This window comes from Sphingomonas sp. Leaf34 (genome assembly GCF_001421805.1).
GTDB lineage: Bacteria > Pseudomonadota > Alphaproteobacteria > Sphingomonadales > Sphingomonadaceae > Sphingomonas.
Window position 1 is genome coordinate 342539 of sequence record NZ_LMLC01000002.1, and the last position, 57671, is coordinate 400209.

The following is a 57671-nucleotide window of genomic DNA, read 5'->3' on the forward strand; positions in this document are numbered from 1 at the left end:
TCCGAGCACATCTTCACGCTGCTCGATCATATCGGCGTGCCGACGCACTTCATCCGCCGGCTCAACATGCGCGAGCAGCTGATCCGCCAGGTCGAGATCGTCCCGATCGAAGTCGTCGTGCGCAACGTCGCCGCCGGCTCGATCTCGACGCGGCTCGGGATCGAGGAGGGCACCAAGCTGCCCCGCACGATCATCGAATATTACTATAAGGACGATGCGCTCGGCGATCCGATGATCTCCGACGAACACATCGCCGCGTTCGGCTGGGCGAGCCAGGAGGAGATGCACGACATCGCCGACCTCGCGATCCGCGTGAACGATTTCCTGTGCGGGCTGTTCGCCGGCGTCGGCATCCGCCTCGTCGACTTCAAGCTCGAATTCGGTCGCATCTTCGACAACGACTTTGGCCGCATCATCCTCGCGGACGAGATCAGCCCCGACGGCTGCCGTCTGTGGGACATGGAAACCAACGAGAAGATGGACAAGGACCGCTTCCGTCGCGATCTCGGCGGCGAAGTCGAGGCCTATCAGGAGGTTGCACGCCGTCTTGGCCTGCTGCCCGAAGGTGGCGACAATTCGGTCCTCGACCTCGAAAAGCATCGCAAGAACCGGGGCAAGTAAATGAAACTGAAGGTTTTCGTGACACTCAAGCCCGGCGTGCTCGATCCGCAGGGCCGCGCCATCCATCATGCACTCGGCAGCCTCGGCTTCGACGGCGTGCAGGACGTCCGCCAGGGCAAGCTGATCGAACTCGAGGTCGCCGACGATACCGACGACGCGACGATCGACGGCATGTGCCGCAAGCTCCTCGCCAACACGGTGATCGAGAACTACCGGGTCGAAAAGGCATGAAGGTGGTATTGTCATGAAGACTGCGGTCATCGTGTTCCCCGGCTCCAACTGCGACCGCGACATCGCCGTCGCGCTGGAGGCGGTGACCGGCGTCAAGCCGCTCATGGTCTGGCATGGCGACGCGGATCTGCCCGCGGATGTCGGGCTGGTCGCGGTGCCCGGTGGCTTCTCCTACGGCGATTACCTGCGCTCGGGCGCGATCGCCGCGCGCTCGCCGATCATGCGCGCGGTCGTCGAGCAGGCCGGCAAGGGCCTGCCCGTGCTCGGCATCTGCAACGGCTTCCAGGTGTTGACCGAAGCGGGACTGCTCCCCGGCGCGCTGATGCGCAACGAGGGGCTCAACTTTGTCTGCCGCGACGTCGCGCTGACCGTCGAGACCGCACAGTCGACCTTCACCTCGGGTTACAAGGCCGGCGAGCGCGTGTCCTTCCCGGTCGCGCATCACGACGGCAATTATTTCGCCGACACCGAGACGCTCGACCGCCTCGAGGGCGAAGGCCGCGTCGCGTTCCGTTATGCGGACAGCGTCAACGGCTCAGCACGCAACATCGCCGGCCTGCTCAACGACAAGGGCAACGTACTCGGCATGATGCCGCACCCCGAACGCCGCATCGAAGCTGCGCACGGCGGCACCGATGGTCGGCGCCTGTTCGAAGGCCTGATGGAAGCGGTCAGCGCCTAAATCGTAACCGTTTTCCCGCGAAAGCGGGGGCCCAGGATACCACCCCCAGCGCCCGGAACCCTGGACTCCCGCGTTCGCGGGAGAACGGACTGCGCGAGGCTCAAACCCGCGTCCGGAACGGCGAAAAGTCCGTCCCCTCGTCATACACGTCGACGCCCTCGGCGCGCTTGAGCCACCCCACGACCAGATAGGTCAGCGGCGTGAGCAGCACCTCCCACGACACCTTCAGCAGGAACTGGCTGACCATCACCATCAGCATCGCCTCGACCGGCCAGTCTGGCGCGCCGTAAAAGGCGAGCGGATAGAAGATCAGGCTGTCGAACGCCTGCCCCACCACGGTGCTGCCGATCGTGCGCGTCCACAGCATGCGGCCCCTGGTCCAGATCTTCATCCGCGCCAGCACGAAGCTGTTGGCGAACTCCCCCACCCAGAACGCGCAGATCGACGCAAGAACGATCCGCGGCACCTGCCCGAACACGGACTCGTATGCCGCCTGGCCGGTCCAGCCCTGGTCGGGTGGCAACGCGACGACGACCGCGGACATGAAGACCATGAACAGCATCGCGCCGAACCCCGCCCAGATGCAGCGCCGCGCGCGCGCGTAGCCGTAAACCTCGGTCAGGATGTCGCCGATCACATAGCTGACCGGGAAGAACAGGATCCCCGCGCCGAACGGCCACGCGCCGATGAACGGCAGGTCGATCACCGCGCGCTTGCCCGCGCCGATCACGTTCGACAGCAGCAGGATCGTGACGAACGCCGCCATCACGAAGTCGAAATAGCGAAACTGCGCGCCGCGCACCGCACTCGCGGCGACCGGTTCGAGGCCCTGCCGCTGTTCCGTTCCGATTTTCATCCGCGCTTTATGATCGAGGTTCCAAGCCCGCACAATCCGCGCTAGTCCTCGCCGCAGCGCGCGCCCGTAGCTCAGCTGGATAGAGCAAGGAGCTTCTACCTCCTCGGTCGGGGGTTCGAACCCCTCCGGGCGCGCCAACCGCCTTTCGCAGGCGAGACACCGCCCGCGCGCACTGTCCAAAACACCCTATGTCCTAGTCCTTCCCGATCATGCGCATCGCGTCCGATGACGTATAGATGCGCGAAAATCGAGATGGGTGCGAACCGTGACGCAAGACGAAACCAACTACACGCAGGCTACTGGCGAGGCGGACAGGCCCTATTTCATCAGCCGCGCGCAGTGGCATGAACATCGTGCGCAGCACGCGACCGACGATAGCATGCGATCGCTCCATCTGCGTTTCGCCAAGCTGTATCACGCGCGCGCGCTGGCCTGAACTGGTACATTCCGCTCAGGAAATTCGTTAGAAATACCAGGAACCTAGTAGCTAAAGCGGGGTTTATCCGTCCACACCGGCCGTATCGCAACGCCGGTCCTGGCAAGGTTGACGAAGCTTTATCAGAAGTCCGTCATCGGCCCGCGGCGCATCGGTTGCGGCGGGACCGATGGTGTGTGTCGATACGAGCTCAAACAGAGGTAATGACCGTGAACAAGGACGAATTCCAAGGCGGCGCACGCTACGTTGGCGGCAAGGTCGAAAAGGGTGTGGGCGATGTCGTCGGCAGCCGCGATTGGCAGGTCGACGGCATCGTCGATCAGGTCGCGGGCGGCGCGCAGAATCTGTACGGTCGTGCCAAGTCGGCGGTCGGTGACATCGTCGACGGCGCCCCCGAGCTTGCAGACAAGCTGAGCCATGAGGCACGGGACGTGGCGGATCGCGCTTCCGAGGCCGCACGCCGCGGGGCCCGGACCGCGCAGGATTCGGCAAAGGACACGCCAGTCCTCTGGGCGCTTGGCGCAGCAGCGGTCGGTTACGGCCTTGCGTGGTTCGTCCACGGTTCGCGCGACTGAGGCGTTGGCGACCCGGACCGCCTTGAAGTCGCTGCGCGACTCTGCCGATCTGATGCATCTTCGTCAGATCATTGCAGGGCTCGATGAGGGCGTCATCCTGATCGATCCCGATCAGAGCATCCTGTGGGCGAACACCGCCGCCCTGGAGATGCACGGCGTCGAATCGATGGCCGATCTTGGGGAAACCGTCGATGCGTACCGCGCGCGGTTCCAGCTACGCTACCGCAACAACCATCACCTCGACACCGCCGATTATCCGATCGAGCGGGTTGTCTCGGGAGAGGCTTTTTCGGAAGTCGTCGTCGAGGTGGCGGTTGCGGGCGAGGCTGAACCGCGTTGGGTTCATCAGGTTCGCAGTCTGGTCCTGACCGACGACAATGACGAGCCGGAATGTCTGGTGATGATCATCCAGGATGTCTCGGCACGGTTCGAAGCCGAAGATCGTTTCGAGCAATCGTTCAATGCCAACCCCGCACCCGCCGTAATCTGCCGGCTATGCGATCTTCGGTTCGTGAAGGTGAACCAGGGGTTCGTCGACATGACCGGTCACGCGCGCGACGTGGTTCTGGCGCGGACGGTCTATGACATCGACGTGCTCGAACGCGCGGAGCGGCGTGATCTGGCGAAGGAGCGCCTCGCAGAAGGGCGCACGATCCCCCAGATGGAGGCGGAGCTGGCGCTGCCGGACGGGACATCGAAGCTGGTCATCGTCGCCGGTCAGCCCATCGATATGGGCAACCAGCCCTGCATGCTGTTCACCTTCGCCGATCTCGAGCCGCGCCGGAAAGCCGAGACCGCGTTACGGCAAAGCGAAGAACGCTTCATGCGGACCTTTTCGCTGGCTCCGGTCGCGCTGGCGATCGGCACGCTCGACGGCCATCGCCTGTGCGACGTCAATGCGGCGTTTGCCGAGCTGACCGGCTATGCCGCATCGGACATCACCGACAGGCCGCTCGGCGAGGTCGAGCTGTGGGAGACCGCGGCGCAGCGCCATGAACTCGAGGACGAGATCGCTACGGGTCGCCCGATCCGCGACCGCGAGGTGCGGATCAAGCTGAAGGACGGCACGGTCATCGACGGCATCGTCTCGACCGAGCCGATCATGCTTGAGAACGAGAAATGCGTGCTTTGGGCAATGCGCGATATCACCACGCGGAAAACGTCCGAACGCGAGCTCGTCAACGCCATCGAGGCGGTGATGCAGGATACCAGCTGGCTCAGCCGCTCGATCATGGAGAAGCTTGCACGTATTCGCGCGCCACAGGTCGAGACGACGGGGGTCGGCCTCGGTGAGCTGACGCAGCGGGAGCGCGAGGTTCTGGCGCTGATCTGTCGCGGGTTGGACGACAAGTCGATCGCACGGACCCTGGATGTCTCGGCCAACACGGTCCGAAATCATGTTGCGCGGATTTATTCCAAGATCGGCGTGAACCGCCGCAACGCCGCCGCCGCCTGGGCTCGCGCACGCGGGTTCGATGGGGATTCGGTCGTCATTTCCAGTATGAAGGAGGCTGCGGCGTGACCGGCGACACCGACAAAGGCCGCGTCCGTCAAGCCAGGGGCTCGGTGCAGGAGGCGATCGGCAAACTGATCGGCGACGCCCATGTCGAGCAGTGCGGCGCTGATGAAAGCGAGGCCGGTGCGCGCGAAGCCGACGCGGCGGATACAAAGGCGAAACCCCCGCGCAGCACATCATCCGCTCAGTCGAGACCCGGTTCCGGTCCGACGCCAGGCGGCGCGCGCGGCGGTCGAAAGAACCGTGAACGCTGACGCCGATTGAGAGATTTCCGTTCAACAGGAGTGTTTATGATCAACAATACCAATAGCGGCTACGTGCCGGCGGACGACGTTCGCTATCCGAAGACCGTCACGCGCGTATCGTGGGGCGCGATCTTCGCAGGCGTCGTCATCGCGATCGCCGTGCAACTCGTGCTCGGCATCCTCGGCACCGGCATCGGCCTGAGCATGGTCGATCCGGTCGAGGGCACGACGCCGGGGGCGGCCGGGTTCGGTATCGGCGCGGGCATCTACTGGCTGATTACCACGGTTATCGCGCTCGGCGCGGGCGGCTACGCCGCAGCGCGTGTCGCCGGTGTCCATGATCGGTTCGATGGCCTGGTCCATGGCTTGGTCGTCTGGGGCGTGACGCTGATCCTGACGCTGTACCTGCTCACCTCGGCAGTCGGCGGTATCGTCGGTGGCGCCTTCCGCACTGTCGGTTCGGTCGCATCGGCAGCCGGTACCGGCATCGGTGCAGCCGCTCCCAAGGTCGCGGACGTAGCCGGTGTCGACGTCAGCGACGTGCGCAACGAAGCCGCGCAGTATTTCTCGACGGCACCGTCTGATCCCGCGCAGATGACGTCGGAGCAGGCGCAGAAGGAAATCGCCCAGGAACTGCCAGCGCTCGCCGCCGGTGGACAGGACGGTGTACGTGCCGAGAACCGGATCGTCGACATCATCGCCGCCCAGCGCAAGATCAGCCGTCCTGAAGCCCAGGCCCAGGTGAGCCGCGCCAAGGCGCAGTTCATCCAGAGCAAGAACAAGGCGATCGAAACCGCCAAGTCGGCAACCGACACGGCCGCCGGTGCCGCTGCAGGGACGTCCTTCACGGTCGTGATTGCACTCCTGATCGGTGCAGCCGCTGCCGCATTCGGCGCAACCGCGGCAACCCGTCGCCGCGTGTGAGCTCGCTCGGACGCGGCTGAACATCAGCCGCGTCCGACATGAGAAAGGGCGCTGCCGGGTGGACCCGGCAGCGCCCTTTTTTTTGTGCGGTTCAGCAAACCGCCAGCATGGTCGATCGGTCGAACGCCGAGCCCCGCTGCCAATCGGCGGACGCTGTCCAGTCCTCCCCCGCGACGGGGGGGCGGACATTTGCCGGACGGAAGCCGCGGAATGGACACTTGCCTGGTCCGCGTGCTTCGCTTTCGTCAGCTTCGGCGACACCTCCCGATGCCGAGAGAGGATCGTCAGATCGCGACCGTCATCGCGATCACGGCTTTACAGCGCCAGGTCGGGGCTCCGGTCCACCTTCACGCGCGTCGCTGCCGGTTTCGGTTGGGTCGTGACGAAGACCGCGGGCGACGCCACCGTCAGTTGCAGCGTCTCGGCGGTTGACGCCCAAGTCTGCGCGATCGCCTCGGGGTTGTCGTTCAGCGTGGTACCATAGCTCGGCACGATCTCGCGAATCTTGCCCTGCCATGCCGCCGTCGCGAGATGGTTCGGAAACACCTTCTTCAACAGGTCGAGCATGATCGACGGCGCGGTCGACGCACCCGGCGACGCGCCCAGCAGTGCCGCGATCGAGCCGTCCTTAGATGCGACGATCTCGGTCCCCAGCTTCAGCACACCACCCTTCTCGGGATCGCGCTTGATGATCTGGACACGCTGGCCTGCCTGCCACAAGCGCCAGTCGCCGTCCTTCGCGCCGGGGAAATATTCGCGCAGCGCGGTCATCCGGTCGGCATCCGACATGATGAGCTGACCTGCGAGATACTCGACCAGATCGAAATCATCCCAGCCGACTGCGATCATCGGCCGGAAATTGTCGAGCGTCACTGACGCCGGCAGATCGAAGTACGACCCTTCCTTGAGGAATTTGGTCGAGAAGGTCGCGAACGGGCCGAACAGCAGCGCCTGCTTGCCGTCGAGGTAGCGCGTGTCGAGATGGGGCACCGACATTGGCGGCGAACCGACGGCAGCCTTGCCGTAGACCTTGGCGAGGTGCGCCTGCGCGACTGCGGGCTTCTCGGTGACCAGGAACGAGCCGCCGACCGGGAAACCGGCATAATCGTCGGCCTCGGGGATCCCCGACTTCTGCAGGATCGGCAACGCGCCGCCACCCGCGCCCGCAAACACGAAGCGCGCGTTGATGATCTGCTTCTCGTCGCTCTTCATGTCGCGGGCGGTCACCCGCCAGCGTTTGTCGGCACTGCGTTCGAGCGACCGCACCTCGTGCCCGGTCGTCAGCGTGAAGCCGGGCTGCGCGGTCATCGTCGTGATATACTGGCGCGTCACTTCGCCCCAGTTGCAATCGGTGCCGAGCGGCGAGCGCGTCGCGGCGAGCTTCATCGCCGGGTCGCGGCCCTGCATCATCAGCGGCACCCACTGTGCGATCTGCTTGGGATCGGTCGAGAATTCCATCCCCGAGAACAGCGGACTCGCCTGCAGCGCGGCATGACGCTTGCGCAGGAACTCGACGTTGGCGTCGCCCCACACCAAGTTCATGTGCGGCGTCGAGTTGATGAACGAGCGCGGATTGGCGAGCATACCGGCGTTGACCTGATGGCTCAGGAACTGGCGCGTCACCTGGAACTGCTCGTTAATCTCGATCGCCTTCTTGATCTCGACCAGACCGTCCGCCGCGTTGACCGGCGTGTAGTTCAACTCGCATAGCGCCGAATGGCCGGTGCCGGCGTTGTTCCAGCCGTTCGAGCTCTCCTCGGCGACCTTGTCGAGGCGTTCCACCAGTTCGATCGTCCAGGTCGGTTCGAGCTGGTGAAGCAGTACCGCGAGCGTCGCGCTCATGATGCCGCCGCCCACGAGCAGCACGTCGACGTTGCGCTCGGCGGGGGCGGCATCGGCTTGCGCCATCGGCAGCATCGAGGCGCCGCCGACGACGCCCGCGCCGATCGCGGAGCCGAGCACGCCACGCCGGGTCACGCCCGTGCGTGTTTCGGAAAGGATATTGTCGTTCGAATCGCGGGGCACCGTCATACCTTCTCGTTGCGGTCTGGCGTCGCGCGCGTCCGACCATCGCAGATGGTTGGAGGGCGACGATCCATCACCGGATTATCGTTGCGAGTGCGCGCTGCATTCGGACCGACGCGGCGCGCCCACGACCGAGCGCAACCGCTGCTCAAAGTCCTCGCCTAATCCGTTGGGATTTTTGGGACGTCGCCATGCCATTGATAAACTGCGACTGTCCAACCTCTACATGACAGTCTTGCCAAGCTAACGCAAGGTTACGCCGGGCTTGCGCGCCAGTCGAAGCGATGGTGCCGGATTTCGTTGCCACTAAAAACGCTGCCGGAAAAGCCGGAAGGCGCAATGTTTTTGTGGCCGATCCGCGAGGAGTATGATTTTATTAGTCGGACATGAAACGTCTCGCGGGAGTGCAGGACATGAACTGGGCTGCAATAGTCGCATCGACACTTGCCATGGCGGTTGCCGGGCGTAGCGCGCCGACGCAGACCGCGGCGATGAGCGATCCCTATGCCGCGGATCGCGTTGGAATCGTCGCCGATCCCTGCCCGATCCACCCCAAGCCGGCGACCGGATTGGCGTGGGAAACATGGCGGCTGCACATGCTCACGCGGGATTTCGGACAGCTTTGTCGGTACGCCGCGCAGAATGCCGAACTGGCCGCGACAGGCGCGCGTGTGCGCGTCGTGTTCATGGGCGATTCGATCACCGACAATTGGATCGATGCGGACGCCGCGCTGTTCACCAACGGGCTCGTCGATCGCGGGATCGGCGGACAGACCACGCCGCAGATGCTGGTCCGCTTCCGCGCCGACGTGCTCGCACTGCACCCGCAGGCGGTGCACATCATGGCCGGAACCAACGACATCGCCGGCAATACCGGCGCCGCGACGATGGCAACCGTGCAGGGCAACATCGCGACGATGACCGATCTCGCCCGCGCGCACGGTATCAAGGTGATCCTCGCCTCGATTCCGCCCGCCGCCGCGTTCCCGTGGAGCCCAAAGATGAAGCCGGCGCCGCAGATCATCGCGCTCAACGCGTGGCTGCGTGGCTATGCCGCGAGGAACGGCTTCACCTATGTCGACTATCACGCCACGCTCGCCGGCCCGGATGGCGGGATGAAGCCGGGCTATGCCAGTGACGGCGTCCACCCGACGCCGCAGGGCTATGCGGCGATGAAACCGCTCGCGCTGGCCGCGATCACGAACACTCTAGGCCGGTAAGGACAGATCATGGATTTCAACAGACGGTCGGTTTTGGCCGGCATGGCGGCGCTCGGCACGGCCCGCGGAGCGGTGGCGCAAAGCCCAATGGGGCTTAGCGCAGGCCCGGTGCAGCCGACCTGGCCATCGCTGGTCGCGAACTACCGCTATCCCGACTGGTTTCGCGACGCGAAGCTCGGGCTGTGGTCGCATTGGGGGCCGCAGGCGGTGCCCGAGCAGGGCGACTGGTACGGCCGGCTGATGTATATCCAGGGCCATTCGGTCTATGATCATCACGTCAAGACCTACGGCCACCCGACCAAGACCGGGATGATCGACATCCAGAACCGCTGGACCGCGGACCGCTGGGATCCCGACGCGCTGATCGCCCGCTACAAGAAGGCTGGCGCCAAATACTTCGTGTCGCTCGCCTGCCATCACGACAATCTGGACTGCTACGACAGCCGCTACCACGCATGGAACTCGCTGCGCGTCGGCCCGAAGCGCGACGTCGTCGGCACATGGGCGAAGGCGGCGCGGAAGGCCGGACTCAAGTTCGGCGTCTCGAACCATGCCGCGCATGCCTGGCACTGGTTTCAGACCGCCTATGGCTATGACGCCGAGGGTCCGCTGAAGGGAATCCGCTACGACGCGGCAACGCTGCGCAAGGCGGACGGCAAGGGCAAATGGTGGGATGGCCTCGATCCACAGGAGCTCTATACCGGCGCGCACATCGTCGCGCCGGAGGGTATCGAGACGATGGCCGCGCTGCACAAGTGGCACGACGTCCATGACGGCGAATGGGTCGAGAACGGCCCGCCCAACGATCCGGCCTATGTCACGAAATGGCTGTTGCGCCAGACCGACCTGATCGACAAGTACAAGCCCGACCTGCTGTATTTCGACGATACCGAGCTGCCGTTCGGTCCGGTCGGGCTGGAGGCCGCGGCGGATTACTATAATCGCTCGATCGCGTGGCACGGCAAGATCGACGTCGTCCTGAACGCGAAGAAGATCGAGCCGGGGCATCGCCTCGGGCTGGTCGAGGACGTCGAGCGCGGTTTCACCGACCATCTCTGGGCCGAACCATGGCAGACCGACACGTGCCTCGGCGACTGGTTCTACAACATCGCCCGCCTCCGCGACAAAAGCTACAAGAGCGCGCCCGAGGTGATCCAGCGGTTGGCAGACGTGGTGTCGAAGAACGGCAACCTGCTGCTGTCGGTACCGCAACCGGGCGACGGCTCGATCGACAGCGAGGTCGAGCATATCCTCGACGGGATGACCGACTGGGTCGCGATCAACGGCGAGGCAATCTTCGGTTCGCGCCCATGGCGACGCTATGGCGAGGGGCCGACGATCGTGCCGACGGGGATGATGAACGAAGCGATGAAGCCGTTCACCGCGCGGGATGTTCGGTTCACGACGAACCGGGGGGCACTGTATGCGCTGTTCCTGGGCTGGCCCGAGGCGGCGGCAACGATCGGATCGCTGGCGCGGACGGTCAATGGCGGCGTGGTCGAGCGCGTGACGCTGCTGGGTGGCGGGATGATCGATCACCGGCAGGATGCGAAGGGACTGCACGTGACGATGCCCGCGAACACGCACGGCAAGTTCGTGCCTGTACTGAAGCTCGAAGGGCGTGGGTTGGTATAAGTTTGTCTTGGGACACGAGCCGGCGCTAGCAGCAATCCACCGTACGCTTGCCCGGCACCGCTCCCACCATCAGCCAAAGCGCATTGCGAGCGCGTATCCCGTTCTGCGCCACGCGCCTCCCTTACCACCCCGGCAAAGGCCGGGGCCAAACGGGTGACGTTGCTGGGGAGCGCGGCCGTGCATCATTGCCGCCTCTCCATTTGGGCGCCGGTCCGCACCGGGGTAGAAACCGGATCGCGCTGGGGGAATATGCGATCTGATTCCCAACCGCCAAAACGCGTATTCATTGACAGCTAGGCACCGCATACCCACTAGTCCGGCATGACCACCGCAGTTCCGTCGCCAGTGTCGTCGGCCACCTCGTCGCGCACCATTTCCCTGCCATCCGACTTGGCCGGCTATATCGACGATCTCGCGACCGCCGGACACGGCGACGCCACCGCGATCCTGCGCACTGCGCTTGAACGGATGCGTGACGGCGCCGCGACGGCGACGAACGCCCCCACGAGCGGGGCCCTGATCGGGGGCGGCGAATGCGGCATGCTGGTCCGCCAGCGCGACTGGAGCACGACGTCGCTCGGGCCAATTGACTCATGGCCTGCCGAACTCCGCGTCACGCTTGCCAACATCCTCAACTCGCCGGTGGCGAAGGTCGTGATGTGGGGGCCCGAGCACATCATGCTCTACAACGACAGCTATCGCGCCGTCGCCGGCGACCGCCACCCCGCCGCGCTCGGCAGCCCGGTCGCGACCGCATTCCCCGAAGTGTGGGACTGGAACCGCACCGTCCTTGAGGCGGGCTTCCGCGGCGAGACCATCGCCTATCGCGACCAGCCAATCCTGTTCGAGCGCCCGACCGGTCCAGAGACGCTGACGCTCGACCTATTCTACACGCCCGTCTACCGGTCGCACGCCGGCGTCGGCGGCGTCCTTTGCACGATGGTCGACAATAGCGGTCGGGTCGAAGCCGAGCACCGCCTCGCCGCCAGCGAAGCCGAACTGCGCCGCGTTACCGACGCCGTGCCGATGCTGATTGCGTATGTCGACCGCGATCACGTCTATCGCCTCGCCAACGCGCAATATGAGGAATGGCTCGGCGCCGACCCAGCGGCGATGACTGGCAAACCCGTCCGCGAGGTGCTCGGCGACTCGGCCTATGCGGATCGCCGCCCGTCGTTCGATCGCGCCTTTGCCGGCGAGAGCTTCACGTCGCAGGCGATCTTTCCCCATCACGACGGTCGCTACCGCCGGTCCGAGTTCCGCTACGTTCCACATGTCGCGGCCGACGGATCGATCCCCGGCATCTATATCCTCGGCATCGATGTCGAGGAGCGCGCCGAGCGCGAGGCGGCGCTCGGCATCAGCAATGGCCGCTTCCGCACGGCGATGGACGCCGTCCACGGCGTGCTCTGGACCAACAGTCCGGATGGCCGGATGATCGGCGAGCAACCTGGCTGGGCGGCACTGACCGGCCAGTCGATCGACGAATATCAGAATTTCGGCTGGGCCGACGCGATCCACCCCGACGACGTCGCGTCAACGATCAAGGCTTGGACCGCCGCTGTCCTCAGCAAGTCTATGTTCGTCTTCGAACACCGCGTCCGCCGTCATTGCGGCACGTGGCGCACGTTCGCGGTGCGCGGCCTGCCGATGTTCGACGACGCCGGCGAGGTGATCGAATGGGTCGGCGTCCACACCGACATCACGCATCAGCGCGCCGCCGAAGCCGCCTTGCGCGACCAGGCCGAGGCACTCGCGCGGCAGGTCCGTCACCGCGAGCGCGCCGAGGACCAGCTTCGCCAGCTCAACGAGACGCTCGAAGCGCGCGTCATCCGCGAGATCGACGAACGTCGTCAGGCCGAAGCCAAGCTCGCCCAGTCGCAGAAGATGGAGACCGTCGGCAAGCTCACCGGCGGCGTCGCGCATGACTTCAACAACCTGCTGCAGGTCGTGTCGGGCAATCTCCAGTTGCTCGGCAAGAACCTCGCCGGCAACGCACGCGCCGAACGCTGGGTCGAGAATGCGATGGCGGGCGTCTCGCGCGGATCGAAGCTCGCCGCACAGCTGCTCGCGTTCGGGCGTCGCCAGGCGCTCGAGCCAAAGGTCGTCAACGTCACGCGGTTCGTGCGCGGGATGGACGACATGCTGCGCCGCGCGATCGGCGAAGGCATCGAGATCGAGACCGTGGTCGGCGGTGGCCTCTGGAACACCTTCATCGACCCCGCGCAGATCGAGAACGCGCTCCTGAATCTCGCGATCAACGCGCGCGATGCGATGGAGGGCCAGGGCAAGCTGACGATCGAACTCGGCAACGCGCATCTCGACGACGCCTATGCACAGGGCCATGACGAGGTCGAGGCCGGGCAATATGTGATGCTCGCCGTGTCCGACACCGGCACCGGCATGACCCCGGAGATCATCGAAAAGGTCTTCGAACCGTTCTTCTCGACCAAGAGCGAGGGCAAGGGGTCGGGGCTGGGGCTGTCGATGGTCTACGGCTTCGTCAAACAGTCTGGCGGCCATGTGAAGATCTATTCCGAGGTCGGCGAAGGCACCACGATCAAGCTCTATCTGCCACGCGCGATGGAGAGCGAGGACGTCGAGGTCGTCGCCGATGCCAGCCCGATCTGCGGCGGCACCGAGACCGTGCTGGTCGTCGAGGACGACGACGAGGTGCGCGGCACGGTCGTCGAGCTGCTCACCGATCTTGGCTATAGCGTGCTGAAAGCTGTCGACGCGGCGAGCGCACTGAACGTCGTCGAGAGCGGCGTGCCGATCGATATCCTGTTCACCGACGTCGTGATGCCCGGCACGCTGAAAAGCCCCGAACTTGCGCGAAAAGCCAAGGAGCGCCTCCCCGATCTCGCGGTGCTGTTCACCTCTGGCTATACCGAGAATTCTATCGTCCATGGCGGCAAGCTCGATGCGGGGCTCGATCTGCTGTCGAAGCCGTACACGCGAGAAGCCCTCGCGCGGAAATTCCGCCAGGTCCTCGCCAATCGCCAGCGTTCGGGCGGCCCCGCCGCCAAGGCCGCGCGAGATGCGCGGATCGAGGCCGATCGCCGGCTCGACACGCCTGCCCGCCGCACCGTGCTTCTGGTCGAGGACGACGCGCTGATCCGCGCCAATACCGCCGAGATGCTGCAGGGCAGCGGCTTCGTCGTGGTCGACGCGGCGAGCGCGGAGGATGCGATGACCGCGCTCCAGACCGTCCCGATCGACGCGCTGGTGACCGATGTGAACCTGCCGGGCATATCCGGCCCCGACTTCGCGCGGACGGCGCGCACGTTGCGGCCTGGCGTCGGCATCGTCTTCGCGACCGGGGATGCCGCATCGGTGGCGGATCAGACCGACGCGATCATGGTGGAGAAGCCGTACGGGCTCGACGCGCTGGCCGCCGCGGTACTGGCGTCGCTCGGCGAAACCGCGCTTGCCGATCCGCTTCAGGCGACGATCCCCGCGAACCGCCTGACGGACGTCGAGTAGCGCATCCACGCGATATCCCCGACTGGGATAAGGTCAAGAACACAGCCTGGAGAAGGCATGGGCCGATAAAACCGCCTTCGCGTGTCGGCGCTGTCTTGCCTGGCGGAGCGAGATCGAGACTGCACGTCGGCGGGCCGATTGATCGCCAGCGCGTCCGCCCCATATCCGAGCCGAAGGTTGCGCTCCCGCGACCAGAGGATCTGATTTGACCGATGATCGCGGCCCCAAGGCCAGCGCAGGACGCGCGATCCCCAGCGGCAGGCTTGCCCGACTTGGCGTCTTCGGACGTCTCGCCGGCGGTGTAGCGGGTGGCGTCGTTGCCGAAGGTGCGCGGCGTCTTGCCAGCGGTGAACGCCCCAGCATGGGCGACCTGCTCTTGACGCCCGCCAATGCCACGCGGGTCGCGGATCAGCTCTCTCACTTGCGTGGCGCGGCGATGAAGCTCGGCCAGATGATCTCGATGGACGCAGGCGACATGCTCCCGCCCGAGCTCGCGACGATACTCGCCAAGCTGCGTAACAACGCCCACCACATGCCACCGCAGCAGCTCGACCGGCTGCTTGTCACCGAATGGGGCAAGGACTGGCGGCGACGGTTCGCACATTTCCAGGCACACCCCGTCGCCGCCGCGTCGATCGGCCAGGTCCACCGCGCACGCCTCCCCGATGGGTCGGAGCTGGCGATCAAGGTCCAATATCCTGGCGTGAAGGACAGTATCGACGCTGATGTCGACAACGTCGCAACGCTGTTGCGCGTTTCGGGTTTGTTGCCCAAGTCGCTCGACGTCACACCGCTGCTCAACGAGGCAAAGCGCCAACTGCACGAGGAAGCCGACTATCTGCGTGAGGCGACGATGCTCGTCCGCTACGGCGCACTGCTGGCCGGTGAGAGCGCGTTCGTCGTGCCGTCGCTGGTCGCCGATCTGACGACGCCGCGCGTGCTGGCGATGAGCTTCGTTACCGGCGTTCCCGTCGAGACGCTTGAAACCGCGCCGCAAGAGATTCGCGACCATGTGATGCACGACCTGATATCGTTGGTCCTGCGCGAGCTGTTCGACTGGCGGTTGATGCAGACCGATCCGAATTTCGCCAATTACCGCTGGCAGCCCGACACAAAGAAACTCGTCCTGCTCGATTTTGGCGCGGCCCGCCCCCTCCCCGCCGCAACCGGCGAAGGCTATCGTCGCCTGCTCACCGCGGCGCTCGCGGGCGACCGAGATGAAGTTCGCGAGGCGGCCATCGCCGCGGGCTTCCTTGGCGAGGCCGCGGTTGTCCGACACCGCGCGCTGATCGACCGGATGATCGACGTCATCCTAGGCGAGCTCGCCAAACCCGGCCCGTTCGACTTCGGCGACCGTGCGTTCGTCGGCGTTCTTCGCGAACAGGGGACCGAAATCGCACGGGATCGCGAGACATGGCATCTCCCACCGATCGACACGCTGTTCGTCCAGCGCAAGATCAGCGGGACCGCCCTGCTCGCCGCCCGGCTGAAGGCACGCGTCGATATCCGAACGATGATCGCCACCTATTGCGCCGCGCCGGCAGCACGCTGACTCCGTCGGCCTGTGATGCCGAACCCGTGATGGCCGCGAGCATATGTGGCCATCAGCCCGGATAAAGAGCTGGCAAATTCGGGGCGAATGCCTGTCAGCGGCGTTGGGGGGCTTCTGCATCGCGGCGATTGATCGCCCCGTAGCCAAATGCTTGCTGTTGCGGTCACCCACCTCAGGCCCTTATCGCCCGGGGGGCTTGGTCGGTCGCCGACGACGATATGACCGTAACCATCGACCAGTATCTGCGGGCTGATCGCACGGCCGTTATAGGTCGAGGCCATCGCAGCGCCATATGCGCCGGTCGTATGGATACCGCGAGGTCGCCGCGGACGACTGCGTCGATGTCGCGGCCAAGACCGGACGTGTCGCCGGTTTCGCACACCGGTCCGGCGATGTTTGCACGGATGCGCTCTCCCCGCGGCACGACCGGCTCGCAGCGGTGATAGGCACCGTACATCGCCGGTCGAGCGAGATCGTTCATCGCCGCGTCGACGATCGCGAACGGATGCGTTGTGCCCGTCTTGACCCAAATTACGCGGGTTAGCAGCACGACTGCGGCGCTAACGATCACCCGCCCCCGGTTCGAACGTCAGGCCGACGTCCCAATCGACAGTTACGCGCGCGACCATGGTCGCATACGCGGCAACCGATGGCGCGATCTCACCAGGTGCATAGCCGATACCCAGTCCGCCGCCGGGGTCGACCCGCGAGACCGTGTGACCACGTGCACGCAGCGTAGCGATCAGAGCGCCGATCCGGCAATACCCCTGTTCCAGCGGGGCAAGATCGCGCAGCTGGCTGCCAATGTGGACCGCAAGCCCGTACAATTCCAGACCGTCAAGCACCGACAGACGATCGTAGATGTCAGGCACGTCGGCGATCGCGACGCCGAATTTGTTTTCCTGCTTGCCAATCGAGATTTTGGCATGCGTGCCGACATCGATATCGGGTTCACCCGCAATACGGCCGGTGCGGCCATCTCGGCATCGGTCTTGCCGACACCCGAAAACACGATGTCCTCGGACCGCATCCCGGCGAGCAGTGCGCGGCGTAACTCGCCGCCCGACACGATATCGGCGCCTAACCGCGATTAACGAGCAGAGTCAGGACGGCGGTGTTGGCATTGGCTTTCACCGCGAAGGCGATTCTCGCCCCATGGAAACCAGATACGGCTGTGCGAAGGTGTCTGCAGCATGCCGCAAAGCCTCTGCCGAATAGACATGGACCGGGGTGCCGACGTCGTCGGCGATATCGACAAGCGATTAACTGATTCGGCGGCGGTGACGACGGAGGCGCTCGGCATGGATCACCTCTGCCGTATGCCAGTGACCGCGACGTTCGGCCTGGAAGGCGATCGCGACGCGTTTGCCGTTGATCATCAGCGTCAGCCCGATGAGAACAAGGGGCAGCAGCAAGACGACCAATGAAGAATCCTCGACCGTTATCGCGGTGACGCCCGCGGCTAGCCCGAGCATGACCCCGGCGCTGCGCCATACAAAAACGCGCTTCGTCATGAGAGGCCCGTTTCGCCGCGCTTCGATCGCGGGGGCGCGGTACACGGGCTTGGGATGACGCGATCGCCCGCGCGCGACAACGCCGCAGCGACGTCTCCGTGCCACCGGCCGTTCCAGATGATCAGATCCGCGGGCAGATCATGTTCGTCGCGCAGCGCGTCCGTAACGTCCGCGCTGTCGAAAATCACCCCGATCGCCGGATCACGCAGCGCTTTGGCAGCTGCTCTGGCCCGGACAATTAATGCCGGTGAACGATCGATCCCGCGCCCTTCGATCGCCGTGAAGCCCAATCTCCGCGCATGCTGCACCGCATGGAGTAACAACGATCCCGCGCCGCAATCGGCCTCGACGATGCGGACGGCGAAGCGCCCCCGTTCACGCAGATCCGCCAAAGCCGCTGCTATGGCGGGCCATCGTGCATCGTGACGCGCTGCGCGGCTCCCGGGCTGCGTGGTTGGCAAGGCTCGGATCATCGATCGCGAGCCTGGCGATCGAAGCGTTGCAACTGTACCGGAAGCGCGCGCGCGCCGGATATCGTGTCTCATCGCGACCCCCTCAAGCAGCACGCGACATTGCCGTTTCGGACCCTGCAGCCGGGACGAACGACACGAGCGCGATCAAGGGTGCAATGGCGACCTCAACGGCGGCGTGGTAGAGATCCCGCTGGGCCCGCGCATAGCTCATCGCCGCGGCAAACGAGACAAACCGCCCTTCGAGACGGCTGGCATTATCCTGAACGAGCCAATGCCCGGCCTTGTCCTGGCCGACAGAGATGATGATGGCCGGTTGATCGCATTCCGGATCGGGTGCCGACGGCATGTCTGGTGTATCCTCGCAATCGATACGAGCGGTGTTGCCCGTAGCGACGATCTATGCCGCACCGAATAGCGTTTCGAGATCCATCCCGGCATTCCGCATAGTGATACCATAGCTCGCGCAGCGCCCCGATCGGACCACTCTCGCCCGCGCGGCTGCCGTCATCCGGTTCGCAACCATTGACGGAGGACCGCCGTGACCTCGCCGGGACGTTCCATCGGTGCAAGGTGGCCACAGCCGCGGACCAAGTGGAAGCGCGCGCCTGGGATACGCAGGCTCAATGACAGCGCATCGTCGGGCGTGCAGATCCGGTCGCGATCGCCGACTGCAACCAGTGTGGGCACGTGGATCGCGGCGATCGCCTCGCTGATGTCGGGACGGGCGAGCAGCGCGCGCTGCTGGCGTTCGAACACGACCGGCCCGACGCGGTCCGCCATCGCCTGCGCGGGGCCGCTGACGTTCGCGGACAGATGCGGGTCGGCGTGCGGCGCGGTGGCGAGCATCCCCTGCCCCGCGACGGTGCGCGGGCGGACGTCCATCGATCCGCGCGTACCGAACAACGCGATGCGCTCGATCCGTTCGGGCGCCTGGCGGACCATCTCCATCGCGACGTAGCCGCCCAGGCTGACGCCTGCGACCGCGAACCGCGGCGGTGCGTCGGCGAGCACACGCGCCGCCATGGCCGACAGCGTATCGTCCTGCGACAGGTCGCCGAACTCGACCTGCGCGAGACCGCCGAGATCGACGATCTGCCGCGCCCAGAGCTGCCCGTCGCAGCCCATCGCGGGGAGAAGCATCAGCGGCGTACGCGATCGAACCATGCGAAATCTCCGGGAACGGCGGGTTGCGGGGATGCTCACCTCAGGCGACGAACGGGAAGGCGAGTGCGATCATGCCGACCAGCGTCATGACGACGCAGACGGCAATCGCGGGGACGAGCGTGAAGCGCTGGTGATCGGCCAGATCTATCCCGACCAGGCTGACCAGCAGGTAGGTGGACGGCACCAGCGGGCTGAGCAGATGGACCGGCTGGCCCATCAGCGACGCGCGCGCGATCGCCTCGGGTGCGACGCCGTAATGCGCGCCGGCCTCGGCGAGGATCGGCAGCATCCCGAAATAGAACGCGTCGTTCGAGATGAAGAAGGTGAACGGCATGCTGAGCAGCGCGGTGATCGGCGCCATATAGGGCCCCAGCACAGGCGGGATCACGCCGACGACGGCCTTGCTCATCGCCTCGACCATGCCGGTGCCCCCCAAAATGCCGGTGAAGATGCCCGCCGCGAAGATCAGCGAGACGACCGCCAGCACGTTGCCGGCATGCGCGGAGATGCGCTCCTTCTGGTCGGCGACGCCGGGATAGTTGACGATCATCGCGATCGCGAACGCCAGCATCATCAGCACCGACAAGGGGAGGATGCCCCACACCAGCAACGTCAGCAGCGTGACGACGAGCGCCGCATTGAACCAGATCAGCTTGGGGCGGCGAGCCTCGGGATATTGCGAGACCGCCATGCCGGTGAACTCGGTGTCCGCGGTGATCCCCGCGTCACCCATCCGCACGCGCTCCTTGCGACCAAAATACACGGCGAGCCCGATCAGGAACGCAAGGCCGGCGATCATGCCAGGGATAAGCGGCAGGAACAACGTCGCCGGATCGATCTTCAGCGCACTCGCGGCGCGCGCGGTCGGCCCGCCCCACGGCGTCAGGTTCATGATCCCGCTCGTCGTCATCAACAGGCAGACGAGGTACAGCCGGTTCATGTTGAAGCGCTTGTAGAGCGGCAATAGCGCGGCGATCGTGATGATGTAGGTGGTCGACCCGTCGCCATCGAGGCTGACGAGCGCGCACAGCACGACCGTCCCGATCAGGATCCGCATCGGATCGCCGTGGACCATCCGGATCAGTCGACCGACCAGCGGATCAAACAGCCCTGTGTCGGTCATCGTCGAGAAGAACAGGATCGCGAACAGCAGCATGACGCCGGTCGGCGCGAGATTTTTGATGCCATCGATCATCATCGGGCCGAGACCGGCGGCCTCGCCCGCGAACACGCCGAAGATCGACGGAATCACGATGAGCGCGACTAGCGGCGTCATCTTCTTGGTCATGATCAAGGTCATGAACGTGGCCACCATCAGGAAGCCGAGCAGGGCAAGGTTCATCGCATCGTCCTAGGAAAGGGCGTGAAAGAGAAGGTTGGAGTGTCCGCAACGGAACGGTGGAATGAGCCACCTCGCACTCCAGCCAGCATCAGAACGTAACACCGACGCGCGCGCTGAGCGTCTGGCCGCTGTCGTTGCCGACATAGTCGCCGGCGCGGTTGTCGGTATTCCACTGGATCGCGTTCACCTGGAAGCGGGTGAAGGAATTGAGGTACCAGTTGACGCCGACGGTTGCCGCCCAGCCGTCGCCGCCGGTCAGCAGATTGTCGAAGTCGAGGCTTTCGTAGCGCGCGGTGAGCTCGATCGCGCCGACGCCGCCGTCGAACGTCGGCTTCAACACCTTGGGCTGGCCGAAGCTGCCGAGCCGCGGGTTGTACGGCGGCAGATCGCCGGTCAGGAACAGCCCGCCCGAGACGCTCCATGCCTTGCTGACGAAATCGGGACGCCCGCCGTCGAGCCTTGCGTTGCGGCGGCCCGCTTCGCCCATCACCCACAAGGGCCCACGATAGCCGCCGAGCTCGACGCCGTAGCCGGTCGTACCCGTGCCGCCGATCAGCGGTCCGGTCGACACGCGCAGCGCGCCGTTGAAGCGGCCGCCGATCACCGTGTTGCGCGTCAGCGTGCCCGCGACCGACGACAGCGACTCGTCGAAGCCCCAGGCGCCGAGATGGAGCACGCCGGTATCCGACTTGATTGGGTTCCAGTGCGCGCGGCCGAGCACGGTGCGGCTGTCGCCGACGGTCTGCGTCCCGTCGATCCGGTCGCCGGTGACGGTGAGCGACGCGTGGCCGGTCTTCCAGAACACGCGCGGCATCACGCCGATCCCGTAGAACCCGCGCTGCGGGATGATCGCGGTCGAAACCGTGCTTCTCTCCAGGAACGGCGTCGAATCCGAGCCCGTCGAGCCCTCGAAGCTGCGGTCGTTGAACAGATGGCCGGCGCGGACATCGTAATCGAGGCCCGGTTTGATCTTGTTGCGCCAGCCGACGAACGCGGTGACGACGTCGACCTCGTTCTCCGAGAAGTCGCTCTCGAACTGGTAGAAGAAATGCGGGCCGACGCCGCCTTCGAGGCCAAGGCGGAGCGCGCGCATGCCCGTCGTCGTGATATTGCGACCATCATATTTAGAGCCGAAGCTGGAACTCACATCGGTCAGGATGCGCCCGCGCGGCTTGAACGTGTACACGCCGTCCGCCGAGTGGAAGACGGGCAGCCCGGCGCCCCATTCGGTCGTGACGCCCGAGGGATTGTCGCGAGCGGCCAACGCCTGGGCGACGCTGCGATCGGCCGGCCCCGGGGGCGCAAGCTGCGGCGCGAATGGAACGGTTCGACGTGGCTCGTTATTTTGCGCGACGGCCTGCGGCGCCACCTGCACGGGCGCGACCGGCGCGGTCGCCTGCGCGACGGCAGTGACATTCTCAAGCCGATCGAGCCGCGATTTCAACGCCGCGATCTCGGCCGCCTGCGCGCGGACCAGCGCGGCAAGGTCGGCGTCGCTCGGAGTCTGCGCTAGCGCGGGCGTCGCCGCGATCAGCGCGAGTGCGGCGCACCCGGTACGGAAGAGGGTCATTGGGCTTGGGCTCCGGTGGCGAGAATCGCGGTCCAGTCGCGCAGGAAACGCTGGCGCTTGACGCGGTCGAGGTTGACGAGAAGTTGCGGTCCGACGCGGATCGGTCGGGCCTGCGCGGTGGGAAGACGACGTGCCGCGACATCGGTACGGACCGGCCACAGGCTGCGCCTGGCGAGCAGCGACTGCCCCTCGCGCGAGAGCAGGAAATCGAGGAAGAGTTTCGCCGCCGCCGGGTGCGCGGCCTCGCGCGCGATAAACGCGATCCGCGACGTGACCAGCGTATAGTCCTGTGGAAACACCACGCCGATGCGGCGGTCGGTGCGCGCGCGTTCAAGCGCGTAGGAGCCGATGACGTTGTACGCGATCGCCTGCCGCCCCTCGGCGACACCGCGCAGCATCGGCTCGGTGGTCAGCGACAGGACGGGCTTCGTGGCGGCGATCGCCTCCAGCAGCGACCGCGTGTCGCGCGTCGTCGCCATGTCCTGCGTCAGATACAGATAGCCGGTGTTCGACCGCGCGGGGTCGAACGTGGTCACCTTGCCCGCGAACGCGCGCGCGTTCTGCCGCAGCAACGCCTCGAGCGCGGCATGCGTGCGCGGCACGCGCGCGGCGGGGATCAGCCGCGTGTTGTAGACGATCCCGATCGGCTCGGCGGTGACGCCGAAACCCATGTTCTTCCACACCGACTGCGGCGGCAGCGCCGGCTTTTCCGGGCTGGCATAGCCTTGCGCGAAGCCGTCGTTGATCAGCTTGATCTGCAAGTCCATCGCCGACGACCAGACGAGATCCGCCGACAGCCGGCCGGCGCGGGTCTCGGTGACGAAGCGGCGATACATCTCGGTCGAGCCGAGATCGGCGTACAGCACGGTGATCCCCGGATACCGCTTCCGGAACGCGGCGACCACCGGCAGCAGCTCGGCGCGATCGGCATTGCCGTAGATCCGCACCTGCCGCTCGGCGCGCGCGTCGGCGATGATCTGGTCGTAGGAGCGCGGATAGCCGGCCGGACGCTGCGCCACGACAGCCGTCGCGGTGACACTCGTAGCCAGCATTGCGATCGTCAGAAAAATTCGGGCCATCATCACTCTCCTCGCCTTCCGTCTCTGTGTTCGGATAGACTGCATCGATGGCGTACGAAGTGAACCTGTCACCAACCTTTCACGCCGATCAGGCGAAGGACGAGCCGTTGTGCGCATCCTGCTGATCGAGGACGACGCGGCGCTCGCACGCAGTATCGCCGCGCTATTGCGTGCCGGCGGCAACGCGGTCGATCACGTCGCGACCGGCGAGGAGGCGCTGTCGGTGGTCGCCGGCGAGCCCTATGCGCTCGTCATTCTCGACGTCGGGCTGCCGGGTATCGACGGGTTCTCGGTGCTCGAAACGCTGCGGCGGCGCGGCGAGCGCGTGCCCGTGCTGATGCTCACCGCGCGCGATGCGCTCGACGACCGCGTGCGCGGGCTCGATCTCGGCGCCGACGATTATCTGCGCAAGCCGTTCGAGCCCGAAGAGCTGGAGGCGCGCGTGCGGGCGCTCGGCCGGCGGCGTGGCGGCGATCCGCTGCCAGTGCTCGTGGTCGGGACGCTGACGATCAACCGGTCGTCCGGCGACGCTGATATCGCCGGCCGCGCGCTCGACCTGCGTCGCCGCGAACGCGCGGTGCTGGAGGCGCTGGCGACGCGTGCCGGCCGCGTGATGCCGCGCGAGCTGCTGATCGGCGAGGTGTTCGGGTTCGACGAGCCGGTCGGCGACAACGCGATCGAGGTCCATGTCACGCGGCTGCGGACGAAGCTCGCGCCCGACGGCCCCGGTATCCGCACGGTGCGCGGCGTCGGCTATATGCTCGATGCCGGCTGAGCGCGCGCCGGCGCTGCGGACGCGGCTGCTGGTGGCGGTGCTCGGGCCGTTGCTCGCCGCCGCGATCCTGATCGGCGTCGTCGGCGCGACGCTGATCGCCGACGTCGTCCGCCGTACCAACGACCGCGTGCTCGGCGGCGCACTCGGCGCTATCGCGGAGACGGTGCAGGTGGAGCGCAACGAGGTGACGCTAGACCTTCCCGCCGCGGCGTTCGGAATGCTGGAGAACACTGAGCGCGACAACGTCTACTACCGCGTCGCCGTAGGGAACGATCTGCTGACAGGCTATGCCGACCTGCCCGCACCAGACCCCGCGACGCTCGCGGTCGACGTGCCGCGCTATCGGTTCGCGCGCTACCGCGACCAGCAGATCCGCATCGCCGAGGTCCGCCGCTCGCTCCCCCGGATCGACCAGCCGGTCATCGTCCAGATTGCCGAAACGCTCGACAATCGGGGCGCGCTCACCCGGCGTCTAATGCTCGCGCTGCTGATCGGCGAATGCGTCCTGGTCGGCGCCGCCGCGCTGTTGTTGCGTCCCGCGCTCGGCTGGTCGCTGCGCCCGCTCGCGCGCCTGCGCGGCGCGGTCGAGGCGCGCGACGAGCGTGCGCGCCCCGATTTCTCACCGCTCGATACGGGGCCGCTCCCGAGCGAATTGCGGCCGCTCTCCGGCGCGTTCGATCGGCTCCTGGCTCAGCTCGACACCGCCACCGTCGGCGTCCGTCGCTTCACCGCCGATGCTTCGCATCAGATGCGCACGCCGCTGTCGGTACTGAAAGTGCAGGTCGCGCTCGCCCGCCGCGGATCGGATGCCCAGCGCATCGAGGCCCTCGACGAGATCGCCGACGCGATTGTCCGCCTCGAACGGCTGGTGACCCAGCTCCTCGCGCTCGCGCGTGCCGAAGAAGCCGGCGTGTCCGCTCCGCTGGAGGCGGTGAACCTGCGCGAGGTGGCCGCGGCGGTCATCACCCGACACGTCACTCAGGCGATCGAGGCCGGTATCGACCTGACGCTCGAGGGCGACGCGCAGGTTGTCCCGATGGTACCCGGCCACCGCACGCTGATTTTCGAAATACTCGCCAACCTGATCGACAATGCGATCCGCTACAACCGACCGGGCGGCACGGTGACGGTCACGATCGCGGTCGAGCCTTCCGGGACGTCGGTCACCATCGCCGACGATGGTCCCGGCATCGCCGCTGCGCACCGCGACACGGCGTTCGACCGTTTCGTCCGGTTCGGCGACATCAACGGCCCGGAAGGCAGTGGCCTGGGTCTCGCAATCGTCCGCTCGGCCGCGGCACGGCTGGACGCCACCGTCGGGTTTGGCGACGCGGGCGTTGGCACGACCGTCATCCTGCGCTTCCCGCAGCCGCTGACCAGCCCCGACGACACCGCATAAAACCGCGTCATGCGGATCGCGATCATCGACGGGCGCGCGAAGCGGGCACGACACGGGCACGACGCGGGCGGCGATCATCCCGGACGGTCTGCACGAAGCGCAGCGCGCCGATATCGTCGTGATCGACGGTACGTTCAGGATGGAGTTCCTGGTCGCGACTATCGGCCACTACGATCCTTCGTTGTCGCCGATCGACGAGAACGCCCCGCTGCGTGAACGCGACACACATGCGGGGCGGGCGTCGGCGCATATCGCAAACGCCCGACCGGCCTAGGCTTTCTTCATCTGCTTGACCGCATGGTCGGCCGCGCGGGCAGTGAGCGCCATGAAGGTCAGCGACGGGTTCACACAGGAGATCGATGCCATCTGCGCGCCGTCGGTGACGTACAGGTTGGACGCCGCATGCGCCTGGCTCCACTCGTTGAGCACCGACGTGCGCGGGTCGCGACCCATCCGGGCGCCGCCCATCTCGTGGATCGCATCGCCGGGGACATGCTCGCGTTCCGTGCTCTTGACGTTGGTCAGGCCCGCGGCCTTGAGCATCGCCTCGCCCTGCGTCCGCGCGTCGGACATCATCTTCAGCTCATTGTCGCGGAAGGTCACGTCGAAGCGGACCAGCGGCACGCCGAACCGGTCGACCTTATTCTGATGGAGCGACACGCGGTTGTCGGCATAGGGAAGGCACTCGCCGAACGCGCCCATGCTGAACCGCCACGGCGCATATTTGCGCATGCCCTGCTTCATCGATGCGCCGAATCCGACCGGGGCGGCGGGGCTACGGAAAGCGCTGCCCTGATAGCCATAGCCGCGCTTGAAGCCGACACCCTCGTCGCCACCGACGTTGCGAAAGCGCGGGATATAGACACCGCCGGGACGGCGACCGAACTCGATGAATTCATCCATGCCGGGAATGTCGCCTTCGACCCCGACGCGGAAGATGTGATCCATCACGTAGCGCCCAAGCGTGCCGCTGGCGTCGAAATAGCTGCGATCGCTGCCCGGTGCGCGCGAGTTGAGCAGGATCTGCGTCGAGGCGATCGCGGAAGCGCAGAGGAAGACGAGATCGGCCTGCACCGTTTCCACCTGCCCTGTCTTCGCATCGATATAGCGGACGCCGGTAACCTTCTTGCGCGCCGCGTCATAGGCGAGATTGGTGACGACCGCGTCGGACTTCAGCGTCAGGCGACCGGTCGCGCGCGCCGCGGGCAGCGTCACCGCCTGGGTCGAGAAATAGGCACCGAACGAACAGCCGTTGCTGCATTGATTGCGGAACTGGCACTTGGTGCGGTTCTGATCGGGCTTGTCCTCGGTCATATTCGACAGCCGCGTATTGATCAGCTTCCGGCCGGGGAACTTCGTTTCGAGCCCCTGCTTCAACCACTTCTCGGCGATGTTCATCGGCATCGGCGGTTGAAACTCGCTATCCGGAAGATGGGCGAGGTTCTCGCGCGAGCCGGATACGCCGATGTATTTCTCGACATAGCTGTACCACGGCGCGACGTCGTCATAGCGGATCGGCCAGTCGCCATCGATGCCGTCCCGCTTGTTCGCCTCGAAATCCTCCGGGCTCCAACGGAAGCACCAGCGCCCCCAGATGATCGACTTGCCGCCCACCGCAGCGGGGCGGATCCAATAGAATTTTTCGCCCTCGTCATAGGCATAGGGGTTCAACCGGTCGTCATTGTAGAATTCCCGGTTGCTCGGTGAGACATAGCCATGCTTGGCAATGAAATAATCGCTGTCCATCAATGCCTTGGGCATGATGTTGCGCGCGGGCACCTCGTAAGCCGGCTTGCCGTCGTAGGTGTAGCCCTCGCCGTGCTCAACCATCTTACCGCGGTCCAGCATCAGGACGCGTAATCCCTTTTCGGTCAGTTCCTTTGCGGCGAAACCGCCGCTTACGCCCGAACCAATGACGATCGCGTCGAACCTGTTGGTCTCAGCCATGATCTTCCTCTCCTAATTCTCAGTCAGAAACACACGCTTCAAGATCACCCCCGTTTAAAAGCGGAGGGCGCGCAGTGTCCGGAAGCTCGTTGTGATGTCGGGAAGATACGGCGCGGGGGCCTGATCATTCTCGACGTAGAAATGCCGGACGCCGGCGCTGGCCTTCAGTTTGAAGAGCGCGGCGAAATCGACCGTGCCTGCACCGACCGCGGCCATGCTGCGATCGGGCCGCATGTCCTTGACGTGATAGGCGTAGAGCCGCTGCGACAGGCGTTCGATCAGCGTCGTCAGGTTTTCACCCGCATGCAACGCCCAGTACAGGTCGAGTTCGAGCTTCACGAGCGTCGGATCGGTCTCCTTCAGCAGCCGCTCGTACAGGCTGACGCCGCCCGGTTTGATCGTGAATTCAAAATCGTGGTTGTGATACGCGAAGCCGAGCCCGGCCCTTTTCAGGTCTTTGGCGAACCGGTTGAAGTTCGGCAGTGCTGCGCTCCAACCCTGCTCGTTGCGATGCTCGTCGGTCATGTACGGCAGCACGACGGTGGTCGCGCCGAGCGTCTTGGCCATCGCGACCGACTGGTCGAACCGCTGGAGCAGCGCGTCATAACCGATATGCACCGACGGCGCTGTCAAACCGAGCGTGTCCATCGTCCGGCGCAGCTTCGCATGGTCCATGCCCTCATAGCCGCCACCGCCGAACTCGACTTCGCGATAGCCGATCTGCGCGACCTGCTTGAGCGTCCCGAACGGGTCCTTCGAGAAGATGTCGCGGATCGTGTAGAGCTGCAGGCCGATCGCCTTCAGCTGCGCGGCGGAGGCGGTGGGCACGAACGCGAGCGCCGCGGCGGCGCCCGAGCCGGCGAGCAGGTTGCGACGGCTGAGGATCATGCGGAATATACCTTGTTGACCTGAGAATAGGGGAATGCGCCGTTATACTCGCCCGGCACCGGCAGATATTCGCGCTCCTGCGTCATGCCGATTTCCGACGTGTAATAGCCGGTGATCACGAGCTGCCGGAACGCTTCGAAGAACACGCCGCCCGACGGCATCTTGTCGGTCATCGCCAGCGTCAGCAGCGCGTCGTGCTGCGCCGCGGTCGCGCCTGCGCCGGGCACCTTATAGTCCTTCAGGCAGCGCGCCTCGATCGCGTCGAGCCCGGCGAGGATCGGCACCCGATCGGCGGGTGCAGCCCAGTCGGCGAGCAGCTTTTCGATGTAAGCCGGAACACCGGCGGCAATCGCTCCCGGCGTATCAGTGGTCGGAACGACGCGTTCGCTGAGCGCAGTCATGAGCGCACGCTGGGAGGCCGTGAATACCGCGACACTCGGCGGACCTTCGCTGATCGCCGGGATGCCGGCGGCCGAGCCTGGCGCTTGCCCGACGCCGGCGGCGCGCGCGATCGGGGCGAAAAGGGCACTGCCGAACATGCCGACGACGCCGGCGAGCGCAGTTCTGCGATCGATCATTTACCGTCCTTCTTCAGATCTTGCGCGATCGCCGCCTCGGTCAGCGGACGGACCCAGATATTGCGAAACGACACTGGTGAATCGTGATCCTGCAACTGGATCGGCGCGGCGTCCGCGTGTGCAGCGTAGCTCGCGACCTTGCGCCAGATCGTCGTGCCGAGCATCGCCTGGTGATTCTGCACGAGCACGCCGTTCAGCAGCGCGGTGACATACGCGGGGCGAACCAGACTGCCGTTCGCGGCAAAGCGCGGCCGTTCGAACACGATGTCATAGGTCTGCCACTCGCCCGGCTTGCGCGCGGCGTTCACGAGCGGTGGCTTCCAGCCATAGACCGCGCCGACTGTGCCATCGGCATAGGTCGGGTTCTGCGACCCATCGAGGATCTGCAATTCGTAGCGTTGCATGAACCAGATGCCGCTGTTGCCGCGATCCTGCGAGTTTTTGGTCGGCGGATACGGCGAGCGGAATTCGAGATGCATCTGAACGTCGCCGAAGCTCTGTTTCGAAACGAGGTTGTTCTCGCCGCCGCTTGCCGCGCGCGACGGGATCGTCAGCGCGCCGTTTGCGATCGGCCATGCGATGCGATCGGCCTTCCAGGCATCGAGCGAACGGCCGTCGAACAGCACGATCGCATCCGCAGGCGCGCCGCCGGGCATGGTGGCCGGTGCGACGACGATCGGCGCGGGCCGGTCGGCATCATGGACGCGCCATTGTCCGCCGGGCAGCATCGGCGTGTCCTTGAACCCCGGCTTCTCCTGCGCCGCGACCGGCCCTGCCGTCGTCAGCCCCATCGCCGCGATGACTCCCGCCATCACACCCGTCTTCATCCTCATCCCCCTCATGCCGCGTCGATCTCGCGATAGGCGGCGATCAGGCGATCCTCACCCGCGCGGCCAGCGATCGAATTGCCGTGTTCCATCCCGATCACGCCGGTATAGCGTTTCGCCTTCAGCCACTTCACGATCGAGGCGAAGTTGATCTCGCCGGTCGACGGTTCGTTGCGGCCTGGATTGTCGCCGAACTGGATATAGCCGATCTCGTTCCAGCAGGTGTCGAGCGTCGGGATCAGGTTCCCCGACTGGATCTGCTCGTGATACAGGTCGGCGAGGACCTTGACCGCGGGGCTGTTGGCGCCGCGCGCGACCGCGTAGCCCTGCGACACCGTCTGCATATAGACGCCGGGATGGTTGGTCCGCGTGTTGAGCGGCTCCATCACCATCGCCGCGCCTGACGGCGCAACGATATCGCCCGCGCGCCGCATCACGTCGATCACGCGCGCGGTCTGGATATCGACCGGCACCTTTGGATCCATGAAGCCGGTGACGACGGTCATCCGCCTAGCGTTCAACCGCTTGGCAACGTCAAGCGAAGCGCGGATGTCGGCAAGAAATGCCTCGCGCTCGGCGCCGTCGGTCGCGCCGAGCAACGGTCGCGACTTCGACCATTTGGGCATGCTGGCGACGAACACGCCCATCGTCATGCCGCGCTGCGCGAGCGCCTTTGCCATCTCCTCCTGCTCGGCCACCGATCGCGTCGCCGCCTCGTTGTCCTCCCAGGCGGTGAAGCCCTGATCGGCGGCATAGGCGATCTGCTCGATCCGTCTCCCGCGACTGGCGAAACTGCCCTCGTGCGGCGCATAGGCGAGCGAGAAGCGTGCCGCATTGCTGCTGCGGCGTTGCCCCGCGGCCATCCCAGGCACCAGCGACGCCGCGGCGGCCGCGCCAAGTAGCGTTCTGCGCGAGAGCGTCATGCGGTGCGCCCCATCATTTCGACCCCTCGGACTTGAGATACGCGATGATCGCCGCGCGCTTGGCCGGATCGGGTGTCGCGATCGGCATGCGCGTGCCGGGCACCTTCTTCTGCGGAGCCGCGAGATACTCGTTCAGCGTCTGCTCGTCCCAACGCAGCTTCGAGGCCTTCATCGCGGCCGAATAGTTGAAGCCGGGCATCGCCGCAGCAGCACGACCGACCACGCGGTAAAGATTGGGGCCGATGCCGTTGCGGCCGCCCTTCACGACGGTGTGACAGGCGCGGCACGCGGCGAACGCCGGTGGTGAGGCCGGGGTCGACTGTGCGGTGGTCGGCGCGGAGGCCGTGACCGCCGCAACCGCCGCGATACTTCCCGCAACCATAGCCATGAGCAGCTTCATTCATTCTCTCCCGACGTCACTAAAGTCCATTTCTGGTCCGATCCTGCGTTGGCGATCACCGCCTCGATGAAGCGCATCGTGCGCAGGCCATCGATCACGCCCGGACACCAGCAATTGCCAGCGTCACCGCGAATCGCCGAGGCGAAGGCGCGGTACAAGTTGGCGAATGCCTCAATATAGCCCTCGGGATGTCCCGCGGGTGTACGCATCAACGCGGCCACGCCGTCGTGCAGTCCGGGGCCACCGGTCCGAACGATCTCGGCGGGACGATCGAGCCAGCGTAACGTCAGCGTATTGGGCTCCATCTGCGCCCAGTCGAGCCCGCCGCGCTCGCCGTGGATGCGCAATCGCAGCCCGTTCTCCTCGCCCGCCGCGACCTGGCTCGCCTTGAGCACGCCGCGCGCGCCGCCCTCGAACCGTAGCAACGCGCTGACGTCGTCGTCGAGCCGTCGACCCTCGACATGTGTCGTCAGATCGGCGGATACCGATTGCACGGCCAGCCCCGAGACATGCTCGGCGAGCTGGAACGCGTGTGTGCCGATGTCGCCAAGACACCCGCCAAGCCCGGCGCGCGCGGGATCGGTCCGCCATTCGGCCTGCTTGTTGCCGTCGGTATCGATCGGTTGGCTGAGCCAGCCCTGTAGATATTCGACCTGGACGAGCCGGATCGCGCCGAAATCGCCGCGGGCGGTACGCGCGCGCGCCTCTTCGATCATCGGGTAGCCGCTATAGGTGAATGCCAGCGCGAACCGTCGGCGGCTGGCCCTGGCGGCGGCCGCGATCGCCTCGGCCTCGACGACACTCATCGCCATCGGCTTTTCGCAGAAGACGTGGAACCCCGCGTCGAGCGCGGCGATCGCCATCGGCGCGTGCAGATGGTTCGGCGTCACGATCGCGAGCGCATCGATTTTCTCGCTCTCCGGCAAGGCGCGTTCGCGCTCGATCAGCGCGTCGAGCGAAGGATAAACGCGCTGCGGATCGAGCCCTAGCAGCTCGCCGGTCCGCGCGTTGCGCCCTCCATCGGTGCTGAACGCGCCCGCCACCACGTCCCAATCGCCGTCGAGCGCGGCCGCCATGCGATGGACCGCGCCGATGAACGCCCCCTCCCCGCCGCCGACCATGCCGAGCCGCAGCCGGCTCACGACCGGTCCTCCGACAGACCGAGCAGCGCGCGGATCGCGGTGCGATCGACGCCGCTGGCGGCGAAGTCGTCGAACGCGCGGTCACCCCGGCGGATGATGTGATCGCGGATGAATGGCGCGCCTTCACGGGCGCCGTCTTCCGACCGTTTCAGCGCACACTCCCATTCGAGCACCGCCCAGCCGTCATAGCCATAGTGCGCCATTTTGCTGAAGATCGCGGCGAAATCGACCTGCCCGTCGCCGAGCGAGCGGAACCGGCCCGCGCGGTCGACCCAGTTCTCATAGCCGCCATACACGCCGGTTCGCCCGGTCGGGTTGAACTCGGCATCCTTGACGTGGAAACACGAGATCCGGTCGTGATAGCGATCGATGAAGTCGAGATAATCGAGCTGCTGCAACACGAAGTGCGACGGATCGAACAACAGGCGCGCGCGCGCATGATTGTCGACTGCGGCGAGGAACCGCTCCCAGGTCGCACCGTCATGGACGTCCTCGCCCGGATGGACTTCGAACGCACAATCGACGCCGGCGTCCTCGAACACGTCGAGGATCGGGGTCCAGCGGCGCGCGAGTTCGGCGAAGGCCTCCTCGATCAGCCCGGCGGGGCGTTGCGGCCAGGGATAGACATAGGGCCATGCCAGCGCGCCCGAGAAGGTCGCATGCGCAGACAACCCAAGATTGGCACTCGCGCGTGCGGCGAGCTTGACCTGTTCGATCGCCCATACCTGCCGCTCGGCCGGCTTGCCGTGGACCTCGGGCGGGGCGAATCCGTCGAAGAGCGTATCGTAGGCGGGATGGACCGCGACCAGCTGGCCTTGCAGATGGGTCGACAATTCGGTGATTTCGATGCCGTATCTGGCCAACCCGCCGCGGATCTCGTCGCAATAGGTTACGCTCTCGGCGGCAAGCTTGAGGTCGATCAACTGCGCGTTGCATGGGATCTGCACCCCGACATAGCCGAGCCCGGCCGCCCATTTCGCCAGCCCGTCGAGCGTGTCGAACGGAGCCTCATTCCCGAGGAACTGGGCGAGGAATATTCCAGGTCCCTTCATGCCGGTCATGCTCCGCGCGCCCTGGTGTCGTCGCGGAACGTGACCTGGAACAACAGCGCGATCACCGCCGCGGCAATCGCGGGATACCACCACATATGCTGCCAGTCGACGATGCTCGGCGACGCGGGGAGCTGCGCGTAGAGCAGCGCGCCGATTTGCGAGCCGAGCAGCATCCCGACGCCGTAGGTGAACAGCGTCAGCATGCCTTGAGCTTGCGCGTTGACACCCTTGGGGGTCGCGATCGTACCGGTATAGATCGCGCCGGCGACGAAGAAGAAGTCGTAGCACACGCCGTGCAGCGCGACGCCGAGATACACCGCCCACAAGGACGAACCGCCGTCGCCGATCGCGAACAGCGCGTATCGCAACGCCCAGGCTGCCATGCCGACCAGCAGCAGCGGCTTCACACCGAACCGCCGATACAACCATGGCATCGAGAACATGAAAACCAGTTCGGACATCTGCCCGATCGCCAGCGTGCCCCCCACATTGCTGATCCCCGTCGCGCCGATATAGGGCGAGGCATAGGCGTAATACATCGCCAGCGGGATCGAGATGAGCGTCGCGCACGTGATGAAGATCAGGAACGAGCGCTGCTTGAGCAGCCCGAACGCCTCGACGCAGAACACCTGGCGAAGGACGCTCTCGTCGCGCGGCGCGTCCGACGCGACGTTGGGCAACGTGATGCTATAGAGCCCCAGTGCAATCGACACGACCGCCGCGACGCGGAAGATCTGCGGGCTTGCGGACAGGCCGGCCCAGCCAATGATAAGGCCGGCGGCGATCCAGCCGAGCGTCCCGAACGCGCGGACGAACGGGAACTTGTCGGTGCGCTCGCCAAAGCTCTTCAGCGCGATCGTGTTGGCGAGGCCGACCGTCGGCATATAGAGGATCATGTAGCAGAGCAGCAGCCAGACGAAGGTCTGCCCGCCCTCCGGCGTCACCAACGACGGCAGCACGAACAGCAGCACGCCGCCGACTAGGTGCAGGATCACCATCAGCATCCGCGGGCTTACATAGCGCGCCGCCGCCATCCCGAGCAGGAACGACCCGACGATCGAGGCGATCGGCCCGACAGAAAAGGCGTTACCGATCAGAGTACCGATCCCGACCGTCTGCATCACGAGACCAAGGGTGACGGTCCAGGCGCCCCAGACGAAAAACTGCATGAACATCATCGCGCTCAGGCGGCCGGTCAGAAGACCGCTCGTCGTGACTTGGGATCCCTCGCTTGCAAGCGCCATTCGCTACCTCTCCGATCGCAGTTTGCCTGCTTGTCGACGCCAAGGCTACGGAGCCTGGCAACGAATGTAAAGGATTACATCGGATATATATCGACAGTGCCGACGACCGGATCCATGACGCCCCTATGCCGACGATCATCGAAGTGGCCGCGCTTGCGGGGGTTTCCACCGCCACCGTGTCGCGAGTGCTCAGCCGCCCCGAACAGGTGTCCGAAGACACGCGCACGCGCGTGCTCGCGGTCGTCCGCGAGTCCGGGTACGCGCCCAACGTCGCCGCGCGGAGCCTGCGCACATTGCGCGCCGCCAAGATCCTGCTCACCGTGCCTGACATCTCGAACGCCTTCTTCGCCAGCGTCATCCGCGGCGCCGAAGAGGCTGCACGCGACGCGGGCTATTCGGTCGTCGTCGGCGACACGCGGCACGATCCCGAGGTCGAGGATCAATATGCCGACATGCTCTCGCGCCGCGAAGTCGATGGACTGATCTTCCTAGGCCACCGCTTGCCCGCCCGCCTCGCGTCTTTGTTGGCGCGCAAAGGGGCGGCCGCGCCGATCGTCAACGGTTGTGAATACAGCCCCGATCTCGGCGTCCCGAGCGTCCATATCGACAACGCCGCAGCGAGCGCCGACGCGATCAAGCATCTGATCGGACTTGGCCATCGCAGGATAGGCGTGGTCACCGGGCCCGAGGTCAGCCCGATCAGCCGCGATCGCCTGGCGGGCGCGATCGACGCCGCGACCCGCGCTGGCCTGCGCGACAGCCTGCACATCCGCATCGGCGATTATTCCGCGCGCTCGGCCGTCGACCACGCCCGCGACCTGCTTGCGCAGGCGATGACGGCGATCTTCTGCTTCAGCGACGAAATGGCGATGGGCGCCCTTAGCGCGATCGGCGACGCGGGGCTGTCCTGCCCGGCTGATATCTCGGTGATCGGCTTCGACGATCTGCCGCTCGCGCGCTATTTCCAGCCGCCGCTGACCACGATCGCGCAGCCCAAGAGCATGATTGGCCGCCGCACCGTCGATCTGCTCGTCGATATCCTGCGCGGCGTCGACAGTGCTTCACGGCAGGTCACGCTGCGGCACGAATTGATCATTCGAAGCAGTACCGCACGACCTCATTCGAGGGATCGATGACCGGTCTTGCCCTCGCCGTTGCGTGTAAATCGGCACCGAGCGCCTTGGCGGCGTCAGCTTGGCAGCCGACGACGAGGTGATCGCAACGATCGCTCCCATCACCGTGACGATCTACAATGCCCGGATCGACACGCCGCCGGTGCTGAGCAGCAACCCGGGGTCGCCCGCGTTCGATCCGACATGGACCACCTGCGCGTGCCAGCCGGTCAGCCCCGCAGTCGTGATCGTTGCTGCCCCGACCACCAAGTCATAGCCCGGTGGCGCGTGCATGAACGTGGTCGCGGGGTGCACGGCATGGCGCTGCGCAAAGCCGTCGATCCCGTCGCCCGGCTGTCGCCGATCGTCGGCGGCCCGTCCTATCGGCCGGGAAGGAAGTACGGCAAGACGTCATCCCCGATCGCTAGTCGGTAACGCCCTGCCGACGCCCTCGACGATGCCGGCACCGTTGGACTGCGGCCCGCGCCGTGCCGCGCTAGGCACCCTGCCGGAGACGACGCCAAGATCGTTGAAAATCGAGCAAGCTGCCGTGGATCGCCACGCGGATCATGTCACGACAGGGTGCGCCATAGCCTAAGGTCGGGCACGGATCGATCGTCGACACGATGCCGCCACGCGCCGCACGACGATTCCCGTATGCGTCGGCGACGCGGACTCGACACCGGCGAGACGATGACGAGCAGCGCCGCCATGCGCATTCACCGCATTACTCGGCAGTCGCCTTCAGGCCGCGATCCTCGAGCATCGGGCCGATATCGGGATCCTTGCCGTAGAACGCCTTGAACATCGGGGCGTATTCCTGCGTGTGGCCCTTCGACAGAATCATGTCGCGGAAGCGCTGCCCGTTCGCGCGCGTCAGCCCACCATGCGCCATGAACCACGCATAGGCATCGTTATCGAGCATCTGCGTCCATAGATACGCGTAATATCCCGCGGCATAGCCACCCGCCCAGATGTGCGCGAAATAGCTGGTGCGATAGCGCGGCGGGACATCCTTCGTGTCGAGCCCCATCGTGTTGAGCGCCTTCGTCTCGAACGCATCGACGTCCTGCGGCCCCGCCGTGGCCGGCAACGAATGCCAGTCCTGATCGAGCGTGGCTGCGGCGACCAGCTCGCCGAGCTCATAGCCCTGGTTGAACTTCGCCGCGTTCTTGATCTTCGTGACCAGCGCCTGCGGCATCACCGCGCCGGTGCGGTAATCCTTGGCATAGTTGGCGAACACCTTGGGATCGAGCGCCCAATGCTCGTTGAACTGCGACGGGAACTCGACCCAGTCGCGCGCGGTGTTGGTGCCCGACACCAGCGGATAGGTCTGGTTCGCGAAAAGCCCGTGCAGCGCATGCCCGAACTCGTGGAACATCGTCGTCACGTCGTCGAACGTGATCAAAGCGGGCTGGCCCGGCGCCGGCTTGGTGAAATTGCCGACGTTGTAGACGACCGGCTTGGTTTTCAGCAGCTTCGACTGGCCGACGAAGTTCGACATCCACGCGCCGCCCGCCTTGTTGTCGCGCTTCCAGTAATCGAAATACATCAGCCCGAGCTCGGAGCCGTCCTTGTCGTAGACAGTGAACACCCGGATGTCCGGCTGATAGGTCGGGATGTCGCGGCGTTCCTTGAAGCTGACGCCGTAGAGCTCATTGGCGGCGAAGAACACGCCGTCCTGCAACACGCGACCGATCTCGAAATACGGCTTCAGCTCGTTCTGGTCGAGGTCGTACTTAGCCTTGCGCACCTTGTCCGAATAGAAATCCCAGTCCGACGGCGCGAGCGGGAACGAAGCGCCGGTCGCGTCGATCGTCTTCTGCAACTCGGCGGCCTCACGCCGCTGCTCCGCGGCTGTCGCGGGCACGAGCTGCGTCATGAAGCCCTTGGCCGCCGCCGGGGTCTTGGCCATCTGGTCGTACAGCGAATAGGCGGCATAGTTCGGATAGCCGAGCAGCCTGGCCTTCTGCGCCCGCAACTGCGCGATCTTCGAAATCAGCGCACGCGTATCGGTCGCGTCGCCGCGCTGCGACCGGTTCCAGCTCTTCTCGAACAGCGCGGCGCGGGTCGCACGATCGCTCAGCGACGCGAGCGCCGGCTGCTGCGTCGTGTTCTGCAGCGACAGGACATATTTGCCCGGCATCCCCCGCTCCTTGGCGCCTTCCGCCGCGGCGGCGATCTCGGCGTCGCTCAGCCCGGCGAGCTTGGCCTTGTCGTCGATCACCAGCGCGCCCGCCTTCGTGCCCGCGAGCAGCTTCTGCTGGAAGTCGGTCGTCGCGGTCGAGATCTGCGTGTTCAGCAACCGCAGCCTGGCCTTGTCGACGTCGTTCAGCTGCGCGCCAGCATGGAGGAAATCGCTGTGATAGATCTCCAGCACCTGGCGCTGCTCGGCATCGAGACCGAGCGTATTCTTCTTCGCATACAGCGCCTGCACGCGCGCGAAGAGCTTGGGATCGAGATAGATCGCGTCGCTATGCTGCGCGAGCTTGGGCGCCTCGATGCTGCGGACCTTGTCCAGCACGTCGTTGGTGTTCGCCTGCGACACCCCGAAGAACGCCTGGCTGGCGCGGTCGAGCGTCCGGCCGGAGCGCTCCATCGCCTCGATCGTGTTGGCAAAGGTCGGTGCCGCGGGATTGTCGGCGATCGCCTTCATCTCGGCGATCTGCTCGGCCATCCCCTGTTCGAGCGCGGGCTGGTAATCGGCGTCGGTAATCTGGTCGAACCGCGGCGCCTGGAACGGCAGCGTGCTGGGCACGGTCAGCGGATTGACGCGCGCCGCCTGGACCGTGGTGGCACCGGCAAGGCAGCAGAGAAGCGCGGCGGAACGAAGCAGGGTGGAACGCAGCATCGATGGTTCTCTATGGCAGGAGTGATGACGCTCTTCTTGCATGGACCGTCAACCCGCCACAACGCCTGATTACCGCGTCCACCCGGCCGTTGCGGACCAGGCTAGGCGCGCTTCGACCGCAGCGTGATCCGCGTCATTTCCGCCCATCGCCCAAGCCGCAGCGCGAAGCCTGGCCACAGGCCGGTGCCGTTGCTCACATACAGCGTCATCCCGTCGACATCGTAGCGTCCCGAGACGAACCCGCCATTGGCGAGCGCAAAGATCCGGTCGAAGCCCATGATCATGCCCCCATGCGTATGCCCGGACAACTGCAGCGCGACCCCGCGCGCCGCCGACTGCCGCGCCGCCTTGGGCTGGTGGTCGAGCAGCAGGACCGGCACCCCAGCCGGCGCACCGGCCAGCGCCGCGGCAAGATCCGGCCCCGCCTGCCCGACCGCGGGCGCGGAGAGATCGGTCACGCCCGCGAGAACCAGCCGCGCATCGCCGCGCGTGAGCAGCGTATGCGCGTTGGGCAACATGCGGATGCCCAGCGCCTGAAGATGCCGCATCCATGCCGCATAATCGAAGAAATACTCATGGTTGCCGGGGATCGCATAGACGCCGTCCGGCGCGCGCAGGTCGCGCAGCGGGGCGACGTCCGCCTGCCGCATCGCCACCGACCCGTCGATAAAGTCTCCGGTCACCACGATCAGGTCCGCGCCCGACGCATTGGCGCGCGTCACCACCGCCCGCGCCCAGTTCGCGGGAAACAGCCGGCTGATATGCAGGTCGGTCAGCTGCAGCACGCGGTATCCGTCGAACTGCGGCGGCAGGTCACGGATCGTGACCTCGACGTCCTTGACGACCGGTACGCGGATCGCGTTGGCGACGCCGATCGCCGCCAGCACCGCGGCAAGTCCCGCAGTCGCATAGCGCACCGCGTCGGGCACCACCGCACCACGTCGCACCAGCATCGTCGTCAGCGTTCCGAGATCGACCAGCATCTGCAGGATGGCGAGCAACAGGATCGCGCCGAACGCCCAGTTGAACGCGATCACGACGGCGCGAGGAAATTCGGGCGCGAACACCGATCCCGACGAGAGCCGGCTCCACGAATGATATTGCGACGCCAGCAGCAGCAGCACCGCGACGACCAGCTTGACCGGCACCGTCAACGACAGCGGCCACAGCCAGCGCAGGATCACGTACAGGCACGGCAGCGAAAAGATCAGCTGGAAGATCGTCTCTATCCTTCGGCGATGCCCCCGGGAACGATGACGGCCAGCCCCGATACCCCCGCGCCTGCCCGCGTGGCGCAATTTATTTCCGACGCACCCCAATCTTCAGCGCGAATAGACACCGATCAGCGCACGCCGCAGCATCCGGTCCTCGAGCGAATGATAGAGCGCGATCCTGTCGCCCTCGATCACGGTCGATGCGGCGAACGCGATATCGGTTGCCTCGCGGCTTACCGCGGGCGGCGGCACCAGCATCGGCTCGATCCCGCGGCCGGTCACCCGCGTGAAATCGGGATCGAAGCTGATCCAGCCGATCCGCCACCGCGCGTCGTGCGTCGCGCCATTGTAGAACATCACCGGATCCTGCCCCGCGATCCGGATGATCGGCCCGGTCGATAGGTGCCAATTGTCCCAGCTGTCCTCGCGGATTCCGAACGGATTGGGCATCACGGCCCACGGCCCCTTGGCGGTCGGTCCGCGCGCCATGCCGATCCGCGATGCCCCGTGCGCGGCATATTCGTAGAACAGCCGCCAATCCCCCGCCGCGGTCTGCGCGAGCGTCGCCTCCTTGATGTTGCCCTCGCTCGGTGGCGCCTTAAGCACTAGGTCCTGCTTCACCAGCGCGCTCAGCTCGCGCCCCGCCGCCAGGATCATCGATCCTTGCACGCGCGCCGCGTCGACACCGGTATAATAGACCAGATACTCGCGATCGATCACCAGCACGGTCGGATCCTCGCACCCGCCAAGATCGGCAGGCCCCGGCCCCGGCACGATCGCCAGCCCCGGATCCATTCGGAAGTGCAGCCCGTCCGTACTTGCCCCGCCGGCGATGATGCCGGTCGGATCATGCGGCCCGAGCGGATGCGGCACGCCGCGGATCATCAAGCGGTACAGATCGCCTTCCTTCCAGACGAACGGGCTCATCAGGTCCATTCCGTCGATCGGCGACGCGGCCGAGATCGTGACGGTGTCGAGGTGCTCGACGACATAGCTCAGCATCGGATCACGCCCCTTGCGCAACGGTCAGCGACAGCGCGCCGTCGATCGTCACCGTCGTGCCGGTGATGTACTCCGCCGCCGGCGACAGCAGGAATAGGACAAGCGCGGCGACCTCGTCGGGCCGCCCAGCACGCTTCCACGGGATCGCCGCTTCCTTCGCCGCCAGTTCGGTGGGACGATCAAGCGCAGACTGGTTCATCGGCGTCAGGATCATCCCCGGCGCGACGCCGTTGACCGCGATCCCCCTCGGCGCAAGTTCGAGCGCAAGAGTCGCGGTCAGCTGCGCCAGGCCGCCCTTGGCCGAATCGTAATCGACCCCGCCGGGCCGCGGCGCGCGCTCGTGGATCGACGAGATGTTGACGATCCGCCCCTTCGCCGCCTTCGCCTCCAGCGCCCGCACCATCCGCCGGCATGTCAGGAACGGCCCGTAAAGATCCGAGCGGATGACCCGGTCGAATTGCGAGAGCTTCATGTCGACCAGATCGACCCCGGTCATGTTGAGCCCTGCCGAATTGACGAGCAGGTCGACCGTGCCGAACGTCTTTTCGGCCACTGCAAACAGCTGTTCGACCGCGGACTCGTCACCGACATCGGTCTGGACGGCGATCGCGCGGTCATCCCCGCCGATCGACGCGCAGACCGCATTCGCCGCCGCGACGTCCGTATAATAGGTGATGACGACGCGCGCGCCGGCATCGCCCAGCGCCTTGGCACAGGCGGCGCCGATGCCCGATTCCCCGCCCGTGACGATCGCGACCCGATATTCAAGCATGCCAATCCCCGACGGCTGTTTTCTCGATCCGCGGCAAGCGCTTAACCGCGCCGCGGTGCAAATGAATTTGCTGTCAGGTCGACCGGTGGCTTACAAACGCCTGATGTAATGCAAACTGACCCTTACCAGGGACCGTCCCTGATGCGGATCAGTTCGGCGAAGCGACCAAGACCCGCTTTCAGGCCGATAAGACTGCGCAACGGTCCGTTCGCAAACACGATCTCGACGCTGGCTTTGTGCGGTGCCACGGCTGCGACAACGCTGTATCGGAACGGCGGCCCGGACTGGCCGGTACAGGTTCGCCCGTCGCCCGGCGAGACCGTCCAACAGCGTGTCTGGACGCGGCCAGTGGTCGCAGGCGCGCTTCTCCGCATCGCTCGCCCGGCCGCACATGCCGATCTTCAAAGGGGCGATCTGCGACTGACGCCCCGCCCCATGATAGGTTTTCAGGGCTTGATGAGGATAGCATCGGAGGGGAGCATTCGATCGAGAAACGGCAGGATCGCCGCGCCGACTGCGGGCGCATCGCGCGAGAGCGTGGCGCGGCCGATCGGCGCCGACGCGGGGATATTGGACATCGCGGCGGACAATTTGCCCAGCGTCTCGGCCGCCAGCCGATCGAGGATCACATCGGGCAGACGGCCGCCGAGCAGGATCGCCGCCGGGTTGATCAGGCAGTTGATCGCGGTCAGCGCGGGCACCAGTGCGCACGACGCCTCGTCAAGCCAGGCGACGAGATGCGGTGCATGCGCCTCGGGAAACGCCAGCGTGGGATCGAGCCCGTCGATCGACTGCCCCGCGGCTTCGAGCCGTTCGGCCAGCGCCGACAACGACACGATGTCCTGCAACACCCGCGACGGATCGCCGGTCAGCGGCAGGAAACCGATTTCCCCGCTGCGCGCATCGGCCCCGCGATAATAGGTGCCGTCGATCACGATTCCGCCGCCGAGCCCGGCACTGATCAAGATGTAGAAGAAGCTGGCATGGTCGAGCCCGCTGCCGAACTGCGCCTCGCCGATCGCGGCGGCGGCGGCGTCGTTGTCGATATGGATCGACCAGGGAACGACGTCGGCGAGCAGCGCCTGGAGATCGACCTCGCCCCACCGCTCATAGCCCTCGGGCCGGTGCGGCAGGACGACGCGACCGAGATCGTCGGGCAGGGCGACGCCGACGCCGAGTACGCGGTCGGTGCGGATCACGCCGCTCTGGTGGATCTCGGCGATACCGGTCCGGACGATCGCGACGACGTCTTCGGGCATCGCGAACGCGATGTGCCGCGTGAACCGCGACCGGACGGTGCCCGCCAGATCGAGCGATACCAGCGTCACATGATCACGGTCGATGTTCAGGCCGATCGCGAAACAGCCGTCGGGATTGATCCGCAACTGTACCGCGGGCTGCCCGCGGACGCCGGTGCGACGACCGGCGTCGACGATCAGCTCGGCATCGAACAGCCGCGCGGTGATGTTGGCGATGGTCGGTGACGTCAGATTGGTCATCGTCGCGATTTCGCTGCGGGTGATGTCCGGATGACGCCGGATCACCTGCAGGACGACGCGCTGGTTATAGTCGCCTGCGCGCTCGAGGTTGGTCCCCGACAGGCTGGGCCCCAATCGCACCGCACGCTCGTCCGCAGTGACACCGCTGTGGACCGACGGCTCGAAATCCGAAAAATTCAACCTTATCCCTCCAGCAATCTTGAGAGATCATATTTTGGTATTGCTCATCGTCCCCCCAGCGATACCCGCGGGTCAACATTCACAGATTTATTTTGGTACTCACCGCGCGCGTCGTCATCCCGCGCGTCCACCTGCCGCGATCCAGCGATCGATCTTCGTCTCGAGCACGGGCATCGGCAGCGCGCCGGTGTCGAGAACCTGCGCATGGAAACCGCGCGGATCGAAGCGCGTACCCAGCGCCGCCTTCGCCTTTGCCTTGGTCCGCGCGATCGTCAGCTGGCCGATCTTGTACGCCAGCGCCTGCCCCGGAATCGCGATGTAGCGCTCGACCTCGGCGGTCGCATCGGTGCGCGCCATCGGCGAATTGGCGAGCATATACGCAATCGCCTGGTCGCGCGTCCAATTCTTGGCGTGGATCCCGCTGTCGACCACCAGCCGCATCGCGCGCAGCATCTCGTCGTTCAGCCCGCCCATCCGCTGATACGGATCGGTCTCGACGCCAAGCTCTTTCCACAGGCTTTCCGCATACAGCGCCCAGCCTTCGACATAGGCGGTGTTCCCGCCGAACCGCATGAACGCGGGCAACGCCTCGTTCTCCTGCGCGAGGCTGATCTGGAAATGATGCCCCGGCACGCCCTCGTGAAGGAACAGCGTCTCCATCTCCCAGGTGTAACGCGACGGCAGGTCATAGGTGTTATAATAGAAGACGCCCGGACGCGTCCCGTCGGGCGTGCCCCCCTGGTACGAGCCGCCCGCCTCGGTCTTCTCCTTGAACGCGGGCACCGCGCGGATCTCGAGCTTGGTCCTGGGCAGCAGCGAGAACTGCTCCGGGATCCGGCGATAGATCTTCGTCTCGATCGCCTTATACCCCTCGCGCAGCGCCTCGGCGGAGACCGGCGCGAACTTGGGATCGGTCCGCAGATAGGTGAAGAACTCAGGCAGCGTCCCCTTGAAGCCGACCGCCTGCTTCTGCACGCCCATGTCCTTCAGCAGCCGCGCGACCTCTGCCAGACCGAGAGTGTGGACGTCGTCGGCGGACAGCGGCAACGTCGTGTTCTGCTCGATCAGGTACGTGTACAGCTTGGCCCCGCCCGGAATGGCGGACAGCCCGACGCTGTCGCGCGCTTTGGCGCGATAGGTGTTGGCAAGAAAATCGCGCATCCGCTGTTCCGCAGGCAGGATCACGTCGCGAATCTGCGTGGCATAGGCGATGCGCAGCCGTACCTGATCCGCCGCCGAAACGGTCGCCGGAAACGTTTTGAGCGGGCCTGCAAAGGTCGAACGCTCGACGCCTTCCTTGATCAGATTGTCGAACTGGCCGATCATGTTGTCGACCACCAGCCGTGGCTGGACGATGCCGTCCGCCATGCCCTCGCGGAACAACCCGATCGCGCGGTCGAGGACAGCCGCATATTCGGCGTTGCGCTTTAGGTTGTTCTCGTAATCGGCGAGTGTCTTGAACGGCGCCGCCCCCTCCCCCGATGCGAAATCGGGATAGAAGGTCTGGAAACCCGACATGTGATCGATCGGGAGGTCGCGCTGGATTTTGAGCAGATCGGGGGCATAGCCACGTAGCGTGATCCGCGTACTTGTCCCGAACACGTCATACGCGATCTGGTCGACCGCGGAGAGTTTCGCGCGATCGATCCGGGCAAGCGCGGCGAGATCGGCCTCCGCGGCCGCGCGCTCGGCTGCGGTATAGGCGTCTGTCAGATACGCACCGAGACGATCCGCATATCGCAGGTCGCCGCGAAAGATCGCCGATACCGGGTTGCGCTTCAGGCTCGCCTCGTCGCTGGCGTAGAACAGCGCCTTGAGCTTGGTATCCTCGGCGCTATCGCCCGGCTGGGCGGTTGGCGGCGGCAAGGCCTGGCCGACCGCCGCCGTCGCGCCGGCAGTTGCGCCGGCAGTTGCAAGAAACGCAGCGAGCAGCAGCTTGATCGACACCGGCAAATTCCCCCTCCGCAAAGACGCGGCTATCGAGAGGGAGTAGGCCGGAGACCCACCTGCTGCAAGCGACGCCTTACCGCGGTTTGACGAACTTCAGCGTCATCCGGTCACTCTCCCCGATCGCGGTGTATTTGGCGCGATCGACGTCCTTCAGCGCATAGCTCGGCGGCAGCGTCCAGACGCCACCCTGCCAGTCCGCCGTGTCCTTCGGGTTCGCGTTGACCTCGGACGTGCCCGCCAGCTTGAACCCGGCCGCGGTCGCGAAGCCGATCACCGAGCTCGGCTTCATATAGCCGCTCTTTTCCTCGGCTGCGACATCGCGTGCTTCGGGCAGGCGATGCTCGACGACACCAAGCGTGCCGCCCGGCTTCAGCATCTTGAACATCGCCGCAAACATCGCGCGTGCGCGATCCGCGCCGCCAAACCGCCAGTTGTGGACGTTGCGGAACGTCAGCACGACGTCGGCGCTGCCATCGGGGACGCTTGGCTGGCCGGCCTCGGCGGGGAACGCCGCAAGCCGGACCTTGCCATAGGTCGTGGCATTCTTCGCTTGCATCGCTCGCACGCCGTTCAGGCCCTTCTCCCACGGTCCTGCCGCGTAGTACGCACCATTCCGCGCGGTCAGCGGCGCGAGGATCTCGGTATACCAGCCGCCCGACGGCCAGATCTCGACCACCGTATCGGTCGGCTTGACACCGAAAAAGGCGAGCGTCTGCGCCGGGTGGCGATAGCGGTCGCGCGCGACGTTGGATGGCGTGCGCGTCGCCCCTGCGACAGCGGCAGCGATCGGCGCAGGCACGCGTTGCGCGCTCGCGGCAATCGGTGCGCTCACAGCGAGCAAAGCGGGGGCAGCGCAGAGCAAGAAACGGACAGAGCGGTTCATCGTCGACCTTTCGGAATGGGCTGACGCCAGCGTGGCCCGGATGTGATCGATCCACAAGCCCGCAGGCGCGATGCGGGCTGGTCCATCCCTGGAAAAGGACAGCATGATTACCCATATTCTCGAAGAGGTTGACCAAAGGAACGAGCAATGGCTGGCGGCTGGACTCGCGATGGCGCGGTGCAGGATCAGATCGACGACACGGTGATGGATGCCGTGTTGGCGGCGCGTGCAAGGATGCCGACGGGTGAGAGCGAGACATATTGCGCACAATGCGGCGACGACATCCCGGAAGGACGACGCGTGGCAATCCCCGGTGTGCGCACCTGTGTCGCGTGCCAGAGCAGCCGCGATCGCCCCGCCTCCGCACTGTTCAACCGCCGCGGGAGCAAGGACAGCCAGCTTCGGTGACCCAAGGGCGGTGACGGCATCGTGTGATTTCCGGCTCGGAAAGGCTGGATTGCAGGGCGAGATGACGGACGCGCGGGCAACCCCGGATACCGCATGCTTCCACTGCGTGACGCGGGAGCCTACCGTATCTCCTTGAGGACGAAGGATCGTGGTCGCTTCGCGAGCTTTACTTGGCTTCGCTTGATCGTCAGGGCAGACCCATGAGCGACGTGACGCACACCCCTGCCCCGCCCGACGACGCCCCCGATTTCGTCGTCATCGACGTCGAGACGGCGTGCTCGCGCGTCAGCAGCATCTGCCAGATCGGGATCGTGGGTTTCAAGGGCGGGCGCGAGATCTTCGAATATGAAACGCTGATCGACCCGCGTGACGTGTTCGAGGTGTTCAACACACGGATCCACGGAATTGCCGCGCATCACGTCGTCGGCCGACCGACCTTTGCCGATGTCCACGCGACCGTCCACGGCCATTTGTCGGGGCGGACGACGGTCGCGCATTCCTATTTCGACAAAGGCGCGCTGGCCGCCGCCTGCCGCGTTCATGACCGCGCGATGATCGAGACGACCTGGCTCGACAGCGTGCGCGTTGCCAAGCGCGCCTGGCCCGATCTCGAAAGCCACCGGCTCGGGCTGCTCGCGCGATATCTCGGGATCGCGCACAAGCATCACGACGCGCTGAGCGATGCGCGCGCAGCAGGCTGGGTGATCGTCAAGGCGAGCGAACATACCGGGCTGTCGCTCCACGACTGGCTCGCCCCGCCCCGCGTCGCCGGCGCTGCGCCGCGCGCCGCGCCCGACGGTCCGCTGAAGGAGGACCGCGTCGTAATTTTGGGCGAGCCGCGCGATGGCCGGCTTGCGCACATCGCCGCCGGGCTCGGCGCGCGCGTGATGACCGGGGTCGGCAGCTCGACGACGCTGCTGGTGGTCGCCGGTCGCGAGCCGTTCGGCCGCGCGACCCGCTCGAGCGTCGCTTACCTGCGGGCGCAAGCGCTGCGGGCAGAGGGTGCACCGATCCGGATCATCGCCAGCGATGCGCTGAAGGCGATCGCCGCCAGCCGCTCCGCGTAATCCTCCCCCGCCACGGGGGAGAGTTTCGATCGCGCTTGATGCCAATCGGCTCGCTGGCTCAGGCCATCGCCATCAGGCCATCGCCATCAGGCTCGCATTGCCCCCGGCGGCGGTGGTGTTGATCGAGGTCGATACCTCCTCGACCAGCCAGTCGAGGCGATAGCCTGCGCCACCGGCCTGCGTCAGGACAATCGGCCCAGGCAGCGCGGCAATCGCCTGGTTGAGACTGCGAACGCGCGCGGCATCGCCCTCGATCAGTGCGCCCGCATACGGCCCGGCGGCAGCCCAATCGTCCGTCCAGCGCACCCGGGCGGCGACCGGCTTTGGCAGATCGAGCGCGAGCGCTGAAGCCCCACCAACGACGAGATCGTTACCCGTCGCAAGCCCTGCGGCCAGTTGGGCGATCAAACCCTCCCGCGTCTCGGGCAGCAGCAGCACAGTCCCGCGCGGATGAATCGCGTACAGGTTGGTCTCGCCGACCGGCCCAGCCAGTTCGGTCGTGCCCCCCAGCGACGACGCGCGCGCGCGGTCCCGCACCATCGCCGCCGCAGCCGTGTCGCCGGCATCGTCGAGCCAGGATGCCAGTGCGCCGACTGCGGCGTCACCCGATCCGGGCGTCCCGACATCCGCTCCCGTCACCAGCCGTCCGAGATACAACGGCCCGCCCGCCTTCGGCCCAGTCCCCGACAGCCCACGCCCACCGAATGGCTGGACGCCGACCACCGCGCCGATCACGTTGCGGTTGATGTACAGATTGCCGGCTCGGACCAGCCCGGTGACGAATGCGATCGTCTCGTCGAGCCGCGTGTGCAGCCCGAACGTCAGGCCGTATCCGGTCGCGTTGATCCGGTCGATCAGCGTTCCGAGCTCCGCGCGCCGGAAGCGGATGACGTGCAGCACCGGCCCGAACACTTCGCGCTCCAGATCGGCAAGATCGTCGAGCTCGATGATCGTCGGCGACACGAACGTCCCATGCGTCGTGTCACCTACGGGCGCGATCTGCTCGACCGGGCGGCCGAGCGATCGCATCCGCGCGATATGCCCTTCGATCATGGTCTTGGCCTCGGCCGAGATCACCGGGCCGATATCGGTCGCCAGCGTATCGGTCCGGCCGATCCGTAACTCGCGCAGGGCGCCCTTCAGCATCGCCAACGTCCGGTCGGCGACGTCCTCCTGCAAGCACAGGATGCGAAGTGCCGAACAGCGCTGGCCGGCGCTGTCGAACGCCGATGCCACCACGTCCGCGACCACCTGTTCGGCCAGCGCCGAGGAATCGACGATCATCGCATTCTGGCCACCGGTCTCGGCCACCAGCGGGATCGGCGCACCGGCGGGCGATACCCGCTTGGCGAGTTCGGCCTGGATCAGCCGCGCGACGTCGGTCGAGCCCGTGAACATCACGCCCATCGTCTCGGGCGCAGCGACCAGGGCCGCGCCGACCGCGCCGTCCCCCGCCACCAGATGCAGCACGTCAGCCGGGATCCCGGCATCGTGGAGGATCGCGACACCCTGCGCGGCGATCAGCGGCGTTTCCTCGGCGGGCTTGGCCAGCACCGCATTGCCGGCGACCAGCGCGGCGGCGACCTGGCCGGCGAAGATCGCGAGTGGGAAGTTCCACGGGCTGATGCACGTCACCACCCCGAGCGGACGTTGCCCCGCCGGCAGCACGCGCGCCTGTTGCGCATAATAGCGCAGGAAATCGATCGCCTCACGCACCTCGGCGACAGCGTTGGCGAGCGACTTGCCCGCCTCGCGCATGACGAGCGGCAGCAACGCGGGCATCCGTGCTTGCATGAGGTCGGCCGCCCGGTCCAGGCACGCCGCGCGCTCCGTCACCGTCACCGCAGCCCAGCGCGGTGCGGCCTCGGCCGCCGTCCGCGCCAGTGCCAGCACAGCATCCGGCAAGACTTCGCGCACGGTGCCGACGACGTCGCGGTGATCCGCCGGGTTCAGCACCGGCCGCGGTTCGCCGTCGGTTCCGGCCTGCACCGGCGCCAGCGCCCCGCGGAACGTGTCACTCAAGGTCGCCAGCACGCCCTCGTCGCTCGCATCGAGTCCGTCGGAGTTGCGACGCGTCCCGTACAGGTCGCGCGGCAAGGCGATCACCGGATGCGGCGCGCCCGGCACCGGCATCGCGCGAACCGTCGCGACCGGGTCCGCGACAAGCTCGGCGATCCCCACCGCCGGGTCCGCGATCCGGTTGACGAACGACGAGTTCGCGCCGTTCTCGAGCAGCCGCCGGACGAGATAGGCGAGCAGCGTTTCGTGCGTTCCGACCGGCGCGTAGATCCGACACGGCCGGTTCAGCCGATTGCCGCCGACGACCTCCTCGTACAGCGGCTCGCCCATCCCGTAGAGGCACTGGAACTCGTAATCGCCGATCGCGAACGCGGGCCCGGCCATCGCGTGGATGGTCGCGAGCGTCTGCGCATTGTGCGTCGCAAATTGAGGGAACACCGCATCCCCCGCCGTCAGCAGCTTACGCGCGCAGGCGAGATAGGCGACGTCGGTGTGGACCTTGCGCGTGTAGACCGGGAAGTCGGCGAGCCCGTCGACCTGCGCGCGTTTGATCTCCGCGTCCCAATAGGCGCCCTTGACCAGTCGGACCATGATCCGCCGGTCGGCACGCCGCGCGAGATCGACGATCCAGTCGAGCACGAACGGGCAGCGTTTGCCGTAGGCCTGCACCACGAAGCCGAGCCCGTTCCAGCCGCGCAGATCGGGGTCGGTCGCCAGGCTTTCGAGCAGGTCGAGCGACAGTTCGAGACGATCCGCCTCCTCCGCGTCGATGTTCAGGCCGATATCGTAGCGCTTCGCCAGCAGCGCGAGCGCTTTCACGTCGGGCAGCAGTTCGGCCATCACGCGGTCCGCCTGCGACCGGGCATAGCGTGGGTGCAGCGCGGACAGCTTGATCGATATTCCCGGCCCGCCATAGATCCCGCGCCCCGCCGACGCCTTGCCGATGGCATGGATCGCCGCAACGTAATCCCCATGATAGCGCCGCGCATCCTCCGCCGTCGTCGCTGCCTCGCCAAGCATGTCATAGCTGTACTGGAAACCCTCCGCCTCGGGACCACGCGCATGCTTGAGCGCTTCACCGATGGTCTGCCCGGCGACGAATTGTTCGCCCATCATCCGCATCGCCATCGCCACGCCGCCACGGATGACGGGCTCGCCCGCGCGCGCGATCAACCGGGTGAGCGCCGCGCCAAGCCCCTTGTCGTCGACGCTTCCGGTCAGCTTGCCCGTCAAGGCCAACCCCCAGGTCGCCGCATTGACGAACAAGGAGCGTCCTTCCGCCAGATGCGATTTCCAATCGCCGCCTGCGATCTTGTCACGGATCAACGCGTCACGCGTCTCCGCATCCGGAATCCGCAGCATCGCCTCGGCCAGGCACATCAGCGCGACGCCTTCCTGGCTCGACAGCGCATATTCCTGAACGATCCCCTCGACCCCGCCGCCGCGCTTTTTCGCCCGCAGCGCGGTGATCAACGCGGACGCGGTGCGCATCGCCTCTGCTGCCGTCGCGTCGTCGAGCGTCGCCTGATCGAGCAGCGGCGCAAGGCATTCAGCTTCCGGGCGACGATAGGCGGCGGTGATCGCGCGGCGCAGGGCGCTCTGATCGCGGATCGGCGGAGCGAAGTCGGCAAAGAGCGGGGGAAGCGAAGAAGTGTGCGACATGCGGCGAGCCTCGTCTGGAACCTGACCAGAACGTAGCATGGACGCGCATGGCGATCCGCCTTATCGATCGCCAAGTAACAGTTCGACCGACCATTTTTCGAGGTCAGGAGAGGCGGAATGGCTAACAAGATCGATCATATCGGTGCGATCGACCAGTTCGACAGGCGGATGATCGACCTGCTGCGCGACGATGGCCGGATGTCGGTTGCCGAGCTCGCGCGGCGGGTCGGCCTGTCCAAGACACCGTGCCAGGTCCGGCTGAAACGCCTGCTCGACCAAGGGTATATCCGCGGGTTCCGGGCGGTGCTCGATCCGGTCAAGCTCGGGCTCGATCATATCGCCTTTACCGAGGTCAAGCTGTCCGACACGCGGGAGGCCGCGCTCGACGCGTTCCGCCGCGCGGTGCTCGCGATCCGCGAGGTCGAGGAATGTCACATGATCGCCAGCAGCTTCGATTATCTGCTCAAAGTCCGCACGCCCGATATCCGCCGCTATCGCGAGGTGCTGGGCGAGCGGATATCGAGCCTGCCGCATGTCGCGAGCACATCGACCTTCGTCGCGATGGAAACGATCCGCGACGGCGCGATGTGATCTGAGCCGCGACGTCCTCCCCTATCAGGAGGGGGATCGCATCAACCACGATTGGCGGGCGCGACGGCCGCGTCGGTCTTCGACGCCGCGAGATAGCCGCCGACGACGAAGACCAGCGCGCCGATCGTGTTGCCGACCGTCACGATCGCGAGGTTGCGAACCATGCCCGCAAGATCGATCGACGATTGCGGCACCAGCAGGCCGAGCGTGAGGGCGGTCATATTCGCGACCGAATGCTCGAACCCTGCAGCGACGAACGCGAGCAGGATCCAGGCCATCGCAATGCACTTGGCGGCATCGCCCGTCATCCGCGCCGCAGTCCAGATCGCGAGGCAGACCAGCCAGTTGCAGAGAATCGCGCGGGCCAGCAGCGCGGTCGCGTCGACCGATACCTTGTGCAGCACATACGCGTGGAACATCGAATCGGCGTTGGCGAAAATCGCGCCGCCACCGCCTGCGGCGAACACCAGCGACAATATGACGCCGCCGACGAGATTGCCGATCCACACCACGACCGCCAGCTTAAGGGCGTCCGCGATCGTAATGGTCCGTCGCGCGAGGCCAAAGCCGATATACATCACATAGCCGGTGAACAGCTCCGCGCCCGCAAACACCGTCAGGATCAGCCCGAGCCCGAAGGTCGCGCCCATCACCAACGGGCGGACGCCGGGTTCGAGCCCCGACGCAGTGCTGAGCGCGAGGATCATCGCGATGCCGATATACGTGCCCGCCAGAATAGCGCCCGCAAAGAAACCCGCAGGCGAGCGCCGCAATGCCTCCGCCTTGGTGGCGGCGAGGGTCGCGTAGGTGTCGATGGTCGACGAATACCCGGTGCTCATGCGTGGACTTTGCTCTCGTGGCCGACGATCCCCGCGCGCACCACGCCGCGATCCGACCCCAGGTCGGCAGCGGCGGGACGGACGGTCACCGGGATGGATTTATAGGAGGGAGTAAAACTCTGCGGATCGTGATCTTCGAGCGCGATCAACGGCTGCGTCTCGGGGTAATAGGAGGCGACGCAGCCATCGGGCAGCGCATAGCGGACCAGCATCAGCTTCTGGACGACGCGGTCGGCCCGCGCGAACTGGAGGGCCGTCGCGATATCGACGACATCGCCTTCCTTGTGCCCGAGCCGCGCCATGTCGCGCTCGTTCATGAACAGGATATCGCGGCGCCCAAACACGCCGCGATAGCGATCGTCGAGGCTGTAGACGGTGGTGTTGTACTGGTCGTGCGCGCGCAGCGTGGTCAGACGCAGCACGGTCGGATCGCCCGTACCCTCATCCTCCGCGACGCCCTTGGTGACGAGGAAGTTGGCCTTGCCGCTGTCGGTGTTCCACTGCCGCATCGCCGCGGAATTGGGCAGGTGGAAGCCGCCCGGCTTGCGGATGCGCGCGTTGTAATCGGCGAACGCCGGGAACACCGCCTCGATCTTGTCGCGGATCAGGCTGTAGTCGCCGACATACGCGTCCCAGTCGATCGCGACCGGCGATCCCCTGACCGCCAGCGTCGCCTTGGCGATCTCGCCGACGATCCAGATCTCGGACTTCACATTGTCGCCCGGCGGCATCAGGAAGCCGCGTGAGGCGTGGACCATCGACATCGAATCCTCGACCGTCACCGATTGCTGGCCGGTCGCCTGCATATCGAGCTCGGTCCGACCGAGACACGGCAGGATGTAGGTCGACTTGGCCATCAACAGCATCGTGCGGTTGAGCTTGGTCGTGATGTGGACCGCCAGATCGAGATTGCGGAACCCTTCCGCACAGGCCTGCGGATCGGACGAGGCGATGGCGAGATTGCCACCGAGGCACACGATCGCCTTGGCGTCGCCGTCGCGCATCGCCGCGATGCTCTCGACGACGGAATGACCATGCTCGCGCGGCGGTTCGAACCCGAACACGTCGCGCATCGCGTCGAGCAACACCGGCATCGGCCGCTCGGTGATCCCGACGGTACGGTCGCCCTGCACGTTGCTGTGCCCGCGTAAGGGACAGATGCCCGCACCCGGCTTGCCCATGTTGCCGCGCAACAGGAGCAGGTTGGCGATCTGCTGGACGTTGGTAGTGCCGGTGCGGTGCTGCGTAACGCCCATCCCGTAGCAGCAGATCGTAGACTTCGACTTCGAATAGGCGAGCGCCACCTCTTCCAGATCGCTGCGCGAAAGGCCGCTGGAGCGCTCGATATCCGCCCACTCGCTGGTCGCCAGGTCGGCGATATAGTCGTCGAGCCCGGCGGTATGCTCGGCAATGAACGCATGATCCAGCGCGGGTTCGCCGCCCGACTGCTTGGCGGCGTCATCGAGCGCCACCAGCGCCTTGGCGATGCCCTTCAGCGCGGCCGCGTCGCCGCCGACCTTCACCTGATAATAGCTGCTGGCGATCGGGGTCGCCGACATCGTCGCCATCTCGACCACCGACTGCGGCGATTCGAAGCGCTCGAGCGAGCGCTCTTTCAGCGGGTTGAAGACGATGATCTTGCCGCCGCGCTTCGACACTTCGCGCAAGGTCGCCATCATCCGCGGATGGTTGGTGCCGGGGTTGTGCCCGATCGACAGGATCAGGTCGGCGTGATCGAAATCCTCGAGGCTGACGGTCCCCTTGCCGATACCGATCGACTTCGGCAGCCCGACCGAGGTCGCCTCGTGGCACATGTTCGAGCAGTCGGGGAAGTTGTTGGTACCGTACAACCGGACAAACAGCTGGAACAGGAACGCCGCCTCGTTCGAGCAGCGCCCGGAGGTGTAGAATTCGGCCTGGTTCGGGTTCGGCACCGCAGCGAGCCCTGCGCCGATCTCGCGCATCGCCTCCGCCCAGCTCACGACCTCGTAATGATCGGTGGCGGCATTGTAGCGAAGCGGCTCGGTGACGCGGCCCTGGTCCTCGATCCAGTGATCGCTCTGCTGCCAGATGTCCGACACGCTGTGCTTGGCGAAGAAGTCCGCGCCGATCGTCTTCGCGGTCGATTCCCACGCGACCGCCTTGGCGCCGTTCTCGCAGAATTCGAACGACGAGGTGTGCTTCGGGTCGGGCCACGCGCAGCTCGGGCAATCGAAGCCGTCGGGCTGGTTCGACTTGAGCAGAGTCTGGCCGCCGCGCACGACGATCTGCTGCGCCTTCAACGAGGCGGCGACCGCCTTCAACGCGCCCCAGCCCCCTGCCGGGCCGGTATAGTCCGCAATGCCCTCTGGACGTTTGGTCGCCAAGTCGCTTCTCCCGGTGTCAGTCGTGCGTTCGACAGTAGGTCAGAGACGCATACGTACCTGTGCCCTACGACCATCCCCCAGCCGGGCTAAAGCGAAATTCTCCCACTGCGTGATCGCGATATTTCGTAAGTGCTCTCGAGACTTACGACGCAGCCATCGACGCGCATCAGACTTCGGTCATGACGCCCTGATAGATCGGCTCTTCCATCGCGCGGCCCGCGCCGATCGCGACGCAGGTCAGCGCGTTCTCCGCGACGATAACCGGCAGCCCCGTAGCCTCCGAAAGCACCTCGTCGATCCGCGCCAGCAGTGAGCCACCGCCCGTCATCACGATACCCTGATCGCAGATGTCCGCGGCCAGTTCGGGTTCGGTCTTCTCGAGCGCGGTCAGCACGGTTTCGACGATCTGGCCGATCAGGTCGCCCAGCGATGCGGCGATGTCAGCCTGCGTCACCTCGATCTCGCGCGGCACGCCGGCGCGCAGGTCGCGCCCCTTCACGCGCATCATCTCGCCGACGCCGTCCTCGGGCATCCGCGCCATCCCGACCGCCAGCTTGACTCGCTCGGCGGTCGCCTCACCGATCATCAGGTTATGCTTGCGTCGGATCATCGAGGCGATCGCATCGTCCATCTTGTCGCCACCGACCCGCGCCGACGTGCTGTAGGCAAGCCCGCGCAACGACAGCACCGCGACCTCGGTGGTGCCGCCGCCGATATCGACGACCATCGCGCCGACCGGCTCGGTCACCGGCAGCCCGGCGCCGATCGCCGCCGCCATCGGCTCCTCGATCAGGAAGACCTTGCGTGCGCCCGCGTTGGACGCGGCCTGGCGGATCGCGCGACGCTCGACCAGCGTCGCGCCAGACGGGATGCAGATCGCGATCTCGGGATAGCGCGGCATGCGGCTGTGCCCGCCATGCGCCTTGTCGATGAAGAACTTGATCATCTGCTCCGCGACGTCGAGATCGGCGATCACGCCGTCGCGCATCGGCCGGATCGTCTCGATCCCGTCGGGGGTCTTGCCCATCATCAGCTTGGCCTCGGCGCCGACTGCGCGGACCTGTTTCACGCCGCCGCGCGTCTCGATGGCGACCACCGACGGTTCGTTGAGCACGATCCCCTGCCCGCGCAGATAGACGACGGTGTTCACCGTGCCGAGATCGATCGCCATGTCGCTGGAGGGGCGGCTGAACAGGCGGGGAAGACGCATATGCTGGCACAGTCTGCAACGACGCCGCGCCGCGGGACGCGATCGGCTTGTCCGCGACGCGCTGACGCGGCGATACGATCCGCGTCAATCGCTCTGCGTCCGGACGGGCGATCCGAACGATATCCCGTCCCGATCCTCCCCCGCCACGGGGAGGATCGCCGAACGTCTGCGGACTACCAGCTCAGGCCAGCGCGCGCGTAGAGATAGCGGCCGTTGAACCCGAACGGCGAGTAATAAGGGAAGCCGATGACCCCGGTGCTGTTGTTCGCCGGGATAGTCGCGTCGGGATAGACGTCGAACAGGTTGCTGACGCCGAACCCGAACTGTGCGCCCCTGGTCGCCTGATAGCGCAGTTCGAGATCGGTGATGACGTGCTTGCCGCTGCGAACGTCGGCGGCCTGCGTCGTACCCGGCTGGTTGACGTCGCCATAATAGGTCACGCGCGCGAGCGCGCCGAACTGGTCGAGCGACCAGTCGATCGACCCGGTCACCTTCTCGCCGGGGGTGCCGTCTTCGAGCGTCAGGATGCGGCTGCGTGCGAACAGCGTCGGCGCGGGATTGAGCGTCGATGTCGAGGTCGGCACGCGCGTCACCTTCGTGTCGTTGACGTTGCCCGCGATCGTGAAGTCGAACGTGCCCACCGTATCGGTCGGCATGCGGTAATGCGCAACGGCGTCGATACCCTTGGTCGTGGAAGCCAGACCGTTCAGGAAGAACCGCGCGGCGGTGGCGCCAGAGCCCGCCAACAGGGTGGCGATCTGCGCGTTGACGGCGGCCGACTGGGTCGACGACGTCGTGATATTCTCCGACAGGCCGATCTGGTTGCGAATACGGATGCGGTATGCATCGACGGTCAGATCGAACCCGCCGAACCGGAAGACAGTCCCGACCGAAAGATTGGTCGACTTTTCCGGCTCCAGCGGCAGTCCGCCGAGCCGGGTCGCGACCGGGCTGATCGACGGGAAGGTGCCGGTCTGAATCGGATTGCCGTTCTGGATGACGGTCGCGATCGAGGTAAAATACTGTTGTTGCAGTGCGGGTGCACGGAAGCCGGTCGAGGCGGTGCCGCGCAACGCGAACCAACGCGCAAAATCATAGCGGGCGGAGATCTTGCCGGTCGCGGTCGAGCCGAAATCGGAATAATCCTCGCCGCGTCCAGCCAGGCCGACCAGGAACTTGTCGGTCACCTGCGTCTCGACATCGAGATAGACACTGCCGTTGCGACGGCTGCGCTCGATCGCGTTGGCGGGCGAGAAGCCGCCAAACCCTTGCGCGCCCGGCGCAGCGGTCGTGGCGGCGCCCGTCACCGTCCCGGCCGCGGGATAGCCGTAGGACGCAAGCTCGCCCGACTGTATCTTGAACCCTTCGCGGCGTCCTTCGAGACCGAACGCAACGTTGACACCCTGCAACAGGTCGAACTTGCGATCGACGTCGAGCCCGACGATGTACTGGTCGTAGATCAGCGCGCCATCGGAGAAGTCCCGCGGCGTGGCACTGCCAAACGCGTAATTGGCCGAATTGAGCGTGCGGAAGCCGATCTTGTTGCGACCGTAGCTGGCGTTCAGATCGACGTTCCAGTCGGCGACGACGCCCTTGATGCCGACCGCCGAATTGATGTCGCGCGACTTAGTATTGATCAGCGGCAGGAAGCCGTCCCGGTAACCGGCCAGCGCCGTCGTCGCGCTCGCCAGACGTGGAAACGCCGCGCTGCGCGTGTCGCGATCC

The 57671-nt window shown here is 65.9% G+C and carries 50 protein-coding genes, 1 tRNA gene and 1 pseudogene (2 of these 52 running past the window's edge); 21 read left to right on the forward strand and 31 right to left on the reverse strand.

Going from position 1 to position 57671, the window contains the following annotated elements; all coding sequences use genetic code 11:
- The 3 genes in view from purC to purQ are tightly spaced (at most 13 nt apart) and all read left to right on the forward strand, a layout consistent with a single transcriptional unit that may run on beyond the window.
- Positions 1-621, forward strand: the 3' portion of a protein-coding gene (purC, locus tag ASF00_RS06910; protein WP_055876188.1) for a phosphoribosylaminoimidazolesuccinocarboxamide synthase. It extends 159 nt beyond the left edge of the window; only the last 621 of its 780 coding nucleotides appear in the window; the start codon falls outside the window, past its left edge; it ends in the stop codon at positions 619-621.
- Positions 622-852, forward strand: a complete 231-nt coding sequence (purS, locus tag ASF00_RS06915) for a phosphoribosylformylglycinamidine synthase subunit PurS (RefSeq protein ID WP_031439802.1) — start codon at positions 622-624, stop codon at positions 850-852.
- Positions 853-865: 13 nt separating this feature from the next.
- On the forward strand, positions 866-1534 hold the full coding sequence (gene purQ / locus ASF00_RS06920) for a phosphoribosylformylglycinamidine synthase subunit PurQ (RefSeq protein ID WP_055876191.1): 669 nt from the start codon (positions 866-868) through the stop codon (positions 1532-1534).
- A 100-nt stretch (positions 1535-1634) separates the two neighbouring features.
- Here purQ and ASF00_RS06925 read toward each other — a convergent pair whose 3' ends face one another.
- Positions 1635-2390 (reverse strand): queuosine precursor transporter, encoded by a 756-nt coding sequence (locus ASF00_RS06925; protein WP_082463264.1) that lies wholly within the window; start codon positions 2388-2390, stop codon positions 1635-1637.
- Positions 2391-2450: 60 nt separating this feature from the next.
- Between ASF00_RS06925 and ASF00_RS06930 the strand changes: the two genes are divergently transcribed.
- From ASF00_RS06930 to ASF00_RS06950, 6 genes are all read left to right on the forward strand, one after another.
- A tRNA-Arg gene (locus tag ASF00_RS06930) sits at positions 2451-2527 on the forward strand.
- 128 nt (positions 2528-2655) lie between these two features.
- Entirely contained in the window at positions 2656-2826 is a 171-nt protein-coding gene (locus ASF00_RS18325) for a hypothetical protein (RefSeq protein ID WP_156348211.1), read from the forward strand.
- A gap of 203 nt (positions 2827-3029) precedes the next feature.
- Positions 3030-3401, forward strand: coding sequence for a CsbD family protein (locus ASF00_RS06935; protein WP_235525658.1), 372 nt, complete (start codon positions 3030-3032; stop codon positions 3399-3401).
- 22 nt (positions 3402-3423) lie between these two features.
- Positions 3424-4923, forward strand: coding sequence for a PAS domain S-box protein (locus ASF00_RS06940; RefSeq protein WP_443024385.1), 1500 nt, complete (start codon positions 3424-3426; stop codon positions 4921-4923).
- Positions 4920-5171, forward strand: coding sequence for a hypothetical protein (locus ASF00_RS18785; protein ID WP_055876194.1), 252 nt, complete (start codon positions 4920-4922; stop codon positions 5169-5171). The genes ASF00_RS06940 and ASF00_RS18785 overlap by 4 nt, the downstream gene beginning before the upstream one ends.
- Before the next feature lie 36 nt (positions 5172-5207).
- The gene (locus tag ASF00_RS06950) at positions 5208-6086 is read left to right on the forward strand and encodes a hypothetical protein (RefSeq protein ID WP_055876197.1); all 879 of its coding nucleotides are present in this window, start codon (positions 5208-5210) and stop codon (positions 6084-6086) included.
- Between the two features lie 315 nt (positions 6087-6401).
- Here the strand turns inward: ASF00_RS06950 and mqo are convergent, their stop codons facing one another.
- A complete protein-coding gene (gene mqo, locus ASF00_RS06955) occupies positions 6402-8117 on the reverse strand; it encodes a malate dehydrogenase (quinone) (protein WP_055876200.1) in 1716 nt (571 codons plus the stop codon).
- Between the two features lie 443 nt (positions 8118-8560).
- Here mqo and ASF00_RS06960 point away from each other — a divergent pair, with 443 nt between their 5' ends.
- The 4 genes from ASF00_RS06960 to ASF00_RS06975 all read left to right on the forward strand — a co-directional run bounded on the left by ASF00_RS06960 (position 8561) and on the right by ASF00_RS06975 (position 16004).
- Positions 8561-9331, forward strand: coding sequence for an SGNH/GDSL hydrolase family protein (locus tag ASF00_RS06960; RefSeq protein ID WP_235525690.1), 771 nt, complete (start codon positions 8561-8563; stop codon positions 9329-9331).
- A 9-nt stretch (positions 9332-9340) separates the two neighbouring features.
- On the forward strand, positions 9341-10966 hold the full coding sequence (locus ASF00_RS06965) for an alpha-L-fucosidase (RefSeq protein ID WP_055876204.1): 1626 nt from the start codon (positions 9341-9343) through the stop codon (positions 10964-10966).
- Between the two features lie 321 nt (positions 10967-11287).
- Positions 11288-14452, forward strand: a complete 3165-nt coding sequence (locus ASF00_RS06970; RefSeq protein WP_082463265.1) for a PAS domain-containing protein — start codon at positions 11288-11290, stop codon at positions 14450-14452.
- Positions 14453-14657: 205 nt separating this feature from the next.
- Positions 14658-16004: an ABC1 kinase family protein gene (locus ASF00_RS06975; RefSeq protein ID WP_055876206.1), complete on the forward strand. Its 1347-nt coding sequence runs from the start codon at positions 14658-14660 to the stop codon at positions 16002-16004.
- Between the two features lie 191 nt (positions 16005-16195).
- On the opposite strand, the pseudogene ASF00_RS06980 reads toward ASF00_RS06975, so the two are convergent.
- Positions 16196-17254: pseudogene (locus ASF00_RS06980) on the reverse strand (diaminopimelate decarboxylase); the annotation flags it as partial.
- Here ASF00_RS06980 and ASF00_RS18695 point away from each other — a divergent pair.
- Positions 17198-17431, forward strand: a complete 234-nt coding sequence (locus ASF00_RS18695) for a hypothetical protein (protein WP_162233561.1) — start codon at positions 17198-17200, stop codon at positions 17429-17431. The pseudogene ASF00_RS06980 and the gene ASF00_RS18695 sit on opposite strands and share 57 nt — an antisense overlap.
- An 83-nt stretch (positions 17432-17514) precedes the next feature.
- On the opposite strand, the gene ASF00_RS06990 is transcribed toward ASF00_RS18695, so the two are convergent.
- From ASF00_RS06990 to ASF00_RS07015, 6 genes are all read right to left on the reverse strand, one after another.
- Positions 17515-17910, reverse strand: coding sequence for an SAM-dependent methyltransferase (locus tag ASF00_RS06990; RefSeq protein ID WP_235525659.1), 396 nt, complete (start codon positions 17908-17910; stop codon positions 17515-17517).
- A gap of 163 nt (positions 17911-18073) precedes the next feature.
- Positions 18074-18337 carry a hypothetical protein gene (locus ASF00_RS06995; protein WP_055876215.1) on the reverse strand — a complete coding sequence of 88 codons (264 nt, stop codon included), beginning with the start codon at positions 18335-18337 and terminating at the stop codon, positions 18074-18076.
- Between the two features lie 158 nt (positions 18338-18495).
- Entirely contained in the window at positions 18496-19155 is a 660-nt protein-coding gene (locus ASF00_RS07000) for an alpha/beta fold hydrolase (RefSeq protein ID WP_055876219.1), read from the reverse strand.
- Between the two features lie 40 nt (positions 19156-19195).
- A complete protein-coding gene (locus ASF00_RS07005; RefSeq protein WP_055876222.1) occupies positions 19196-20497 on the reverse strand; it encodes a CitMHS family transporter in 1302 nt (433 codons plus the stop codon).
- An 88-nt stretch (positions 20498-20585) separates the two neighbouring features.
- Positions 20586-22067, reverse strand: coding sequence for an OprO/OprP family phosphate-selective porin (locus ASF00_RS07010; RefSeq protein ID WP_055876226.1), 1482 nt, complete (start codon positions 22065-22067; stop codon positions 20586-20588).
- Positions 22064-23146 (reverse strand): ABC transporter substrate-binding protein, encoded by a 1083-nt coding sequence (locus ASF00_RS07015; RefSeq protein WP_055877161.1) that lies wholly within the window; start codon positions 23144-23146, stop codon positions 22064-22066. Before ASF00_RS07015 ends, ASF00_RS07010 begins: the two co-directional genes overlap by 4 nt.
- A 109-nt stretch (positions 23147-23255) precedes the next feature.
- Between ASF00_RS07015 and ASF00_RS07020 the strand changes: the two genes are divergently transcribed.
- The 3 genes from ASF00_RS07020 (at position 23256) to ASF00_RS18335 (ending at position 25594) form a co-directional block, all read left to right on the forward strand.
- Positions 23256-23921: a response regulator transcription factor gene (locus ASF00_RS07020; RefSeq protein WP_200910490.1), complete on the forward strand. Its 666-nt coding sequence runs from the start codon at positions 23256-23258 to the stop codon at positions 23919-23921.
- Positions 23911-25320, forward strand: coding sequence for a sensor histidine kinase (locus ASF00_RS07025; protein ID WP_055876229.1), 1410 nt, complete (start codon positions 23911-23913; stop codon positions 25318-25320). Before ASF00_RS07020 ends, ASF00_RS07025 begins: the two co-directional genes overlap by 11 nt.
- A gap of 118 nt (positions 25321-25438) precedes the next feature.
- Positions 25439-25594 (forward strand): hypothetical protein, encoded by a 156-nt coding sequence (locus ASF00_RS18335; protein WP_156348212.1) that lies wholly within the window; start codon positions 25439-25441, stop codon positions 25592-25594.
- Here the strand turns inward: ASF00_RS18335 and ASF00_RS07030 are convergent.
- Genes ASF00_RS07030 through ASF00_RS07070 form a run of 9 tightly spaced genes read right to left on the reverse strand, consistent with a single transcriptional unit; the run spans position 25591 to position 34321 of the window.
- The gene (locus ASF00_RS07030) at positions 25591-27267 is read right to left on the reverse strand and encodes a GMC family oxidoreductase (RefSeq protein ID WP_055876233.1); all 1677 of its coding nucleotides are present in this window, start codon (positions 27265-27267) and stop codon (positions 25591-25593) included. The genes ASF00_RS18335 and ASF00_RS07030 overlap by 4 nt on opposite strands.
- A gap of 54 nt (positions 27268-27321) precedes the next feature.
- Positions 27322-28155 (reverse strand): sugar phosphate isomerase/epimerase family protein, encoded by an 834-nt coding sequence (locus ASF00_RS07035; RefSeq protein WP_055876236.1) that lies wholly within the window; start codon positions 28153-28155, stop codon positions 27322-27324.
- Positions 28152-28733, reverse strand: a complete 582-nt coding sequence (locus tag ASF00_RS07040; RefSeq protein ID WP_055876239.1) for a gluconate 2-dehydrogenase subunit 3 family protein — start codon at positions 28731-28733, stop codon at positions 28152-28154. The genes ASF00_RS07035 and ASF00_RS07040 overlap by 4 nt, the downstream gene beginning before the upstream one ends.
- Positions 28730-29560: a 3-keto-disaccharide hydrolase gene (locus ASF00_RS07045; RefSeq protein ID WP_235525660.1), complete on the reverse strand. Its 831-nt coding sequence runs from the start codon at positions 29558-29560 to the stop codon at positions 28730-28732. Before ASF00_RS07045 ends, ASF00_RS07040 begins: the two co-directional genes overlap by 4 nt.
- Positions 29561-29571: 11 nt before the next feature.
- Positions 29572-30483 carry a hydroxypyruvate isomerase family protein gene (locus ASF00_RS07050; protein ID WP_055876242.1) on the reverse strand — a complete coding sequence of 304 codons (912 nt, stop codon included), beginning with the start codon at positions 30481-30483 and terminating at the stop codon, positions 29572-29574.
- A 13-nt stretch (positions 30484-30496) separates the two neighbouring features.
- Positions 30497-30883 carry a c-type cytochrome gene (locus tag ASF00_RS07055; RefSeq protein ID WP_156348213.1) on the reverse strand — a complete coding sequence of 129 codons (387 nt, stop codon included), beginning with the start codon at positions 30881-30883 and terminating at the stop codon, positions 30497-30499.
- Positions 30880-32004 carry a Gfo/Idh/MocA family protein gene (locus ASF00_RS07060; RefSeq protein WP_055877175.1) on the reverse strand — a complete coding sequence of 375 codons (1125 nt, stop codon included), beginning with the start codon at positions 32002-32004 and terminating at the stop codon, positions 30880-30882. Before ASF00_RS07060 ends, ASF00_RS07055 begins: the two co-directional genes overlap by 4 nt.
- Before the next feature lie 17 nt (positions 32005-32021).
- A complete protein-coding gene (locus tag ASF00_RS07065; RefSeq protein WP_055876246.1) occupies positions 32022-33086 on the reverse strand; it encodes a sugar phosphate isomerase/epimerase family protein in 1065 nt (354 codons plus the stop codon).
- Positions 33083-34321 carry an MFS transporter gene (locus tag ASF00_RS07070; protein ID WP_055876247.1) on the reverse strand — a complete coding sequence of 413 codons (1239 nt, stop codon included), beginning with the start codon at positions 34319-34321 and terminating at the stop codon, positions 33083-33085. The genes ASF00_RS07065 and ASF00_RS07070 overlap by 4 nt, the downstream gene beginning before the upstream one ends.
- A gap of 125 nt (positions 34322-34446) precedes the next feature.
- Here ASF00_RS07070 and ASF00_RS07075 point away from each other — a divergent pair, with 125 nt between their 5' ends.
- Entirely contained in the window at positions 34447-35457 is a 1011-nt protein-coding gene (locus ASF00_RS07075; RefSeq protein ID WP_055876250.1) for a LacI family DNA-binding transcriptional regulator, read from the forward strand.
- 111 nt (positions 35458-35568) lie between these two features.
- On the opposite strand, the gene ASF00_RS07080 is transcribed toward ASF00_RS07075, so the two are convergent.
- From ASF00_RS07080 to ASF00_RS07115, 8 genes are all read right to left on the reverse strand, one after another.
- Complete coding sequence (locus ASF00_RS07080; RefSeq protein WP_055876253.1) at positions 35569-35748, reverse strand: hypothetical protein; 180 nt, start codon at positions 35746-35748, stop codon at positions 35569-35571.
- 412 nt (positions 35749-36160) lie between these two features.
- Entirely contained in the window at positions 36161-38284 is a 2124-nt protein-coding gene (locus tag ASF00_RS07085) for a M3 family metallopeptidase (protein ID WP_082463267.1), read from the reverse strand.
- A 101-nt stretch (positions 38285-38385) separates the two neighbouring features.
- A complete protein-coding gene (locus tag ASF00_RS07090) occupies positions 38386-39468 on the reverse strand; it encodes a metallophosphoesterase (RefSeq protein WP_235525661.1) in 1083 nt (360 codons plus the stop codon).
- 138 nt (positions 39469-39606) lie between these two features.
- Positions 39607-40500: a glycosidase gene (locus ASF00_RS07095; RefSeq protein WP_055877180.1), complete on the reverse strand. Its 894-nt coding sequence runs from the start codon at positions 40498-40500 to the stop codon at positions 39607-39609.
- Positions 40501-40504: 4 nt separating this feature from the next.
- Positions 40505-41272, reverse strand: coding sequence for an SDR family NAD(P)-dependent oxidoreductase (locus tag ASF00_RS07100; protein WP_055876260.1), 768 nt, complete (start codon positions 41270-41272; stop codon positions 40505-40507).
- A 446-nt stretch (positions 41273-41718) separates the two neighbouring features.
- Positions 41719-42951 carry an ROK family transcriptional regulator gene (locus tag ASF00_RS07105; RefSeq protein ID WP_235525662.1) on the reverse strand — a complete coding sequence of 411 codons (1233 nt, stop codon included), beginning with the start codon at positions 42949-42951 and terminating at the stop codon, positions 41719-41721.
- Positions 42952-43065: 114 nt separating this feature from the next.
- Positions 43066-44892 (reverse strand): DUF885 domain-containing protein, encoded by a 1827-nt coding sequence (locus ASF00_RS07110; RefSeq protein WP_055877182.1) that lies wholly within the window; start codon positions 44890-44892, stop codon positions 43066-43068.
- Positions 44893-44974: 82 nt separating this feature from the next.
- The gene (locus ASF00_RS07115) at positions 44975-45784 is read right to left on the reverse strand and encodes a class I SAM-dependent methyltransferase (protein ID WP_055877185.1); all 810 of its coding nucleotides are present in this window, start codon (positions 45782-45784) and stop codon (positions 44975-44977) included.
- A 147-nt stretch (positions 45785-45931) separates the two neighbouring features.
- Here ASF00_RS07115 and ASF00_RS07120 point away from each other — a divergent pair, with 147 nt between their 5' ends.
- Positions 45932-46192 (forward strand): DksA/TraR family C4-type zinc finger protein, encoded by a 261-nt coding sequence (locus ASF00_RS07120; protein ID WP_055876266.1) that lies wholly within the window; start codon positions 45932-45934, stop codon positions 46190-46192.
- Between the two features lie 200 nt (positions 46193-46392).
- Positions 46393-47259: an exonuclease domain-containing protein gene (locus ASF00_RS07125; RefSeq protein ID WP_055876269.1), complete on the forward strand. Its 867-nt coding sequence runs from the start codon at positions 46393-46395 to the stop codon at positions 47257-47259.
- Between the two features lie 72 nt (positions 47260-47331).
- On the opposite strand, the gene putA is transcribed toward ASF00_RS07125, so the two are convergent.
- The gene (gene putA / locus ASF00_RS07130) at positions 47332-50940 is read right to left on the reverse strand and encodes a trifunctional transcriptional regulator/proline dehydrogenase/L-glutamate gamma-semialdehyde dehydrogenase (protein ID WP_055876272.1); all 3609 of its coding nucleotides are present in this window, start codon (positions 50938-50940) and stop codon (positions 47332-47334) included.
- Positions 50941-51057: 117 nt separating this feature from the next.
- Between putA and ASF00_RS07135 the strand changes: the two genes are divergently transcribed.
- Positions 51058-51531, forward strand: coding sequence for an Lrp/AsnC family transcriptional regulator (locus ASF00_RS07135; protein WP_055876275.1), 474 nt, complete (start codon positions 51058-51060; stop codon positions 51529-51531).
- Positions 51532-51572: 41 nt separating this feature from the next.
- Here the strand turns inward: ASF00_RS07135 and ASF00_RS07140 are convergent, their stop codons facing one another.
- The 4 genes from ASF00_RS07140 to ASF00_RS07155 form a co-directional block, all read right to left on the reverse strand.
- On the reverse strand, positions 51573-52370 hold the full coding sequence (locus tag ASF00_RS07140) for a formate/nitrite transporter family protein (protein ID WP_055876278.1): 798 nt from the start codon (positions 52368-52370) through the stop codon (positions 51573-51575).
- Complete coding sequence (locus ASF00_RS07145; RefSeq protein WP_055876281.1) at positions 52367-54736, reverse strand: FdhF/YdeP family oxidoreductase; 2370 nt, start codon at positions 54734-54736, stop codon at positions 52367-52369. The genes ASF00_RS07140 and ASF00_RS07145 overlap by 4 nt, the downstream gene beginning before the upstream one ends.
- A 166-nt stretch (positions 54737-54902) precedes the next feature.
- Complete coding sequence (locus tag ASF00_RS07150; RefSeq protein ID WP_055876284.1) at positions 54903-55946, reverse strand: rod shape-determining protein; 1044 nt, start codon at positions 55944-55946, stop codon at positions 54903-54905.
- Positions 55947-56119: 173 nt separating this feature from the next.
- Positions 56120-57671: the 3' portion of a TonB-dependent receptor plug domain-containing protein gene (locus tag ASF00_RS07155; protein WP_055876286.1), read on the reverse strand. Its footprint extends 896 nt past the window's final position; only the last 1552 of its 2448 coding nucleotides appear in the window; its start codon lies off the right edge, out of view; it ends in the stop codon at positions 56120-56122.

What these genes read in the sequence shown, in the direction of transcription:
- ASF00_RS07150 (WP_055876284.1), bottom strand. Translation starts at nt 55,946, where the DNA reads ATGCGTCTTCCCCGCCTGTTCAGCCGCCCCTCCAGCGACATGGCGATC.
- ASF00_RS07065 (WP_055876246.1), bottom strand. Translation starts at nt 33,086, where the DNA reads ATGACCGGCATGAAGGGACCTGGAATATTCCTCGCCCAGTTCCTCGGG.
- putA (WP_055876272.1), bottom strand. Translation starts at nt 50,940, where the DNA reads ATGTCGCACACTTCTTCGCTTCCCCCGCTCTTTGCCGACTTCGCTCCG.
- ASF00_RS07135 (WP_055876275.1), top strand. Translation starts at nt 51,058, where the DNA reads ATGGCTAACAAGATCGATCATATCGGTGCGATCGACCAGTTCGACAGG.
- ASF00_RS07085 (WP_082463267.1), bottom strand. Translation starts at nt 38,284, where the DNA reads ATGCTGCGTTCCACCCTGCTTCGTTCCGCCGCGCTTCTCTGCTGCCTT.
- ASF00_RS18695 (WP_162233561.1), top strand. Translation starts at nt 17,198, where the DNA reads ATGCCGCAAAGCCTCTGCCGAATAGACATGGACCGGGGTGCCGACGTC.
- ASF00_RS07025 (WP_055876229.1), top strand. Translation starts at nt 23,911, where the DNA reads ATGCCGGCTGAGCGCGCGCCGGCGCTGCGGACGCGGCTGCTGGTGGCG.
- ASF00_RS06925 (WP_082463264.1), bottom strand. Translation starts at nt 2,390, where the DNA reads ATGAAAATCGGAACGGAACAGCGGCAGGGCCTCGAACCGGTCGCCGCG.
- ASF00_RS07040 (WP_055876239.1), bottom strand. Translation starts at nt 28,733, where the DNA reads ATGATCGATCGCAGAACTGCGCTCGCCGGCGTCGTCGGCATGTTCGGC.
- mqo (WP_055876200.1), bottom strand. Translation starts at nt 8,117, where the DNA reads ATGACGGTGCCCCGCGATTCGAACGACAATATCCTTTCCGAAACACGC.
- purS (WP_031439802.1), top strand. Translation starts at nt 622, where the DNA reads ATGAAACTGAAGGTTTTCGTGACACTCAAGCCCGGCGTGCTCGATCCG.
- ASF00_RS07005 (WP_055876222.1), bottom strand. Translation starts at nt 20,497, where the DNA reads ATGAACCTTGCCCTGCTCGGCTTCCTGATGGTGGCCACGTTCATGACC.
- ASF00_RS07115 (WP_055877185.1), bottom strand. Translation starts at nt 45,784, where the DNA reads ATGAACCGCTCTGTCCGTTTCTTGCTCTGCGCTGCCCCCGCTTTGCTC.
- ASF00_RS07000 (WP_055876219.1), bottom strand. Translation starts at nt 19,155, where the DNA reads ATGGTTCGATCGCGTACGCCGCTGATGCTTCTCCCCGCGATGGGCTGC.
- ASF00_RS07055 (WP_156348213.1), bottom strand. Translation starts at nt 30,883, where the DNA reads ATGAAGCTGCTCATGGCTATGGTTGCGGGAAGTATCGCGGCGGTTGCG.
- ASF00_RS07075 (WP_055876250.1), top strand. Translation starts at nt 34,447, where the DNA reads ATGCCGACGATCATCGAAGTGGCCGCGCTTGCGGGGGTTTCCACCGCC.
- ASF00_RS07070 (WP_055876247.1), bottom strand. Translation starts at nt 34,321, where the DNA reads ATGGCGCTTGCAAGCGAGGGATCCCAAGTCACGACGAGCGGTCTTCTG.
- ASF00_RS07060 (WP_055877175.1), bottom strand. Translation starts at nt 32,004, where the DNA reads ATGGTCGGCGGCGGGGAGGGGGCGTTCATCGGCGCGGTCCATCGCATG.
- ASF00_RS07100 (WP_055876260.1), bottom strand. Translation starts at nt 41,272, where the DNA reads ATGCTTGAATATCGGGTCGCGATCGTCACGGGCGGGGAATCGGGCATC.
- ASF00_RS06965 (WP_055876204.1), top strand. Translation starts at nt 9,341, where the DNA reads ATGGATTTCAACAGACGGTCGGTTTTGGCCGGCATGGCGGCGCTCGGC.
- ASF00_RS07120 (WP_055876266.1), top strand. Translation starts at nt 45,932, where the DNA reads ATGGCTGGCGGCTGGACTCGCGATGGCGCGGTGCAGGATCAGATCGAC.
- ASF00_RS06935 (WP_235525658.1), top strand. Translation starts at nt 3,030, where the DNA reads ATGACCGTGAACAAGGACGAATTCCAAGGCGGCGCACGCTACGTTGGC.
- ASF00_RS06950 (WP_055876197.1), top strand. Translation starts at nt 5,208, where the DNA reads ATGATCAACAATACCAATAGCGGCTACGTGCCGGCGGACGACGTTCGC.
- ASF00_RS06960 (WP_235525690.1), top strand. Translation starts at nt 8,561, where the DNA reads ATGGCGGTTGCCGGGCGTAGCGCGCCGACGCAGACCGCGGCGATGAGC.
- ASF00_RS07140 (WP_055876278.1), bottom strand. Translation starts at nt 52,370, where the DNA reads ATGAGCACCGGGTATTCGTCGACCATCGACACCTACGCGACCCTCGCC.
- ASF00_RS07015 (WP_055877161.1), bottom strand. Translation starts at nt 23,146, where the DNA reads ATGGCCCGAATTTTTCTGACGATCGCAATGCTGGCTACGAGTGTCACC.
- ASF00_RS07010 (WP_055876226.1), bottom strand. Translation starts at nt 22,067, where the DNA reads ATGACCCTCTTCCGTACCGGGTGCGCCGCACTCGCGCTGATCGCGGCG.
- ASF00_RS07050 (WP_055876242.1), bottom strand. Translation starts at nt 30,483, where the DNA reads ATGACGCTCTCGCGCAGAACGCTACTTGGCGCGGCCGCCGCGGCGTCG.
- ASF00_RS06995 (WP_055876215.1), bottom strand. Translation starts at nt 18,337, where the DNA reads ATGCCGTCGGCACCCGATCCGGAATGCGATCAACCGGCCATCATCATC.
- ASF00_RS06970 (WP_082463265.1), top strand. Translation starts at nt 11,288, where the DNA reads ATGACCACCGCAGTTCCGTCGCCAGTGTCGTCGGCCACCTCGTCGCGC.
- purQ (WP_055876191.1), top strand. Translation starts at nt 866, where the DNA reads ATGAAGACTGCGGTCATCGTGTTCCCCGGCTCCAACTGCGACCGCGAC.
- ASF00_RS07030 (WP_055876233.1), bottom strand. Translation starts at nt 27,267, where the DNA reads ATGGCTGAGACCAACAGGTTCGACGCGATCGTCATTGGTTCGGGCGTA.
- ASF00_RS07095 (WP_055877180.1), bottom strand. Translation starts at nt 40,500, where the DNA reads ATGCTGAGCTATGTCGTCGAGCACCTCGACACCGTCACGATCTCGGCC.
- ASF00_RS07125 (WP_055876269.1), top strand. Translation starts at nt 46,393, where the DNA reads ATGAGCGACGTGACGCACACCCCTGCCCCGCCCGACGACGCCCCCGAT.
- ASF00_RS07045 (WP_235525660.1), bottom strand. Translation starts at nt 29,560, where the DNA reads ATGAAGACGGGTGTGATGGCGGGAGTCATCGCGGCGATGGGGCTGACG.
- ASF00_RS07035 (WP_055876236.1), bottom strand. Translation starts at nt 28,155, where the DNA reads ATGATCCTCAGCCGTCGCAACCTGCTCGCCGGCTCGGGCGCCGCCGCG.